At 71.4% G+C, this 56,709-nt stretch carries 55 protein-coding genes, 1 tRNA gene and 1 riboswitch (2 of these 57 only partly in view); of the genes, 25 read left to right on the top strand and 31 right to left on the bottom strand.

Annotated features, from left to right (window positions below; all coding sequences use genetic code 11):
- The 6 genes from BIU91_RS06490 to pstB all read left to right on the top strand — a co-directional run.
- Positions 1–1,287, top strand: the 3' portion of a protein-coding gene (locus tag BIU91_RS06490; protein ID WP_071404719.1) for an RNA degradosome polyphosphate kinase. It extends 879 nt beyond the left edge of the window; 1,287 of the gene's 2,166 nt are visible here — the last part of the coding sequence; its start codon lies off the left edge, out of view; its stop codon occupies positions 1,285–1,287.
- The gene (locus tag BIU91_RS06485) at positions 1,284–2,231 is read left to right on the top strand and encodes an NUDIX domain-containing protein (RefSeq protein WP_071404718.1); all 948 of its coding nucleotides are present in this window, start codon (positions 1,284–1,286) and stop codon (positions 2,229–2,231) included. The genes BIU91_RS06490 and BIU91_RS06485 overlap by 4 nt, the downstream gene beginning before the upstream one ends.
- Before the next feature lie 420 nt (positions 2,232–2,651).
- A complete protein-coding gene (pstS, locus tag BIU91_RS06480; protein WP_071404717.1) occupies positions 2,652–3,758 on the top strand; it encodes a phosphate ABC transporter substrate-binding protein PstS in 1,107 nt (368 codons plus the stop codon).
- 223 nt (positions 3,759–3,981) lie between these two features.
- Positions 3,982–4,932: a phosphate ABC transporter permease subunit PstC gene (gene pstC / locus BIU91_RS06475; protein ID WP_071404716.1), complete on the top strand. Its 951-nt coding sequence runs from the start codon at positions 3,982–3,984 to the stop codon at positions 4,930–4,932.
- A 13-nt stretch (positions 4,933–4,945) separates the two neighbouring features.
- A complete protein-coding gene (gene pstA, locus BIU91_RS06470; RefSeq protein WP_027466630.1) occupies positions 4,946–6,031 on the top strand; it encodes a phosphate ABC transporter permease PstA in 1,086 nt (361 codons plus the stop codon).
- A gap of 49 nt (positions 6,032–6,080) precedes the next feature.
- Positions 6,081–6,860: a phosphate ABC transporter ATP-binding protein PstB gene (gene pstB, locus BIU91_RS06465; protein WP_027466631.1), complete on the top strand. Its 780-nt coding sequence runs from the start codon at positions 6,081–6,083 to the stop codon at positions 6,858–6,860.
- Between the two features lie 274 nt (positions 6,861–7,134).
- On the opposite strand, the gene BIU91_RS06460 is transcribed toward pstB, so the two are convergent.
- From BIU91_RS06460 to BIU91_RS06450, 3 genes are all read right to left on the bottom strand, one after another.
- A complete protein-coding gene (locus tag BIU91_RS06460) occupies positions 7,135–8,010 on the bottom strand; it encodes an anti-sigma factor (protein WP_071404715.1) in 876 nt (291 codons plus the stop codon).
- Positions 8,007–8,606, bottom strand: coding sequence for an ECF RNA polymerase sigma factor SigK (gene sigK, locus BIU91_RS06455; RefSeq protein WP_027466633.1), 600 nt, complete (start codon positions 8,604–8,606; stop codon positions 8,007–8,009). Before sigK ends, BIU91_RS06460 begins: the two co-directional genes overlap by 4 nt.
- A 543-nt stretch (positions 8,607–9,149) precedes the next feature.
- Entirely contained in the window at positions 9,150–9,779 is a 630-nt protein-coding gene (locus BIU91_RS06450; protein WP_071404714.1) for a DNA-directed RNA polymerase subunit beta, read from the bottom strand.
- Positions 9,780–9,906: 127 nt separating this feature from the next.
- Between BIU91_RS06450 and BIU91_RS18475 the strand changes: the two genes are divergently transcribed.
- The 4 genes from BIU91_RS18475 (at position 9,907) to BIU91_RS06435 (ending at position 11,557) form a co-directional block, all read left to right on the top strand.
- The gene (locus BIU91_RS18475; RefSeq protein ID WP_017888098.1) at positions 9,907–10,068 is read left to right on the top strand and encodes a hypothetical protein; all 162 of its coding nucleotides are present in this window, start codon (positions 9,907–9,909) and stop codon (positions 10,066–10,068) included.
- A gap of 53 nt (positions 10,069–10,121) precedes the next feature.
- Positions 10,122–10,194, top strand: a tRNA-Lys gene (locus tag BIU91_RS06445).
- Positions 10,195–10,223: 29 nt separating this feature from the next.
- Positions 10,224–11,060 (top strand): SGNH/GDSL hydrolase family protein, encoded by an 837-nt coding sequence (locus tag BIU91_RS06440; protein WP_071404713.1) that lies wholly within the window; start codon positions 10,224–10,226, stop codon positions 11,058–11,060.
- Between the two features lie 176 nt (positions 11,061–11,236).
- Positions 11,237–11,557 carry a hypothetical protein gene (locus BIU91_RS06435; RefSeq protein WP_027466636.1) on the top strand — a complete coding sequence of 107 codons (321 nt, stop codon included), beginning with the start codon at positions 11,237–11,239 and terminating at the stop codon, positions 11,555–11,557.
- A gap of 87 nt (positions 11,558–11,644) precedes the next feature.
- Here BIU91_RS06435 and BIU91_RS06430 read toward each other — a convergent pair whose 3' ends face one another.
- Both BIU91_RS06430 and BIU91_RS06425 read right to left on the bottom strand, forming a co-directional pair.
- On the bottom strand, positions 11,645–12,577 hold the full coding sequence (locus BIU91_RS06430; protein ID WP_071404712.1) for an aldose 1-epimerase family protein: 933 nt from the start codon (positions 12,575–12,577) through the stop codon (positions 11,645–11,647).
- Positions 12,574–13,428 carry a DeoR/GlpR family DNA-binding transcription regulator gene (locus BIU91_RS06425; RefSeq protein WP_071404711.1) on the bottom strand — a complete coding sequence of 285 codons (855 nt, stop codon included), beginning with the start codon at positions 13,426–13,428 and terminating at the stop codon, positions 12,574–12,576. Before BIU91_RS06425 ends, BIU91_RS06430 begins: the two co-directional genes overlap by 4 nt.
- Positions 13,429–13,492: 64 nt before the next feature.
- On the opposite strand from BIU91_RS06425, the gene galT reads away from it, so the two are divergent.
- Together galT and galK are read left to right on the top strand one after the other, a co-directional pair.
- On the top strand, positions 13,493–14,590 hold the full coding sequence (gene galT / locus BIU91_RS06420; RefSeq protein WP_071404710.1) for a galactose-1-phosphate uridylyltransferase: 1,098 nt from the start codon (positions 13,493–13,495) through the stop codon (positions 14,588–14,590).
- Positions 14,587–15,726, top strand: coding sequence for a galactokinase (galK, locus tag BIU91_RS06415; RefSeq protein WP_071404709.1), 1,140 nt, complete (start codon positions 14,587–14,589; stop codon positions 15,724–15,726). Before galT ends, galK begins: the two co-directional genes overlap by 4 nt.
- Before the next feature lie 142 nt (positions 15,727–15,868).
- On the opposite strand, the gene BIU91_RS06410 is transcribed toward galK, so the two are convergent.
- The 3 genes from BIU91_RS06410 to glyA form a co-directional block, all read right to left on the bottom strand.
- On the bottom strand, positions 15,869–16,318 hold the full coding sequence (locus tag BIU91_RS06410; RefSeq protein ID WP_071404708.1) for a hypothetical protein: 450 nt from the start codon (positions 16,316–16,318) through the stop codon (positions 15,869–15,871).
- Between the two features lie 143 nt (positions 16,319–16,461).
- Positions 16,462–17,397 (bottom strand): tetrahydrofolate dehydrogenase/cyclohydrolase catalytic domain-containing protein, encoded by a 936-nt coding sequence (locus tag BIU91_RS06405; RefSeq protein WP_071404707.1) that lies wholly within the window; start codon positions 17,395–17,397, stop codon positions 16,462–16,464.
- Positions 17,394–18,671: a serine hydroxymethyltransferase gene (gene glyA, locus BIU91_RS06400; protein ID WP_017888107.1), complete on the bottom strand. Its 1,278-nt coding sequence runs from the start codon at positions 18,669–18,671 to the stop codon at positions 17,394–17,396. The genes BIU91_RS06405 and glyA overlap by 4 nt, the downstream gene beginning before the upstream one ends.
- 96 nt (positions 18,672–18,767) lie before the next feature.
- A riboswitch (ZMP/ZTP riboswitch) is annotated at positions 18,768–18,852 on the bottom strand.
- Positions 18,853–18,890: 38 nt separating this feature from the next.
- Between glyA and clpS the strand changes: the two genes are divergently transcribed.
- Together clpS and BIU91_RS06390 are read left to right on the top strand one after the other, a co-directional pair.
- Positions 18,891–19,196, top strand: coding sequence for an ATP-dependent Clp protease adapter ClpS (gene clpS, locus BIU91_RS06395; RefSeq protein ID WP_071404706.1), 306 nt, complete (start codon positions 18,891–18,893; stop codon positions 19,194–19,196).
- Entirely contained in the window at positions 19,193–19,666 is a 474-nt protein-coding gene (locus BIU91_RS06390) for a DUF2017 family protein (protein WP_071404705.1), read from the top strand. The genes clpS and BIU91_RS06390 overlap by 4 nt, the downstream gene beginning before the upstream one ends.
- A 42-nt stretch (positions 19,667–19,708) precedes the next feature.
- Here the strand turns inward: BIU91_RS06390 and BIU91_RS06385 are convergent, their stop codons facing one another.
- Complete coding sequence (locus BIU91_RS06385; RefSeq protein ID WP_084740755.1) at positions 19,709–20,581, bottom strand: NAD(P)H-binding protein; 873 nt, start codon at positions 20,579–20,581, stop codon at positions 19,709–19,711.
- Between the two features lie 75 nt (positions 20,582–20,656).
- Between BIU91_RS06385 and BIU91_RS06380 the strand changes: the two genes are divergently transcribed.
- The 6 genes from BIU91_RS06380 to nagA all read left to right on the top strand — a co-directional run bounded on the left by BIU91_RS06380 (position 20,657) and on the right by nagA (position 25,598).
- Entirely contained in the window at positions 20,657–21,112 is a 456-nt protein-coding gene (locus BIU91_RS06380) for a MarR family winged helix-turn-helix transcriptional regulator (protein WP_071404704.1), read from the top strand.
- Between the two features lie 55 nt (positions 21,113–21,167).
- The gene (locus BIU91_RS06375; RefSeq protein WP_071404703.1) at positions 21,168–21,602 is read left to right on the top strand and encodes a MarR family transcriptional regulator; all 435 of its coding nucleotides are present in this window, start codon (positions 21,168–21,170) and stop codon (positions 21,600–21,602) included.
- 109 nt (positions 21,603–21,711) lie between these two features.
- Positions 21,712–23,067: an MFS transporter gene (locus tag BIU91_RS06370; protein WP_216099649.1), complete on the top strand. Its 1,356-nt coding sequence runs from the start codon at positions 21,712–21,714 to the stop codon at positions 23,065–23,067.
- Positions 23,068–23,158: 91 nt separating this feature from the next.
- Positions 23,159–24,019 carry a formyltetrahydrofolate deformylase gene (gene purU / locus BIU91_RS06365; RefSeq protein WP_071404702.1) on the top strand — a complete coding sequence of 287 codons (861 nt, stop codon included), beginning with the start codon at positions 23,159–23,161 and terminating at the stop codon, positions 24,017–24,019.
- Positions 24,020–24,027: 8 nt separating this feature from the next.
- Positions 24,028–24,435 carry a YrdB family protein gene (locus BIU91_RS06360; protein ID WP_084740750.1) on the top strand — a complete coding sequence of 136 codons (408 nt, stop codon included), beginning with the start codon at positions 24,028–24,030 and terminating at the stop codon, positions 24,433–24,435.
- The gene (gene nagA, locus BIU91_RS06355; RefSeq protein ID WP_071404701.1) at positions 24,432–25,598 is read left to right on the top strand and encodes an N-acetylglucosamine-6-phosphate deacetylase; all 1,167 of its coding nucleotides are present in this window, start codon (positions 24,432–24,434) and stop codon (positions 25,596–25,598) included. Before BIU91_RS06360 ends, nagA begins: the two co-directional genes overlap by 4 nt.
- Positions 25,599–25,622: 24 nt before the next feature.
- On the opposite strand, the gene BIU91_RS06350 is transcribed toward nagA, so the two are convergent.
- The 5 genes from BIU91_RS06350 to BIU91_RS06330 form a co-directional block, all read right to left on the bottom strand.
- Positions 25,623–26,186, bottom strand: coding sequence for a hypothetical protein (locus BIU91_RS06350; RefSeq protein WP_253183700.1), 564 nt, complete (start codon positions 26,184–26,186; stop codon positions 25,623–25,625).
- Positions 26,170–28,041, bottom strand: a complete 1,872-nt coding sequence (locus tag BIU91_RS06345) for an alpha/beta hydrolase (protein ID WP_071404699.1) — start codon at positions 28,039–28,041, stop codon at positions 26,170–26,172. Before BIU91_RS06345 ends, BIU91_RS06350 begins: the two co-directional genes overlap by 17 nt.
- Positions 28,038–28,316 (bottom strand): hypothetical protein, encoded by a 279-nt coding sequence (locus tag BIU91_RS06340; RefSeq protein WP_071404698.1) that lies wholly within the window; start codon positions 28,314–28,316, stop codon positions 28,038–28,040. The genes BIU91_RS06345 and BIU91_RS06340 overlap by 4 nt, the downstream gene beginning before the upstream one ends.
- A gap of 67 nt (positions 28,317–28,383) precedes the next feature.
- Entirely contained in the window at positions 28,384–30,831 is a 2,448-nt protein-coding gene (locus BIU91_RS06335; RefSeq protein ID WP_253183699.1) for a GH92 family glycosyl hydrolase, read from the bottom strand.
- Positions 30,832–30,932: 101 nt separating this feature from the next.
- Positions 30,933–31,823 (bottom strand): SDR family NAD(P)-dependent oxidoreductase, encoded by an 891-nt coding sequence (locus tag BIU91_RS06330; RefSeq protein ID WP_084740747.1) that lies wholly within the window; start codon positions 31,821–31,823, stop codon positions 30,933–30,935.
- A 77-nt stretch (positions 31,824–31,900) separates the two neighbouring features.
- On the opposite strand from BIU91_RS06330, the gene BIU91_RS06325 reads away from it, so the two are divergent.
- Together BIU91_RS06325 and BIU91_RS06320 are read left to right on the top strand one after the other, a co-directional pair.
- Positions 31,901–32,473 (top strand): TetR/AcrR family transcriptional regulator, encoded by a 573-nt coding sequence (locus BIU91_RS06325; protein ID WP_071404696.1) that lies wholly within the window; start codon positions 31,901–31,903, stop codon positions 32,471–32,473.
- Between the two features lie 44 nt (positions 32,474–32,517).
- Positions 32,518–33,693, top strand: coding sequence for an aminotransferase class I/II-fold pyridoxal phosphate-dependent enzyme (locus BIU91_RS06320; RefSeq protein ID WP_071404695.1), 1,176 nt, complete (start codon positions 32,518–32,520; stop codon positions 33,691–33,693).
- Positions 33,694–33,708: 15 nt separating this feature from the next.
- Here the strand turns inward: BIU91_RS06320 and nagB are convergent, their stop codons facing one another.
- Positions 33,709–34,494 (bottom strand): glucosamine-6-phosphate deaminase, encoded by a 786-nt coding sequence (gene nagB, locus BIU91_RS06315; protein WP_071404694.1) that lies wholly within the window; start codon positions 34,492–34,494, stop codon positions 33,709–33,711.
- Between the two features lie 60 nt (positions 34,495–34,554).
- Between nagB and BIU91_RS06310 the strand changes: the two genes are divergently transcribed.
- On the top strand, positions 34,555–35,034 hold the full coding sequence (locus BIU91_RS06310) for an NUDIX domain-containing protein (RefSeq protein ID WP_017888122.1): 480 nt from the start codon (positions 34,555–34,557) through the stop codon (positions 35,032–35,034).
- A gap of 142 nt (positions 35,035–35,176) precedes the next feature.
- On the opposite strand, the gene BIU91_RS06305 is transcribed toward BIU91_RS06310, so the two are convergent.
- From BIU91_RS06305 to BIU91_RS06290, 4 genes are read right to left on the bottom strand one after another with little or no spacing between them, the layout of a single operon-like run.
- Positions 35,177–36,247, bottom strand: a complete 1,071-nt coding sequence (locus BIU91_RS06305) for an ABC transporter ATP-binding protein (protein WP_071404693.1) — start codon at positions 36,245–36,247, stop codon at positions 35,177–35,179.
- Complete coding sequence (locus BIU91_RS06300) at positions 36,244–37,158, bottom strand: ABC transporter permease subunit (protein WP_084740745.1); 915 nt, start codon at positions 37,156–37,158, stop codon at positions 36,244–36,246. The genes BIU91_RS06305 and BIU91_RS06300 overlap by 4 nt, the downstream gene beginning before the upstream one ends.
- Positions 37,155–38,150: an ABC transporter permease subunit gene (locus BIU91_RS06295; RefSeq protein WP_253183698.1), complete on the bottom strand. Its 996-nt coding sequence runs from the start codon at positions 38,148–38,150 to the stop codon at positions 37,155–37,157. Before BIU91_RS06295 ends, BIU91_RS06300 begins: the two co-directional genes overlap by 4 nt.
- A 5-nt stretch (positions 38,151–38,155) precedes the next feature.
- Positions 38,156–39,301, bottom strand: coding sequence for an ABC transporter substrate-binding protein (locus BIU91_RS06290; RefSeq protein WP_071404690.1), 1,146 nt, complete (start codon positions 39,299–39,301; stop codon positions 38,156–38,158).
- Between the two features lie 184 nt (positions 39,302–39,485).
- Between BIU91_RS06290 and BIU91_RS06285 the strand changes: the two genes are divergently transcribed.
- Positions 39,486–39,923 (top strand): YdeI/OmpD-associated family protein, encoded by a 438-nt coding sequence (locus tag BIU91_RS06285; protein WP_071404689.1) that lies wholly within the window; start codon positions 39,486–39,488, stop codon positions 39,921–39,923.
- 151 nt (positions 39,924–40,074) lie between these two features.
- On the opposite strand, the gene BIU91_RS06280 is transcribed toward BIU91_RS06285, so the two are convergent.
- The 9 genes from BIU91_RS06280 to BIU91_RS06240 form a co-directional block, all read right to left on the bottom strand.
- On the bottom strand, positions 40,075–40,938 hold the full coding sequence (locus BIU91_RS06280; RefSeq protein WP_071404688.1) for an NAD(P)H-hydrate dehydratase: 864 nt from the start codon (positions 40,936–40,938) through the stop codon (positions 40,075–40,077).
- Entirely contained in the window at positions 40,928–41,668 is a 741-nt protein-coding gene (locus BIU91_RS06275; RefSeq protein ID WP_071404687.1) for a histidine phosphatase family protein, read from the bottom strand. Before BIU91_RS06275 ends, BIU91_RS06280 begins: the two co-directional genes overlap by 11 nt.
- 118 nt (positions 41,669–41,786) lie before the next feature.
- Positions 41,787–42,746 (bottom strand): hypothetical protein, encoded by a 960-nt coding sequence (locus BIU91_RS06270; RefSeq protein WP_071404686.1) that lies wholly within the window; start codon positions 42,744–42,746, stop codon positions 41,787–41,789.
- Between the two features lie 337 nt (positions 42,747–43,083).
- The gene (locus BIU91_RS06265) at positions 43,084–46,095 is read right to left on the bottom strand and encodes a glycoside hydrolase family 38 C-terminal domain-containing protein (RefSeq protein WP_071404685.1); all 3,012 of its coding nucleotides are present in this window, start codon (positions 46,093–46,095) and stop codon (positions 43,084–43,086) included.
- Positions 46,096–46,134: 39 nt separating this feature from the next.
- Positions 46,135–46,971 (bottom strand): carbohydrate ABC transporter permease, encoded by an 837-nt coding sequence (locus BIU91_RS06260; RefSeq protein WP_031260255.1) that lies wholly within the window; start codon positions 46,969–46,971, stop codon positions 46,135–46,137.
- A gap of 62 nt (positions 46,972–47,033) precedes the next feature.
- Entirely contained in the window at positions 47,034–47,918 is an 885-nt protein-coding gene (locus BIU91_RS06255) for a sugar ABC transporter permease (RefSeq protein WP_231495730.1), read from the bottom strand.
- 240 nt (positions 47,919–48,158) lie between these two features.
- Positions 48,159–49,517 carry an extracellular solute-binding protein gene (locus BIU91_RS06250; RefSeq protein ID WP_071404684.1) on the bottom strand — a complete coding sequence of 453 codons (1,359 nt, stop codon included), beginning with the start codon at positions 49,515–49,517 and terminating at the stop codon, positions 48,159–48,161.
- A 221-nt stretch (positions 49,518–49,738) separates the two neighbouring features.
- Positions 49,739–50,581, bottom strand: a complete 843-nt coding sequence (locus tag BIU91_RS06245; protein WP_071404683.1) for a PhzF family phenazine biosynthesis protein — start codon at positions 50,579–50,581, stop codon at positions 49,739–49,741.
- A gap of 9 nt (positions 50,582–50,590) precedes the next feature.
- Positions 50,591–51,145 carry a DUF805 domain-containing protein gene (locus BIU91_RS06240; RefSeq protein WP_071404682.1) on the bottom strand — a complete coding sequence of 185 codons (555 nt, stop codon included), beginning with the start codon at positions 51,143–51,145 and terminating at the stop codon, positions 50,591–50,593.
- A 147-nt stretch (positions 51,146–51,292) separates the two neighbouring features.
- On the opposite strand from BIU91_RS06240, the gene BIU91_RS06235 reads away from it, so the two are divergent.
- A complete protein-coding gene (locus BIU91_RS06235; RefSeq protein ID WP_071404681.1) occupies positions 51,293–51,805 on the top strand; it encodes a hypothetical protein in 513 nt (170 codons plus the stop codon).
- 178 nt (positions 51,806–51,983) lie between these two features.
- Here BIU91_RS06235 and BIU91_RS06230 read toward each other — a convergent pair whose 3' ends face one another.
- The 3 genes from BIU91_RS06230 to BIU91_RS06220 all read right to left on the bottom strand — a co-directional run.
- A complete protein-coding gene (locus tag BIU91_RS06230) occupies positions 51,984–54,395 on the bottom strand; it encodes a lamin tail domain-containing protein (protein ID WP_071404680.1) in 2,412 nt (803 codons plus the stop codon).
- A gap of 268 nt (positions 54,396–54,663) precedes the next feature.
- Positions 54,664–55,617: a hypothetical protein gene (locus BIU91_RS19165; RefSeq protein ID WP_175473008.1), complete on the bottom strand. Its 954-nt coding sequence runs from the start codon at positions 55,615–55,617 to the stop codon at positions 54,664–54,666.
- 109 nt (positions 55,618–55,726) lie between these two features.
- Positions 55,727–56,709 carry the 3' portion of an ROK family transcriptional regulator gene (locus BIU91_RS06220; protein ID WP_071404678.1) on the bottom strand. The gene runs 325 nt beyond the window's last position, so the window shows 983 of its 1,308 coding nt (coding positions 326–1,308); its start codon lies off the right edge, out of view — the gene reads right to left on this strand; its stop codon occupies positions 55,727–55,729.

Below are 56,709 nucleotides of genomic sequence, written 5' to 3'. Positions count from 1 at the left end.
GACATGGACCCGGTGACCCTCGACCTGCTCGTGCGTGAGCTCGACATCACCGAGGAAGAGGTCTTCCGGCTGCCGTCGCCGCTCGACCTCGGCGGATTGTTCGAGATCTCCAAGATCAACCGTCCGGACCTGCACTACCCGAAGCACGTGCCGACCACCCCGGTGCAGTTCCAGCCGGGTGAGCCGAACACGAAGCCGGACCTGTTCCGCGCGATCAAGGCGAACGACGTCCTGGTCCACCACCCCTACGAGTCCTTCGCCACGAGCGTGCAGGCGTTCCTCGAGCAGGCCGCGGCCGATCCGAACGTCCTGGCGATCAAGCAGACCCTGTACCGCACCTCCGGCGACAGCCCCATCGTCGAAGCGCTCATCGACGCCGCGGCCGCGGGCAAGCAGGTCCTCGCCCTGGTCGAGATCAAGGCCCGCTTCGACGAGCAGAACAACATCACCTGGGCCCGGAAGCTCGAGAAGGCCGGCGTGCACGTCGTCTACGGCTTGGTCGGGCTGAAGACGCACTCGAAGCTCGTGCTCGTCATCCGGCAAGAGGGCGGGACGCTCAAGCACTACAGCCACATCGGCACGGGCAACTACAACCCGAAGACCTCGCGCATCTACGAGGACATGGGGCTCTTCACCTCGGACGACACGGTGGGCAAGGACCTCACCCGCCTGTTCAACGAGCTGTCCGGCTACGCCATCGAGAAGAAGTTCAAGCGCCTGCTCGTGGCACCGCTGCACCTGCGGAAGGGCCTGCTCAAGCGCATCCAGACCGAGGCTGCCAACGCCCGGGCCGGCAAGCCCTCGGGCATCCGGATCAAGGTCAACTCGATGGTCGACGAGCAGATCATCGACGCGCTGTACCTGGCGAGCCAGGCCGGGGTGCCGATCGACGTGTGGGTGCGCGGCATCTGCTCGCTCAAGCCGGGCATGGAAGGCGTCAGCGACACCATCCGCGTGCGGAGCATCGTCGGGCGCTACCTCGAGCACTCCCGTGCGTTCGCGTTCCACAACGACGGCGACCCCGCGGTGTTCATCGGCAGCGCCGACATGATGCACCGCAACCTCGACCGACGCGTCGAGGCGCTCGTGCGACTGGTCGCCCCGGACCACATCAACGAGGTCCAGGAGATGTTCGACCTGGCGATGGCCGACACCGCCAGCTCGTGGCACCTGGAGTCCGACGGCGAGTGGACACGGCACTCCACGGACGATGCGGGCCGTCCGCTCGAGGACGTGCAGAATGTGACCATGCGGAAGATCTCGGCCCGGAAGCGCTCGACTCGGTGAGCGGCGGTCCCTCGGGCCCCGTCGTCGCTGCGGGTGCGGTCGTCTGGCGCGAACAGGACGGCACGCCCCTCGTGCTGCTCATCCACCGCGACCACCACAAGGACGTCTCCCTGCCCAAGGGCAAGGTGGACCCGGGCGAGGCCGTCCCGACGACCGCCGTGCGCGAGATCGACGAGGAGACCGGGTACCGCGTCCACCTCGGCGCACCGCTCGGCACCGCCGAGTACGTGCTGCCGAACGGTCGCGACAAGGTCGTGCACTACTGGGCGGCCCGCGTCTCGGCCAAGGAGTACGCCCGCGCCGGCGCCTTCGTGCCGAACCACGAGGTCGCCGCGCTCGAGTGGGTCACGATCGACGACGCCCGCAACCGCCTGACGTACGAGCGGGACGTCGCGATCCTCGACCGGTTCGCCGAACGCGCCGCCGCCGGACAGCACCGCACGTTCGCCCTGATCACCCTGCGCCACGCGAAGACGGTGCCCGGCTCGGACTGGGACGGCCCCGACGCCACCCGTCCGCTGCTGCCCGTCGGCCGTTCGCAGGCGAAGGCCGCCGCGGCACCGGTCGCGGCGTTCGGCCCGAAGAAGATCGTGAGCAGCACGGCGGCGCGGTGCCTCGCGACCGTCGAACCGCTGTCCGCCGCGACGAAGCTCGGGGTCTCGAGCACCGCCGACATCAGCCAGGACGCCCACGACCGCGGCGCCGCCGACGTCAAGGGCGTCGTCCGGCGCCGGCTCGACAAGGGCAAGACCGCTGTGTTGTGCTCGCACGGTCCGGTGCTGCCCGACATCATCGCCCGGATCGCCACCGCGACCGCCGACGACTCCGGCCGCTTCGACCTGCGCCGCGCCGCGATGCTGTCCGTCGGGGACTTCTCCGTCATGCACATCGCCGGGGACACCCTCGTCGCGGTCGAGACGCACCGCAACACGATCCCGGCGTAGCCGGCCACCGCCAGACCGCAACGCCGGCCAACCACAGCGCCGCCGCACCGCAGTGCCGCCGCACCGCAGCGCCGCCGCACCGCAGCGCCACCGGACCGCAGCGCCACCGGGCCGCAGCGCAGACGCCCGGTACCCGGCCACACGACGGGGCCGCGCCGCGCCCGGGAACCCGATCCGGGCCTCCCGACCGCTCGTCCGCGATCATGCATGCGCATCTTCCGAACGAGCGCACAGTGCCCCCGATCCTGCTCCCTGCGCGGGAGCGGCGCACGCCGCCCCGACGTGGACAACCCCTCGTTCACCTCCCGTTCACCAGCGGGGGTGATTGCGGTCACCTCGCGTCCCTACAGTCGCTCCCGGGTCGGCACCGGCCCAGGGACCGCAGTGGTCCCACTGCATTCCATTCCCGAAGGGACCCCTGTGAACATCAAGCGAATCGGTTCGATCGCAGCAATCGCGATCGCCGGCGCAGTCGTGCTCTCCTCGTGCGCGGCGAACGAGGACGCGGGCAGCACCGAGTCCTCCTCCACCAGCGGCAGCGACTACTCGAAGCTCTCCGGCACCCTGACCGGCTCCGGCTCGTCGGCACAGCAGACCGCGCAGGCCACCTGGGCCGCCGGTTTCCAGAACGAGGCCTCGGGCGTCACCGTGAACTACACCCCGGACGGCTCGGGCGCTGGTCGCGAGAACTTCATGTCGGGTGCCGCGGACTTCGCCGGCTCGGACGCCGCGCTGAAGGACGAGGAGCTCTCGGGCAAGTTCGAGTCCTGCAAGGCGGACACCAAGGGCATCGACATCCCCGTCTACATCTCCCCGATCGCCATCGCGTACAAGGTCGACGGCGTCAGCGACCTGACCCTCGACGCGAAGACCATCGCGGGCATCTTCTCGGGCAAGATCACCAAGTGGGACGACTCCGAGATCGCCGACCTGAACAAGGACGCGAAGCTGCCGGACGCCGACATCACGGTCGTCCACCGCTCCGACGACTCGGGCACCACGCAGAACTTCTCGGAGTACGTCTCCGCGAACGCCTCGGACGTCTGGACCGAAGAGCCCAGCCAGACCTTCCCGTACTCGGTCGGGGACAGCGCGAAGGGCACCTCCGGTGTCGCCTCCGCGATGGGCAACGCCACCAACGCCATCACCTACATCGACGACTCCGGTGCGGGTGACCTCGACCGCGCGAAGCTGATGGTCGGCGACAAGGCGACCGAGATCTCGGCCGACGGCGCCGCGCAGGTCGTCGCCGACTCGAAGATCGCGACCGGCCGTGAGGACAACGACCTCGCGATCGACATCGACCGCAAGGACACCGCTGACGGTGCCTGGCCGCTGGTCCTCGTCTCCTACGCCATCGCGTGCCAGGAGTACAAGGACGCCGACAAGGCCGAGCTCGTGAAGGGCTACCTCGACTACGTCGTCTCGAGCGCCGCTCAGGACGCCGCTGCCAAGGAGGCCAAGTCGGCCGCCCTCTCCTCCGACCTCGCGTCGAAGGCCAAGGACGCGGTCGCTTCCATCAAGTAAGGCCCCTTGAGCGCCCGGACGCCGGTCCCACCCACTCGACCGGCGTCCGGGCACTCAGCCGTCCAGGACCTCACCCGGACGCGAACCCGTCCAGGACCCACCCGGACGCGCACCCGTCCAGGACCCACCCGGACGCGCACCCGTCCGGGCCCACGGCCCGGACACCGCACCACCACCCCAGAACCCGTCGCCTCCCCCGGCGTTCCTCCGACAGGAGTACCCCATGACGACCGCACCGGCCCAGCCAGGGGCCACCGTCACCCCGACCAAGCCGAAGCCCGTCGTCCGTGTCGGCGACCGCGTCTTCTCCGCCGCCTCGGTCATCGCCGGCGGCCTCATCCTCTTCGTGCTCGTGCTCGTCGCAGCGTTCCTCGTCTGGCAGAGCATCCCGGCCTTCTCCGCCAAGGTCGGCGAGCTGCCGGGCAAGGCCACGAACTTCTGGGACTTCGTCGGCCCCCTGGTCTTCGGCACCGTCTGGTCCGCGCTCATCGCGCTCGTGATCGCCGTGCCGCTGTCCCTCGGGATCGCCCTCTTCATCTCGCACTTCGCGCCGCGTCGACTCGCGCCGGTCCTCGGCTACGTCATCGACCTGCTGGCCGCGGTGCCGTCGGTCGTCTACGGCCTCTGGGGCATCGCCGTGCTGGCGCCCCTGGTGAAGCCGTTCTACGTGTTCCTGAACGAGTACATCGGCTGGTTCCCGCTGTTCTCCGGCCAGGTGTCCGGCACCGGTCGTACGATCCTGACCGCGTCGATCGTCCTCGCCGTCATGGCGATCCCGATCATGACCGCGGTCATGCGTGAGATCTTCCTGCAGGCCCCGACCCTCAACGAGGAAGCGGCCCTGGCCCTCGGCGCGACCCGCTGGGAGATGATCCGCCTGTCGGTCCTGCCGTTCGCGAAGTCCGGCATCGTCTCCGCGATCATGCTCGGCCTCGGTCGTGCACTCGGCGAGACGATGGCGATCGCACTGGTGCTGTCGGTCTCGACGAACGTCACGTTCCAGATGCTGACGTCGCAGAACCCCTCGACGATCGCGGCGAACATCGCCCTGCAGTTCGCCGAGGCATCCGGTACGGCCCTGAACGCGCTCATCGCGTCGGGTCTGATCCTCTTCGTCATCACCCTGGTCATCAACATGCTCGCGCGGTACATCGTCCGCAGCCGAGTCAGCTGAGAGGTCGCACCCGATGTCCCTCGCGCTCCGTCAGACCGGCACCGCCGGCAACGTCTACGCCAACGGCAAGCTGCACGCCTCCGTCCCGTGGCTGCTCCTCGTCGGCAGCTGGGTCGCCCTCGTCCTGGTCTTCGCGCTGCTCAACGCGGGTGGCGCCGTCAAGGACTTCAACGTCGTCGCCGCGATCTTCCTCGGCACGGTCCTGTTCGACGTCCTCATCGTCGTCATCTCGCGCATCGTCGAGGGTGGCCGCAAGGCGGTCGACCGCCTGGTCACCTCCCTCGTGATCACGGCGTTCGTCATCGCGGTCCTGCCGCTGGTGTCGCTGCTCTGGACGGTCATCGCCAAGGGCATCGCCCGCTTCGACGCCAACTTCTTCTCGTACTCGATGCGCGGGGTCATCTCCGAGGGCGGCGGCGCGGTCCACGCCCTGATCGGCACGCTCGAGATCACGCTGTTCGCGGCGCTCATCTCGGTGCCGATCGGCCTGCTCACCTCGATCTACCTCGTCGAGTACGGTCGCGGCGCACTGGCGAAGGGCATCACGTTCTTCGTCGACGTCATGACGGGCATCCCGTCGATCGTCGCCGGTCTGTTCGCCTACGCGCTCTTCGCGCTGTTCCTCGGCCCGGGTGCCCGCTTCGGCCTGGTCGGCTCCGTCGCCCTGTCGGTGCTGATGATCCCGATCGTCGTGCGCTCCACCGAAGAGGTGCTGAAGATCGTCCCGATGGAACTCCGCGAGGCCTCGTACGCCCTCGGGGTGCCGAAGTACCTCACGATCCTCAAGGTCGTGCTCCCCACCAGCCTCGCCGGCATCACCACCGGCGTCATGCTCTCGATCGCCCGCGTCATCGGTGAGACCGCCCCGCTGCTCGTCACGGCCGGCTTCACCGCGAGCATGAACTACAACCTGTTCCGTGACCCGATGATGACCCTGCCGGTGTACGCGTACACGCAGTACTCGCAGCAGGGCGCCAACCCGGTGCCGTTCGTCGACCGGGCCTGGACCGCGGCCCTCGTGCTCATCCTGATCGTGATGCTGCTCAACCTGCTCGCCCGGTTCATCACCCGTCTCTTCGCCCCCAAGCTCAGCCGCTGACCCTCCGCCCCCGCGGAACCAGCGACACCACCCACCCAGAAGGATCAACGTGTCCAAGCGCATCGAGGTCGACGGCCTCAACGTCTACTACTCGAAGTTCAAGGCGGTCGAGGGTGTCGACATCACCATCGAGCCCCGCACCGTCACGGCCTTCATCGGCCCGTCGGGCTGCGGCAAGTCCACCTTCCTCCGCACCCTGAACCGCATGCACGAGGTCATCCCCGGCGCATGGGTCGAGGGCTCGGTCAAGATCGACGGCGACGACCTGTACGGCGCCGGCGTCGACCCCGTGCTCGTCCGTCGTCAGGTCGGCATGGTCTTCCAGCGTCCGAACCCGTTCCCCACGATGTCGATCCGCGACAACGTGCTGGCGGGCGTGAAGCTCAACAACAAGCGCGTCTCCCGCTCCGAGGCCGACGACATCGTCGAGCGCTCGCTGCAGGGTGCGAACCTGTGGAACGAGGTCAAAGACCGCCTCGACAAGCCCGGCATGGGTCTGTCCGGTGGGCAGCAGCAGCGTCTCTGCATCGCCCGCGCGATCGCGGTCGAGCCGGACGTGCTCCTGATGGACGAGCCCTGCTCGGCCCTCGACCCGATCTCGACCCTCGCCATCGAGGACCTGATCGAGGAGCTCAAGAAGGAGTTCACGATCGTGATCGTGACCCACAACATGCAGCAGGCGTCGCGCGTCAGCGACAAGACGGCGTTCTTCAACATCGCCGGCACCGGTGCACCCGGCAAGCTCATCGAGTTCGACGACACCGCGACGATGTTCTCGAACCCGTCCGTGCAGGCCACCGAGGACTACGTCTCGGGCCGCTTCGGTTGATCGGCATCCGTCCGTCGCACTGACGGACGGCCTGGAGGCCCGGTGCACGTCCGCCACGGACGCGCACCGGGCCTTCGTGGTTGCGCCGGGTGCGACGGCGACCCGCGGGACGTGCGCATGTTCCGACGATCCACGCGTCGATCGACTCGTGGTTCGTCGCTCGATGCGCACGCAGACGTTGCGTGCGCATGTTCCGACAGTCCGCGCGTCGATCGACTCGTGGAACGACGAAAGGTGCCCGCGCATCGACTGCACGGGCACCTTCCGGAATGCGTCAGGCCGTGGTGGTGGGGACCGCCATGATCGGCGAGGTGGTCGGCTGCTCGGAACCGCCCTCGGGCTCGACCGTCATGCCGATCGTCGCGCCCTCGGACATCGCGCCCTTGAGCACGGCGGAGTGCACACCGTCAGCAGCACCGTCGACCAGGCCGGCCGACTTGATGGTGCCGCCCTGCTCCTCGGAGCCGATGTACCAGAGCTCGTACGTCTTGCCCTTCGGCGCCTGCTCGACACCGTCGAGGATCACCGCGGACTTGCCGAGGTCGTTCGACCACACGACCGTCGCCGAACCGCCGCCCGCGACCTTGGTCGTCGTGCGCTGGAAGTCCGAGGCGGCGTAGATGCGGTCGAGGCCGCTCGAGGCCTGCGTGGTGCCGGTGCCGGAGCCGTTCGGGTCGAAGATCGACCCGACGCCGAGTCCGCCGAAGAAGACCGCGGCGACGGCAGCTGCAGCCGTCAGCATGACCGCCGGACGCTGGAACCAGCGGCGGCGGGCCTCGGACGATGCCCGGCCACCGGCGGTGGGGCCGTCGGCGATCGAGGCGACGTGCCTGGCGGGCTCGGGACGGGCCTCCTGGACGGAGGTGGTCTCGGCGACCGGGGTCTGGTCGACCGTCGTGTCGGCGAGGGGCGCAGCCTGGGGGGTCGTCGCGATCCGGGCCAGCAGCGACGCCTTGAGCGACGCGGGGGGCTCGATCGGTGCGACGGCGTAGGCGAGCTGCAGCGCGGTCTCGCGCAGCGAGTCGTTCTCGGCCTGCAGCTCGGGGGACGTCCGGAGGGCGTCCTCGAGGAGCGCGCGCTCGTCGTCGGACAGCGCGTCGAGTGCGTGGGAACCCGTCATCAGTGCGGGGTCGTCGTGGCGTTCGGTCATGAGGTCACCCCCATCTCGTCTCGGAGTCGGATCATCCCGTCACGGAGACGGGTCTTGACGGTGCCGATGGGGACACCGAGGTGTTCGGCCATCTCGCTGTGCGAGTAGCCGCCGTAGTACGCGAGTTGCACGGCCTGCCGCTGGAACTCGGTGAGCTTCGCCAGCGCTCGGCCGACGCGCTCGTGCTCGATGCGGATCTCGACGGACTCGGAGACCTGGTCGAAACCGGCCTCGAGGTCGCGGATGCCGATCTTGGTGTCGCGGTCGTGCGACGACTGCGAGGCACGGACCCGGTCGACCGCTCGGCGGTGGGCCATGGTGAGGACCCAGCTGGCGGCCGTCCCACGCTTCCGGTCGAAGCGGGTGGCCTGCTGCCAGACCTCCAGGAAGACCTCCTGCGTGACCTCTTCCGACTGCGCGCGGTCCCGGAGGAGGCGCGTGATCAGACCGAGGACCCGACCGGAGAGTGCGTCGTAGAGGTCCGCGAAGGCGGCTTGGTCACCGGCGGCGACCCGGGCGAGGAGGTCGTCCGGCGATGCCTGAGCTGGCTCTGACGAGCTCCAGCGTTCGGTGTCGCTATCCACGAGGGCAAGCATTGCAGGTTTCCCTCCTCTCGGTTGCTTTCGTTGACCAGGCGGGTAGCACGAAGCCCCCGCATGGGCGGTCGAGACGAGGGGCCGGCGTGACCCACAGGGAATTGACCGGCGGTGCCGGTCCGGGTCACACCGGGCCTCTCGCTTCGTGACGGGCATTCCGTCCGTCACGCAGATGATTCGGTGCGGTCCCCGCTGTGGATTGGATGGGGGTCGGGATTTCTCGGCGGGATGGGCGCGGCGGGCCTGCACAGGGGTGCGCGCGGGCACGCCCGGGGCCGGTTCTGTCCACCATGAGTGAACAGGGTCGAGTGATCAGCCGACGTCTCGTAGACTTGGTCTCGCCGGGCCGCAGCAAGCCCCGGGCTCCAAAATTCGCCGCTTCGAGCGGCCTCGCGCCGAGAGGCGCTTCTGCGGCCCGGTCTTTTCATGCCCGGACGCGGTCGCGTCCGGGTTCTCTGCTGCGCGGCCCTTGGCCTGGCGCGTCATCGCGCTGCTGCGCGGCCCTGGCCTGGAGGCCCGGTGCGGGTCCGCCCCGCCGCTCGCTCAGTCCAGGCTGTCGCGGCGCCAGAGCGCCGCAGCCTCGGTCAGGTCGGCCGCCAGCTCCGTCAGGCGGAGCGCCCGCATCGTGAGTTCGCTCGCGCGCTCGGATGCCACCAGGTCGGACTCGTCCGCCACGGCGGTCGCGCCGGCGGCGGTCAGTCGGCAGAACGACGCCCCGCGGTCGAGCGCCACCGCGAGGTCGCCCGTGTACAGCCCGTGCAGGATGCGGTCGGCGAGCGTCAGGATCTCCGCCGGCCCCGTCGGTTCCTCGGCACCCGCGACCGCCTGGTCGATCGTGCCGATCTGGGCCGTGCCCCGCTCGAACAGGTACGCGATCTCCTCCGGGTTCTGTCGGATGACGATGCGCACCAGGTACACCCGCCAGAGCGCCCCCGGCAGGGTGTGTGCCCCGACACGTGCCCACAGTTCCGCGATGGCGTCGATGCCGTGCACGTCGGTGTAGGTGACGAGCCGCTCGACCACGGCCGGGTCCGGATCCTCGCGCACCCGGTGCAGCAGGGCGTTCGCGGTCTCGTGCGCGACACGGTTCACCAGCGCCGGGTCCTCACCGCCCTGGATGGCGGCGAACTCGGCGTCGGTGAAGTGGACTGGACGGTGGTGATCGCGAGGCACCGCAGCAGTGTAGGCGCGGCCGGTGACACGCCCGCGTTCCGTTCGCCCAGAACGCAACCGCTGCGCCACGCGTACCGTGTTGCGGCAGGGAGGCGCTCCTCCCTGCACGTGAAGGAGAGGATCTTCCATGAACGCCCTGCTCATCATCCTGGCTGTGATCGCAGTCATCCTGCTGTTCGTCGGCGGTTTCGCTGCGAGCCTCAAGTTCCTGCTCTACGTCGGCATCGTGCTGCTGATCATCGCGGTCATCGCGTGGCTGCTGCGGACGCTCACCGGACGCCGGGGCTGACCCGGTCGGACGGTTCCGTCTCGGAGGCCCTCACCCGCTAGCCTTGCGGGTGAGGGCCTCTAGCTCAGTTGGTAGAGCACCGGACTTTTAATCCGAGGGTCGTGGGTTCGAGCCCCACGGGGCCCACCCACTAGCTCCTGTCTAGAATGTCCTCGATGGGCCGACGATCGCAGCGCGAACGGCCGGGCACCCCCACCGGCCCGGCGACGATGCGCCGACGCCGCCGGAAGCTGGTGCCGGCACTCGCCCTCGGCGCGATGGCACTCGGGGTCTCCGGACTCCTGCTGATCCTGCCGAGCGTCTCGAGTGCCTGCCAGCCGGTGTCCTCGTCGACCTCGGCCTCGGCCGTCGCTGCCCCCGGCGTCTCGGCCGACCGCGTCGCCGCGGCGATCGAACCCGGGTCACGCGTCCTGATCGTGGGTGACTCGTACACCTCGGGTCGGGGCTCGGCCAGCGGACTCCGCGGCTGGGCACAGGACCTCAGCGAGGACCGTGGGTGGACGGCCAAGATCGACGGGTACCCGGGCACGGGCTACGTCGACACCGGTCGGACCGGTTCGTCGCACTACACGTACGGGCCACGCCTCGAGCGGCACGCCTCGTTCGACCCCCAGCTCGTGATCGTGCAGGGAAGCCAGAACGACTGGCTCGTCGACTCGGACACCCTCCGCGCCACGGTGGAGCGGACTCTCCGCACGGCGCAGCAGACCTGGCCGGATGCCGTCGTCGTCGCGCTCGGCCCGTCAGCACCGCTCCCGTGGGCGAACTCGACCGTCGGGGTCGCCGCGTCGGTCTCCGCGGGTGCCGCCGCCGCCGGTGTCCCCTACGTTGACGCCCTCGCCGGCAGGTGGTTCACGTCGAGCAACAGTCCGGGGTACTCCGCCGTCGACGGCGGCCACCCGAACGACGCCGGCTACCAGTACCTGGCGGACCGCGTCGGCGAGTCCCTCGACGCCCTCGGCGCACCCGTCGGCAGCGCCCGCTGCGTCTGAGCGGCGCCGTCTGCTCCTGAACGGGGTACAACCCGTCCCCAGCGGGCTCATGGGAGATCCCCTGCCCACCACAGCCCGCCCTCAGCGGATTGTTGGGCTGCCGCCGATAGTGTCGTTCCCGGATCCGATCACCGGATCCTGCAGCACAGCACCACCACGAACGAACGGGGTACACCGTGATCGAGCCCATCGAAGCCACGCAGACCAGCACCACCGGTGACGCGCGCCGCATCGTCGAGCTCGCAGCAGCGACCAACACGACGATGAGCAACGAGCTCCTGCTCGACACGCTCCGCCGCAACGCCCAGGTCACGACCCGCCACATCCGCAAGGACTTCATCGAGGTCGCGACGGCCACCGCCGTGCTCGGCTACGTCTGCCGGCAGCGCAAGGACTTCATCGCGCTCCGTGGCGACGACCCGGCGTGGGCGCACGAGGTCGGCCGGTACGCGACCGAGTCCCTCGCGGTCGAGGCACTCCGGATGCGCCGCGGCTGACGCCCGGCGTCCGACACGAACACAGAAGGCCCCGCCGGACACCCGGCGGGGCCTTCTTCGTGTCAGCGGTGGTGCCGACCGGACTCCTCAGGACCAGACGCGGCGGATCCCCCACGAACCGGTCCAGGTCTCGTCCGGCTCGAGCCAGCGCAGGCCCTCGCCCGAGTTCAGGGCATTGGCGGGCGCTGTCATCGGTTCGACCGCGACGGCCAGGCCCTTCCCGTCGCCACGCGGGTACTCGCGCGACGTGAACACCTGCACGTAGGGGAACGAGGCGTCCTGCCAGAGCTCCACACCGTCGCCCTCGGGCCCGTGCATCGTCGTCCGGCGGATCCCCTCGGCGTCGGGGGTGACGTCCTTGTACGCGGTGTCGAGGTCCGAGTCCCCGGCACGTCGCCCCTGGCGCAGGTCGTACGGCGTGCCCTCGACCGGCACCGAACCGTTCGGGACCTTCTGCGCGTCGACGGTGAAGGCGGTCGCGGCGTCGAGCGTGACGACCAGGTCGTCGGCGGGGGTGTCACCCGCACGCAGGTACGGGTGGGCGCCGACGGCGAAGGGTGCGCGGACGCCCGAGCGGTTCGTGACCTCGTGCGTGACGCGGATGCCGTCGTCGACGAGTTCGTGCAGCACGCGCGTCTCGAGGGTGAAGGGCCACCCGTGCTGCGGGTGGATCGTCGCTTCCTGTTGGATCGACGTCCCGGTCTGCGAGACCACCCGGTACGGGGCGAACCGGAGCAGTCCGTGCGACGCGTTGCCGTACTTCGGCTCCGAGACGTCGAGCTGCTGCCGCTTGCCGTCGAGCTCCCACACACCACCGGCGACGCGGTTCGGCCAGGGCGCCAGGACGATGCCGTTCGCCCCCGGCGGCTGCTCGGTCACGGGGAACGGCTCGGTGATGTCGAAGCCGGCGACGCGGAGTTCGCGGATGCCCGCGGCGACCTCGGTGACCACGGCTTCGACGACCCCGTCGGGTCCGGCGTGGTGGAGGCGGTACTGGCCACCCGTGGGTGCTGCGGTCATGGGGTGTTCTTCCTTCCGGCTGGTTCGGTGTGCTGCTCGCCGTCGGCGACGATCACCTGGGCCCCGGCCGCCCGGATCGTGGCGACCGCGGCGGCGTCGGCCTCGGCGGTGACGACGACGTCGATGGTCTCGAGCGCGCGGACGACCCCGATGTGGGCCCGGCCGAACTTCGACCCGTCCGCGACCACGACCGTACGCCGGGCCGTCGCCGCGAGCATCCGCTTGGCCTCGGTCTCGGGCAGGTTCACGTTCGTCAGGCCGTGGTCGACGTCGAGTCCGGTCCCGCCGAGGAACACGAGGTCCGCGGCGATCATCGGCAGGACCGCCCCGTTGAAGGGGGCGACGAGCGAGTGCTGCAGGGGCCGGAGGGTGCCGCCGGTGACGATCACGGTGAAGCGCGGAACAGCTCGCTCGAGCGCGAGCGCCGTGGTGAGGGAGTTCGTGACGACCGTGACGCCGGTGAGCTCGGTGCGCGCCACGAGGGCTTCGGCGACGGCGGCCGGCGTGGTGCCGACGTCGAGGACGACGCACTCCCCCGGGCGGACCAGCGCAGCGGCCGCACGGCCGATGGCGGCCTTGGCCACCTGGTGCTCGACGGCGGTCTCCTCGAAGGGGCGCTCGGTGGACCCGGCCCCGAGGCGGACCGCGCCTCCGTGCACCCGCCGGATCCGGGCCTCCTGGTCGAGGACGGCGAGGTCCTGGCGGACCGTCACCTCGCTGGTGCCGAGGGACGCGGCCAACGCGGCCGTCCGGACCATGCCGGGCGCGCCGTCGACGATCGCGACGATGCGGTCCTGCCGCAGGGGCGCGGGCAGCGCGCCGGCGAGGAAGGAGAGGTCGGCGTCCGTCATGTGCACAGTTTCGCTTGCTTCCGATGTCTTTCGCAACGCTTCGGATGGGCGCTAGGCTGTTCCGGTGATCACCAAGCGCGTGACGAAGCTCGCGGACGGCCGCGACCTCTTCTACTTCGACGACGCCGACTCGACGCTGCCCGCAGAACGCAGCATCGACGAGCGCGTGCTCGACCCGCGGCCCGAGACGGCGCGGATGCGGCAGGACGTCCTGACGGGCGAGTGGGTTTCGATCGCGGCGTCCCGGCAGAACCGGGTGTTCCTGCCGCCGGCCGACCAGGACCCGCTCGCGCCCCAGAGCCCGGCCAACCCGTCCGAGATCCCGAGCCGCTACGACGTCGCCGTGTTCGAGAACCGCTCGCCGTCGTTCGGCCCGCTGCTCGAAGCCGACGACGCTCCCGCGTCGCTCGAGTCCCTGAGCGACGTCGGCCTGAACCGCCAGCTCCGCTCGGTCGGCCGGTGCGAGGTCGTCTGCTTCTCGCCCGAGACCTCCGGGTCCTTCGCCTCCATCTCCGAGTCGCGTGCCCGCACCGTCGTCGAAGCCTGGGCCGACCGCACCGCCGCACTCTCCGCGATGCCGGGCATCCAGCAGGTGTTCCCCTTCGAGAACCGGGGCGAGGCGATCGGCGTCACGCTGCACCACCCGCACGGGCAGATCTACTCGTACCCGTACATCACACCGCGCACCCAGCGCCTGCTCGCGAGCATCGAACGGTTCGGTCCGGACCTGTTCGAGCAGCACCTCGCGAACGAGCGGGGTTCCGAGCGGGTCGTCCTCGCTGGCGAGCACTTCACCGCCTTCGTCCCGTTCGCCGCGCGCTGGCCCATCGAGATCCACATGCTGCCGCACCGCCACGTCCCCGACTTCGCCGGCCTGACCGACGCCGAGAAGGACGAGCTGGCCCACATGCACCTCCGGCTCACCCGCGGGCTCGACGCGCTCTACGGCGACCCGACGCCGTACATCGCCGCGTGGCACCAGGCACCGGTGCACACCGCCCGCGACACCGTGCGGCTGATGCTGCAGATCACCTCGCCGCGACGAGCGGCGGACAAGTTGAAGTTCCTGGCCGGCAGCGAAGCCGCCATGGGCGCCTGGATCGGGGACCTCGTGCCCGAGAAGGCGGCCGAGTTCATCCGACAGGGAGTCGAGCGCGCATGACGTTCCAGCAGGTCTACGGGTACGAGCCGACGGTGCGGTACTCCGCCCCGGGTCGCGTCAACCTGATCGGTGAGCACACCGACTACAACGACGGCTACGTGCTGCCCTTCGCGATCGACCGTCGCACCACCGCCTCCATCGCGCAGCGCGACGACCGGACGATCCGCGTCGCCTCCGCCTTCGACGCCACGAGCGAGCCGGTGGCGCTGTCCCTCGACGACCTGTCGCCCGAGGCCATGGACGGTTGGTCGGCCTACGTCTTCGGGATCGCCTGGGCCCTGCGCGAGCAGGCCGGAGCCGATCTGGGCGACAAGACCGGGTTCGACGTCTTCATCGAGTCCGACGTCCCGGTCGGTGCCGGCCTGTCGTCCAGTGCGGCGATCGAGTGCGGTGTCGCGCTGGCGTTCAACGACCTGTGGGAACTTGGCCTCGACCGGAAGACCCTGGCGCGCGTCGGGCAGTACTCGGAGAACCACGCAGTCGGTGCCCCCACCGGGATCATGGACCAGTCCGCCTCGCTGCTCGGCGAGCAGGACGCCGTCGTGTTCCTCGACTGCCGCACGCTCGACACCGCCGTCGTCGACCTGGCGCTCGAGGCGAACGGGCTCGAGGTCCTGGTGATCGACACACGCGTCGAGCACGCTCACGCAACCGGTGGCTACGCGGCTCGTCGGGCCTCGTGCGAGAAGGGTGCCCAGGTGCTCGGCGTCGAGGCACTGCGTGACGTCAGCGTCGAGGACCTGCCTCGTGCTCAGGAGCTCCTGGACGACGAGACCTTCCGCCGGGTCCGGCACATCGTGACCGAGGACCAGCGCGTCCTCGACACCGTCCGCACACTGCGCGAACAGGGCCCCCGGGCGATCGGTTCCCTGCTCGTCGCGTCGCACGAGTCGATGCGCGACGACTTCGAGATCTCCGTGCCGGAGCTCGACCTGGCCGTCGTGACGGCGGTCGAGCAGGGTGCCGTCGGTGCGCGCATGACCGGTGGTGGGTTCGGCGGTGCGGCGATCGCGCTGGTCGACCGGGAGTCGCGCGGTGCGATCACGGCCGCCGTCACCGCAGCCTTCGCCGACGCAGGGTTCCGCGAGCCGAACGTGTTCACGGTGCACGCCGCGCAGGGCGCTCGGCGCGACTGACGGCCCTCCGCCGCTCGACGGTTCGCGCTCAGCCGCTCGCGCGCTCGACGTTTCGCGATCAGCGACAGTTCACGCGGCCATCAGCCCGTGGACTGTCGCTCAGCGCGAAAGAACGGCAGCGCCCCGCCGCGCCCCCGCCGACTCAGCCGAGGGAGTCCGCGTACCGGACGTACTCCACCACGTTCCCGAGCATGAACGGGTGCGTCCGACCGTGCTCCACGGCCCACTCCACCCACGCGGTCTGCGCCGGCATGAGCAACCACACCAGGGCAGTGGTCCCGAGCACGGCGGCCAGGGTCAGGCCCATCACGGTGTGCTCGTCGAACCGGGCTGCACCACGGCGGGCGATCGCGACGACGAACCCGGCGACCGCGAACCCCACCGTCGCGAGCGTCCATCCGGACCAGGGCTCCGACGTGAACGTGTACTCCTGGCGGGCGTGCACGAAGGTCGTCGCCCAGGTCGACCCCGGAGCCTGGAACAGCACGCAGAGCACCACGATGACGATCAGCCACCGGGCGTCCTTGGTCAGTTGCGACGGCTCGGGCCGGGCTCGCATCACCGGCGTCGTCTGCAGACGTTCATCCCCCATGCCGCGACCGTAGCACCGGCGGAGTGCACTTCGTGAGCAGCAATGGTCGGGTGCGATGACGCCACCCGACCATTGCTGCACACCATCGGCACGCGACCAGCACGCGAGCGTCACGCGGGCGCACGCCGCGCGCGACCCGCGCCCTACGACAGCTGGCGCTCGGCGGCCTCGACGACGTTCTTCATGAGCATCGCGCGGGTCATCGGCCCGACGCCACCGGGGGTGGGCGACAGGAAGCCCGCGACCGACGCGACCGCGGGGTCGACGTCGCCGTGCAGCTTCGCCTTGCCGGTCTCCTCGTTGACCACGCGGGTGATCCCCACGTCGATGACGGCGGCACCGGGCTGGACCCAGTCCGGCTTGACGAGCCCGGCGACCCCGGCCGCGGCGACGATGATGTCGGCGCGACGGCACTCCGCGGCGACGTCGGCGGTCAGCGAGTGCGTCAGGGTCGCGGTCGCCTCGAGCCGCGTGAGCAGCAGGCCGAGCGGCCGTCCGACGGTCAGCCCCTGGCCGATGATCGTGACGTGCGCGCCACGGATCGGGATCTCGTACGCGTCGAGCATCGCGACGATGCCCCGCGGGGTGCAGGGCAGCGGTGCGTCGATCGTGCCGGCACCACCGGGCACGGCGAGCACCAGCTCGCCGAGGTTCGTCGGGTGCAGGCCGTCGGCGTCCTTCGACGGGTCCATGAGCTCGAGCATCGGCGTCGGGTCGATGCCCTGCGGCAGCGGGAGCTGCACGATGAACGCGGTGACCCGGGGGTCGTCGTTCATCTGCAGGATCGCAGCCCGGATGTCGGCAGCGGACGCCGTCTCGGGCAGGTCGATGCGGTGCGAGTCGAGCCCGATCGACGCCGAGTCGCGGTGCTTGCCCGCGACGTAGGACATCGAGCCGGGGTTCGAGCCGACCATGATCGTGCCGAGGCCCGGACGGATGCCGTGCTCGTGCAGGCGGTCGATCCGGCCCCGGAGTTCGTCGAGCGTCCGGGCGGCGAGGGCCGTGCCGTCGATGCGGACGGCACTCCCTTCACCGGCCCAGAGCTCGCGCGGGAGCGCCGCGCTGACCGAACCGCTCACGCGTAGAGCGGGAACGCGTCGGTCAGGACCTTCACGCGGGCCGAGAGCGCTGCGACGTCCGGGTTCGGCATGAGGGTCAGCGCGATGATGTCGGCCACCTCGGTGAACTCGGCGTCGCCGAAGCCGCGGGTCGCCAGCGCCGAGGTGCCGATGCGGACACCCGAGGTGACCATCGGCGGGCGCGGGTCGAACGGCACGGAGTTGCGGTTCACGGTGATGCCGACCTCGTGCAGCAGGTCTTCGGCCTGCTTGCCGTCGACCTCGGACGCGCGCAGGTCGACGAGCACCAGGTGCACGTCGGTGCCGCCGGTGAGCACGTCGATGCCCGCGGCCTTGGCGTCGTCGGCGGTCAGACGGGCGGCGAGGGCCTGGGCGCCGCGGATCGTGCGCTCCTGACGGTCCTTGAACTCCGGGGTGCCGGCGAGCAGGAACGCGGTGGCCTTCGCGGCGATCACGTGCATGAGCGGGCCGCCCTGCTGGCCCGGGAAGACCGCGGAGTTCAGCTTCTTGAACAGGGTCTCGTCGTTCGACAGGATGATGCCCGAGCGGGGGCCGCCGAGGGTCTTGTGGACCGTCGACGAGACGACGTGGGCGTGCGGGACCGGGGACGGGTGCAGCCCGGCGGCGACGAGGCCGGCGAAGTGCGCCATGTCGACCCAGAGCTTCGCACCGACCTCGTCCGCGATCTCGCGGAACTTCGCGAAGTCGAGCTGGCGCGGGTAGGCGGACCACCCGGCGATCAGGACCTTCGGCTGGTGCTCGATGGCCTTCGCGCGGATGTCGTCGTAGTCGACCTCGAACGTCTCGGGGTCGACGCCGTACGCCACGGCGTTGTAGATGCGGCCGGAGAAGTTGAGCTTCATGCCGTGGGTCAGGTGACCGCCGTGGGCGAGCTCGAGGCCGAGGATCGTGTCGCCGGCCGAGGCGATGGCGTGCAGGACGGCCGCGTTCGCGGTCGCGCCGGAGTGCGGCTGCACGTTCGCGTACTCGGCACCGAAGAGCGCCTTGGCACGGTCGATGGCGAGCTGCTCGGCGACGTCGACGTACTCGCAGCCGCCGTAGTAGCGCTTGCCCGGGTAGCCCTCGGCGTACTTGTTGGTGAGCACGGAGCCCTGCGACTCGAGCACGGCACGCGGCACGAAGTTCTCGGACGCGATCATCTCGAGGGTGTCGCGCTGGCGGCCGAGCTCCTGCTGCAGGACGGCGGCGATCTCGGGGTCGACCTCGGTGAGCGGGGCGTTGAAGGCGGCGCGTGCGGCGGCCTGCTCGGCCACCTCGGCCGAGTCGGAGACGAACGGGGGCAGATCGGCAATGGACACGGGACTCCTACGGTGTGCGGACGACCAGCTGGTCGCACTCGGACGGTCGGTCGGTGCAGCCCAGGCGTACGGCCGCGCACCGTGTCTTTGTCGCTCCCCGATGGTGACCCATCCAACGCCAGTCGCGACCTGACGATCGTACCGAGCCACCGCACCCTGTGTCACCCTGGATGCATGACGCTGCTCTCGCCCGACGTGGACGAACGGACCACCACGGACGAACGGACCAGTGCGCGGGCGGACACCCCGTGGGTGACGGTGGTGTGGGACGACCCGGTGAACCTGATGTCGTACGTCACCTACGTCTTCCAGCGGCACTTCGGGTTCTCACGCGAGCAGGCCGAGCGGCTCATGCACCAGGTCAACGACGACGGCCGGGCGATCGTGGCGACGGGCCCGCGTGAGTCGATGGAGGCCCACGTGCAGTCCATGCACGGCTACGGGCTGCAGGCGACCGTCGACAAGGCTCCCGAAGCGTGATCCCGTTCGTCCGCCGCGCCGACGGCGTCCACCTCGGCCTGTCCTCCGGCGAGCGCGACCTGCTCGCCTCGCTCACCGAGCAGCTGCAGCAGGTGCTCGGCGGTGACCTGTCCACCGACCCGATCAGCGAACGGATGTTCCCGGACGCCTACCCCGGCGACGACGCGGCGAGCGCGGAGTTCCGGAAGTACACGCAGTCCGACCTGCTCACGCAGAAGACGACGAACGCCTCGATCGTGCACGACTGGCTGACGGGCACCCGCGACGGTTCGCTCGACGCCGAGGACGAGCAGGCGTGGCTCCGCACCCTCACCGACCTGCGGCTGACGATCGCCGACCGGCTGGGCATCGAGGACGCCGACGACGAGGAGCGGTCCGTCGAGGCCGACGCGGGCGTCGGCCTGCGCGACGTCTACGACTGGCTCGGCTACGTGCAGGAACACCTGGTCGTCACGCTCACGTCGCGCTGACGGCCACGGCCTGGAGGCCCGGATCACCTCCGGTGCGGCGGGTCACCCCAGCAGGTCGTCGCGGTGGGCTCGCGCCCAGTCGGTCAGGCTCCGGGGTGCGGTGCCGGTGATGCGCCGGACGTCGTCGCTCATCACGTCGACGCCGTCGAGACCGCGGCGGACGACCCGGCCGAACTGCTGCCGGAGCCCCTCGGCCTGCCACGCGGGCACGCCGCTCAGGCGCAGCACACCGGCGTAGACCCGGCTCGGCAGGTGCAGGGCGCGCACGGGTCGGCCGAGCCCGGTGGCGAGCGCGGCGGCGACACCCCGCGCATCGAGCAGATCCGGCCCGGTGAGCACCGGTTCGGTGCCGTCGTGGCCGTCCTCCGTCAGCACCCGGGCGGCGGTCCGGGCGATGTCCTCGGTGTCGATCCAGCCGATCACCCCGCGGCCCGTGGTGTGCGGGAACCACCCCCGTCGGATCGCCGGGGCCGAGGGCTGCACGTTCGTCATGAACGACGAGGGGTGCAGGATCGTCCACGCCAGCCCGCTCTCGCGCACCAGCCGGTCGATGTGCCAGGCGGCGCTCGCCCACGACATCGGGGAGTGCTCGGCGGCGTCCCCGCCCGACAGCTGCACGATCCGGCCGACCCCTGCGCGCTGCGCCGCACGGACCCCGGTGGTGCCCTGCTCGCGCTGCCGCTGGCTGACCGGCGTCACGAGGAAGAACCGGTCGACCCCGTCGAGCGCCGCGGTGAGCGCGTCCTCGTCGTCCAGGTCGGCCAGACGTCCGTCGATGCCCCGCGCCCGGAGCGCGTCGACCTGTTCGGGCCGTCGGACCACGGCACGCACCGTCACCCCGGCCGCGCGCAGCAGCTCCGCAGTCTTGCCCCCGACGTCCCCGGTCACCCCGGTGACCGCCACGATCTCGCCCATGTCTGCTCCTCGTCCCACTGACTCGTTCTGGTATCAGTTTCCTGATACCAGAACGTACGCCGGTACGATCGCCCCGTGCCCCAGGAACTCCCAGCCCCGCGCGACGACGTCGACGGCATCGTGGCGTGGACGGTGATCCGGGCCGCACGGACGCTCTCCCGCCGGCTCGCGGCCGAGCTGGCGCCGCTCGGGTTGACACCCGTGGAGTTCGGGGCGCTCATCCAGCTCGCAGCGGCCGGCGAGCTCAGCCAGGCCGACCTGGCGCGGGCGGTCGGCGTCCGACCGCAGAGCATGACGACGCTCGTCGGGGGGCTCTCGACGCGGGGACTCGTGGAGCGGGGCGCCGCACCGGGCCGGGGACGGGCCTCCCGGATGCGGCTGACCGACCAGGGCGAGGCGCTGCTGGCACGCGCCCACCCGATCGTCCGGGCGAGCAACGCGTGGTTCGGCGACGGTGCGGAACCGGTCTCGGCGACCCTGCTCCCGCTGCTCGAGCCGGACGCGGGCGACGACGGGTCCGCCGTTCCCTGAGCGGTATCAGAAGGCAAACTTGCAAGGTGGGCTGGTGACGGACTAGCCTCCGGGCGTGACCGACGCACCGGAGACCGACCCGACCGACCTGGCCGACGCCGTGCTGACGATGCACGGACGACTGCGGCGGTCGTTGCTGGCCTCGAAGTCGGACGACGTGACGGCGTCGCAGACCGCCGCCCTCGGACGCCTGCTGCGGCACGGGCCGGCCACCATCGCCGACCTGGCGCGAGCCGAGGGTGTCCGACCGCAGTCGATGGGCGCGACCGTCCAGGCCCTGGTCGACCTCGGCCTGGCCGAGCGGCAGGCCGACCCGACGGACGGCCGGCGGGCGATCGTCAGCGCGACGGCGGCCGGTCGGGACGCGCGCCAGACCGCCTGGGCCGCGCGGAACCACGAGCTCGCCGAGCGGCTCGCGACCCTGCCCGAGGCGGACCGCCGCGTCGTCGCGCGGGCGATGGACCTGCTCGGGCCGATCGTCGATCCCTGACCCGCACCCCTCGCCCAGTCCTGCAACCGGAAGAAGCGCTCTCACGTCCACCACCACGACTCCCGACACGACCACGGGCAGCGGCTTCGGCCCGAAGCTCCTCATCCCGGTGCTCGTCGGGCCCCTGCTCAACCCGATCAACACCACGATGGTGTCGGTCGCCCTCACCCCGATCTCCCGCGACCTGGGCATCGGTGCGGCGCAGGCGATCTGGCTCGTCGCGGCCCTGTACCTGGCGAGTGCGATCGCGCAGCCCACGATGGGCAAGCTCGCCGACCGGTTCGGCCCGAAGAAGGTGTTCCTGACCGGGCTCGTCATCGTCGGGATCGCCGGGGTGGTGCCCGAGGTCCTGACCGGGTTCGGCGGCGCCGTGTTCGCCCGGGTGCTCATCGGCATCGGGACGTCGTCGGCGTACCCGGCGGCGCTCACCACGCTCCGGCAGCACTCCGCCCGGATCGGCAAGCCGACGCCGCCGCTCGTGCTCGGGGCGCTGTCGATCACGTCGCTCGTGTCCGCCGCCGCCGGCCCGCCACTCGGTGGGGCGCTCATCGCCGCGTTCGGCTGGCACGCGATCTTCCTGGCGAACGTGCCGCTCGCGGTGTTCGGCATCGTCGTGGCGACGCTCTGGCTGCCGTCCGACCGGCTGCGTCCGCGCGACGACGCCGACCTGCCGGTACTGCAGGCGCTCGACCCGCTCGGCATGGTGCTGATGACCGGGACCGTCTCGGCGCTGCTCGTCTTCCTGCTCGACCTGTCCGCCGGGCTGTGGTGGCTGCTCGCGGTGGCCGTCGTGCTGCTCGTCGCCCTGGTGGCGTGGGAACTGCGGGCCGTGCGACCGTTCGTCGACGTGCGGCTGCTCGCCCGGAACGGCGCGCTGTCGCGCACGTACGGCCGCCTGTTCCTGACGTACCTGCTCGCCTACACGATGACCTACGGGTTCTCGCAGTGGGTGCAGGACGTCGCGGGCTACCCGAGCGACGTCGCCGGGTACATCCAGCTGCCGGCCGCGATCGTTGCCGGCGTGGCCTCGTTCGTGGTCGCGCGCAAGACCGCGATCCGCGGGCCGCTCGTCGTCGCCGCGCTGGTGCCGATCCTGGGCGGTGTGCTCTTGCTCTTCCTGCACACCGGGTCGCCCGTCGTCCTGCTCGCCCTGGCCCCGGCGCTGTTCGGGGTGCCGCAGGCCCTGGCGTCGGTGTCGAACCAGGCGGCGCTGTACCGGCTCGTCCCCGCGGAGTACATCGGCACCGCGGCCGGGCTGTCGCGCACCGCGGTGTACATCGGGGCGATCGCGGCGTCCTCGCTCATCGGTGGCGTGTTCGGCCAGGCCCCGACGACGCCGGACCTGCACGTGCTGGCGTGGGTGATCCTCGGCGTCGCGGTGCTCTTGACGGTGCTGACCCTGGCCGACCGTCGCCTGCGTGACGCCGACGCCCGGAGCGCCACCGCCGCTGCGCCCGGCGCCTGACGCTTCGTGAGCAGGAATGGTCGAGTCGCCGCGGCGCACTCGACCATTCCTGCTCACGAAGCACCTCCCCCGCGGCCGGTACCCTGATCCGGTGACCGACCCGACCCCCACGCACTGGACCCTGACGCTCGTCTGCGACGACCAGCCCGGGATCGTGCACGCCGTCTCCGGAGCGATCGTCGCCGCCCAGGGCAACATCACCGAGTCGCAGCAGTTCTCCAGCGCCGACACGAACACCTTCTTCATGCGCCTGCAGGTGATGGCGCCGGTGGACCGCGCCGCCTTCGAGGCCGCGCTCGCCCCCGTCGCCGCCCGCTACGACGCCCGCGTCCAGCTCGACGTCGTCGGTCGTCCGCTGCGCACCCTCGTGCTCGTGTCGAAGGCGGGCCATTGCCTGAACGACCTGCTCTACCGGCAGCGCGGCGGACAGCTGCCGATCGAGGTCCCCCTCGTGCTGTCCAACCATGCGGACCTGTCCGAGCTCGCCGCGTTCTACTCCGTGCCGTTCGAACACCGCCCGGTCACCGACGCCCAGTCGAAGGAGCAGATGGAGCGGCGCGTGCTGCAGGCGGTGGAGGAGCACGACATCGAGCTCGTGGTCCTCGCCCGCTACATGCAGATCCTGTCGCCCGAACTCTGCGCGGCACTCGAGGGCCGTGCCGTGAACATCCACCACTCATTCCTGCCCGGCTTCAAGGGCGCGAACCCGTACCGGCAGGCGCATGCCCGCGGGGTGAAGCTCATCGGTGCGACCGCGCACTTCGTGACGAGCGACCTCGACGAGGGCCCGATCATCGAGCAGAACGTCGTCCGCGTCGACCACACCAAGGAACCGGCCGAGCTGGTGTCCATCGGGCAGGACGAGGAGTCCCGCACGCTCACCCAGGCGGTGCGCTGGATCGCGGAGGACCGCGTCCTGCTCGACGGCGCCCGCACCATCATCTTCAAGTAGGCAGCACCATGACCAACGCCCCGCAGTCCCCCGTCGACTGGGAATCGGTCCCCGACCCGGCAGCCGTCCGGCAGCCGCGACGGCGGTTCGAGGCCTGGATGATCCTGCGGATCGCCGTGATGGTGTTCGGCCTGCTGTCCCTGGCCTTCTGGGGCTACTGGTCGTGGCAGCTCCCGCTCCCCGGCTACCTGTTCATGGTCGGGGCTCCGCTGTTCGCCGCGGTCGTCTGGTACTTCTTCCGGTCGCCGCGCTCCCCGATCGAGACCGACATCGTCGGCAAGACCATCGTCGAGGTCGCCCTGGTCGTCGCCGCAGGCGCGACCTGGATCTCCATCGGCCACCCGGTCGTCGGGATCGTCTTCATCGTGATCGCCGCCCTGAGCGGCGTGATCGCGTTCCGCAAGGAGACCGCATGAGCACCACGGGCCTCCAGACCGGCCAGGAGGCCCAGCGCACGCTGGTCCGCGCAGCCCGCGTCGTCGACGCGGTCGGCACCACGGCCGACGGCTGGGTCCTGGTCGTCGGCGACACGATCCACGCGACCGGCTCCGGTCCTGAGGCCCCCGCGGCCGACCGGGTCGTCAACCTGGGCGACGCGGTCCTGACGCCCGGATTCGTGGATCTGCACGGACACGGTGGGGCGACCGAGGCGTACGAGGACGACTCGTTCGACCGTTCGCTCGCGATGCACCGTTCGCACGGCACGACCCGCTCCGTCCTGTCGCTCGTCGCGAACCCGGTCCCCGCGCTCGCGGCGTCGCTGGCCCACGTCCGCGCCGTGATGGCGACCGACCCGCTCGTGCTCGGCGTGCACCTGGAGGGACCGTTCCTGTCCCCGCACAACAAGGGCGCCCACAACGAGTCGTTCCTGATCGAGCCGACCCCCGCCGCGGTCGACGCCCTGCTCGAAGCGGGCGAGGGTGTCATCCGCCAGGTCACGATCGCGCCCGAGCTGCCCGGAGCGCTCGACGCCGTCCGCCGCTTCGTCGACGCCGGCGTCACGGTCGCCGTCGGCCACACGGTCGGCACGTACGACCAGGCGCGGGCAGCCTTCGACGCCGGGGCGACGATCCTGACCCACGCGTGCAACGCGATGCCCGGGCTGCACCACCGCGCTCCGGGGCCGATCGGCGCCGCCGTGTCGGACGACCGTGTGACGCTCGAGCTCATCCTGGACGCCGTGCACGTGCACCCGGTCGTGGCGGACACGCTCTTCCGGGCGACGCCGGGTCGGGTGGCGCTGATCACCGATGCGATGGGTGCCGCCGGCGCTGCGGACGGCTCGTACCGGCTCGGGTCGCTCGACGTCACGGTGACCGACGGCGTCGCACACGTGGCGGGGACGGAGACCATCGCGGGGTCGACGCTGACGCAGGACGTGGCGTTCCGCAACGCGGTCTCGCTCGCCGGGCGGACCCTGCCCGAGGCCGTGGCGGCGCTGACGAGCGTGCCGGCCGGCGCGCTGGGGCTCGGCGACCGTCTGGGTCGGCTGGCGCCGGGGTTCGCCGCCGATCTGGTGGCGCTGACGCCGTCGCTCGAGGTCGAGCGCGTCTGGGGCGGCGGGCGCGAGCTGCGCTGAGCACGCACGGCTCGCTCGGACACGTCACGGTAGGTCGGTCGGGCGGGGGTTGAGCGGCTCACCGAACCGTGGGGCCCGGCCGGGGACGCAGTGGCCGTCGATGGACACGTCCGCGTACGAATCGAACGCCTGGAAGAAGATGGCGAACCCGTCTGCCGCTGTCCCACCGAGGTACCCCTTCGGGTAGCTGATGACCGTCCGCTCCGGCGTGAGTTCCGTGTCGTGCTGAACACGCGCACCCTCGTACCCGACCGCCGCGAGGGCCCGTGTGACCCCCTCGGCAACCTGATCCGCTGTACCAGGAAGCGGGAGCCGCCGAGTGCTCGCGTAGGTGTACTGCGCAGCGTCCTCGCCATCACTTCCGCAGAGGTTCCACCCGGGGTCCTCGTCACCCCAACCGTCCTGCCCGACGACCGAGCGCACGGCAGCGAAGATGTCCAGGACGTCCTGGTGCGACTGTTCGACGTTCATCGACGTGTCCTTCTGGATCGGGGAGTCCGGGGAGGCGCCGGTGCACCCGGTCAGGAGTGCGGTGACCACCAGGGCTCCGGCGAGTGAGGCGCCCCACGGTTCAGAGCGTCGGGTCACCGGTGCCCCCGGTCTGCCAGCCGTACATGAGCCAGTCGTCCTTGGTCTGCTGCCGCATCCGGTCGAAGGGGCCGCCTCGCTCCGGGATCTCGTCCCCGTGTCCCATCGCCGCTCGTGCAGCGTTGTGCTGGGCGGTGGTCCCGTCGTCGAAGTACGAGTACCGGCCGTCGTCGTCATCGCCGTCGTACGGCCCGTGGCGGGTGACGCCGTGCAGGGTGTCCGACCCACGACCCTCGGTCTCGGAGCTGAACGTGTGCGCGTCCCACGTGGACTCGGTCGGGTCACGCCGACCGGACAGGTTCTGCCCGGTGACGGCCCAGCCGTCCTTCGCGCCCTGGCTGGCGAAGACCTGCCCCTCGGGCACGTGCAGCGCGGACGCGTTCGGTACGGCGTCCGTCACGCCGGCCGAGCCCAGCAGCACCACGTGGTCGGCGTGGGTCTTCGTCAGGGCGATGGTCGCCACGGTCGTGCCGTAGGAGTGCCCCATGACGGTCAGGTCGGCGTCCCGCCCGGCGGCCGCTCGTGCCGCGTGGAACCCGTCGAGGTCGGCGACGAGTCGCTCGGCGCCCGCTCGCGCTCGGTCGTCCGCCAGAACGGTCCGGAAGGACGGGTCGTCGGCCATCGGCGGGTGGTAGCCGATCCAGGACACGACGGCGATGTCACTGCGGCGGATGCCAGCCACACGAGCTTCCTCACGACGCATCCCGCGGGCGATCGCGCTGTAGTCCTGCACCGTGCCGTCCTGGTACGTCGCGGTGTTCATGCCCGGCACGATGACGCTGACGTGCGTGGCACGGTCGAGGTCACCCGCGACGATCTGTGCGAGCGGGGGACGGTCGTCGACGAGTGCCACCAGCGAGACCGGTGTCGTGGCGAGGGTGTGCTGGATGTTCCGGTAGGCGTCGCGCTGCCGTGCCCAGACGAGCAGCTGCTCCCGTGCCGTCGCCGCTTCGGCCGGGTTCCGGGCGGCGTCGTGCCGCCCACGCCAGTGGCGGACCTGCTTCCGCGCGTGTGCGAGCCGGTCAGCCAACACCGTCGTGTTCGCCCGTGCCCGCGCCCAGGAGGCGACACCGTTCAGGTTGCCGATGACCGCCGGCATCGCCGCGACGAACGCCCGCTGGACCGCGGACGGCACACCGTCGACGCCCGACATCGCCTGCCACCACCCGGCCACCTGCGCAGGGTCGAGTCCGGCGAGCCGCTTGGCGACCCGTGCGTGATCACCGAGCGCGGCGACGGTCTCCGGGTCGAGGGTGCCGAGCCACGTCAGGAACTGCCCGTCGCTCATCGCGGACACGACCGTGGCGGAGACCAGCTTGCCGAGCACCGACCGGTCCTCGAGCGCTGAGGCCGCCGCTCGGTCGGCTGCGGCTCGGCGGGCGACGAGCTCGTCCCACTGCGCCGTCAGCCGAGCGTCCAGCGCTGCCAACCACTCGCCGCTGCGCTCCAGCTGCTGCAGGAGCGCACGGTCCGACTCGACCGCATCCGGTCCGGACGCCACCACGGTGGCATCGCGGATCGCCCGCTCGTTGGCCGCGATGTCGTCCGCAGTGTTCCGCCGGGTCGTCTGCAGGCTCGCGGCGTCGTCCTGGATCTCCCGCACCTGGCGCGCGTAGGTGGCGAGTGCGGCCGACGCCGCGTCCAGCCGCGCCGCGACGCGCTGGGCACTCGCCGGCATCGCCGCCGCCGTCACGAGGAACCGCTGTTGCGCCCGCCCCGCCCAGCCGGACGCCGCGTGCTCCGCGGCGACGAGCACGTGCCGGGCGCCGTCACGGACCGCGTCCGAGTGGTCGTCGTGCCGACGGGCGATCCGCTGGATGCCGTCCGGGTCGCCCGCGACCGGGTCCGCGCTCACCGGACCCGCCGGGCGAGGTCGGCATCCGCACGCAGGACCGCTTCGGCGGCGGCGGTCACGTACTCGCGCAGCGTGTCCGCGTCGTCACCGAGGGACCGGATCATCGCGTCGTGCGCCCTGGCCGACGCGACGAACGCGGACTCGACCGCCGCCGAGCCGAACGCACCGCCGTCCGAACCGGACAACGGGCGCTCAGAGCGGAGGTCGGTGACCGCCTGCCCCGCCGCTCGTGCGACCGCCTGCATCGTCGGCAGGTCGACCGTCAGATCCCCCATGGTGCCCCCTCGTGTTCCCCGAGGAAGTCAACATATCACCGCTGAAGTACAGTGTGTCAAGCAGTGTTCAGCGGTCGATCGGGCGCCCCCGCTCGCCGCTCGCCCAGCCCGTGTCCGCCGTGTCCCCGACCCGCAGGGACAACGTTCCACCCCGCGTCACGAAGGACGCCGGCACCCAGGACCGCTCGTGCGTCCACCCGTTCAACCGGGCGCCCTGCACGTACGGCTCGGTCCCCGAGGACCGGATGACGATCCGCTCGCCGCTCGACCGCCGGATGTCGACCGTGCTGAACGTCGGGCTGCCGATGAGCATCTCCGCTCGCCCGGGCGTCTGCGGGAACAGGCCGATCGAGGCGAAGACGTACCAGGCGCTCATCGTGCCGAGGTCGTCGTTGCCCGGCAGGCCGCCTGGGCCGGTCGAGTAGGCGTCGTCCACGACCTGCCGCACGGTCTCCTGCGTCTTCCAGGGCTTGCCGAGCGCGTTGTACATCCACGGCGTGTGGATGTCGGGCTCGTTCGTCGGGTCGAACTTCGTGGCGTCGCCACCGGTCACCGCGAACGCACCGGTGCTGTCGTGGAAGAAGTCGTCGAGCCGAGCGGTCGCGGCGTCGTCGCCGCCGAGCGCGCTCGACAGCCCCTGCACGTCCTGCGGCACGAGCCAGGTGTACTGCGCGCTGGTGCCCTGTGCGAACCCGGTGCCGGTCGAGGGCGACCAGTCGGGCGTCCACGATCCGTCGGCCTGACGAGCGGCCTGGTAGCCGACGGCGGCGTTGAAGGTGTTCTTCCAGTAGGTCCCCCGCCCCGCGAACATCCGGGCGTCCGACCGCAGCCCGAGGGAACCCGCCCAGTACCCGAGCGCGCTGTCGGAGATCGAGTCCTCGAGGGTCTCGGCCGCACCACCCCAGCAGGAGCAGTCGTCGTTCGCCGCGTACTGCCGCTCCAGGTACTCGTCGAGTGCGGGCCGCTGCGCCAGGCACTGCCCCGGGCACCCGATGTCGCTCTCGGCGTCCGCGTTCTCGACCGTCGCCTGGTGCTTGAGCGAGGCGTAGGCGGCCCGGACGTCGAAGTTCCGGACGCCCATGGCGTACCAGGTGGCGAGCGTCGCGGCCGAGGGGTCGCCGGTCATCACGTGCGTCGGCGCTCCGAGGTGCAGCCACCGGTCCCACACCCCGCCGTTCTGCTCGGCGAACCGCAGCATCGACTGCGCCATGTCCCCGGCGACGTCCGGCCGCAGCAAGGCCAGCAGCTGGATCTGCGCCCGGTACTGGTCCCACCCGGAGTACGTGCCGTAGACGGCCCGGTGTCCGCGGTCCATCCGGTGCACCCGCAGGTCGGGCCCGAGGTAGCGCCCGTCGCGGTCGTTCAGCGTGTTCGGCTGCATGAGTGCGTGGTAGACCGACGTGTACAGCTGGGTGGTCCGGTCCGCCGTGCCGCCACCGACGCGCAGGCGCGACAGTTCACGGTTCCAGGAGGCCCGTGTGCCGGCCGCCACGCTGGCGACGGTCGAGCGCTTGGTCACCTCGCCGTCACGGTTGGCGACCGCCCCTGCCGCGCTCACGTACGAGATGCCGATCTTCGCCTGCACCGTCGCTCCGCGACGCGCATCGAACCCGACCCACGCGCCGGAGCCGCGTCCGGCGCGGTCGGCGCCGGTCAGGTAGCCCTCCCCACCGGAGGAGGACGTGCCTCCAGGCTGGACCGTGCCGTCCTTCCAGGTGCCGGTGCTCGCGAACGCCGTGTCGAAGGTCGCGGTGAAGTAGAGGCGGTAGTAGCTGCGGCGGTCCGGGTTGGTGGCGCCGCCGCCGTTCGCGCGGCGGCTGCAGAAGCCGCCCGTCAGGACGCTGCCGCTGACCGTGCGGGTGCGCGGGTCGACGCGGGTGATCGCGGCCTCGCTGCCGTTGATCGAGTTCGACGTGCGGAAGAGGAGGTTCGCGTCCTTGCCGGCCGGGAACGTGAACGCGCCGACGCCGGCACGGGTGGTCACGGCCAGGTCGGTGCGGACGCCGTTGTCGAGCGTGACGCCGTAGCGGCCGGGGCTGGCGGACTCCTGGTCGTGGGAGTACCCGGCGGCGTAGACGGCGTCCTTCGAGTCGGCCGACGGCGAGGTCGTGACCGGGGTCGTGACCGGCATGATCGGCACGTCACCGGCAGCCCCGGGAGCACACCCGGCACCGTTCAGGTGCGTCAGGCTGAAGCCGCGCAGCCGGTTCACGTCGTACGAGTAGCCGTTCGCGACCGGGGTCGACGTCTGGTCACCCGCGGTGCCCGTGGGACTCCACTGCATCATCCCGAACGGCGCCGTGGCACCCGGCCAGGTGTTGCCGTTGTTGCTCGTGCCGATGAAGGGGTCGACGTACCGCGCGGGATCGCTGACGGTCCGTCCGGGCTGCGTCGACGGCGAGGCCACGGCCGGCGCGGCGACGACCCCCGTGCCCAGCAGTGCGGCGATCGTGGCCACCGCGGCGAGCGGGAGCGGACGGACGAGCGGGCGACGGTGCACGCGAGATCGGTTCACGTCCGTGACGCTAGCCCCCTCGGACGGGGGACGCCGCCTGCGTCACCGAGCGCTCTCCCGCTGTTCACGTCGGGTTCGGCGTCGGGCCCGGCCCCGCCCGGTCAGACGACGGTGCGGGCGGCGACCTCGTCGACGAAGGTGCGGACCCGCTGCCGGAACACCGGGTCCGCGGCGGTCCCGCGGACGGGCACGACGTGCAGTCGCCGGTCACCCCGACGCAGCGCCGGCCCGACGAACACCCCCTCGGCGACGTCCGGCGCGGTGGCCGACCAGAGCGTCGAGCGAGCGCCGTCCTCCGCGGTCCGGGCCATGCTGCGGGCGATCATGCCGCCGAGGCGCTGCGCGAGGGTCTCGGCCTGGTCGTTCATCCCCGTCGCCGCGATGCCGGGGTGTGCGATGACCGAGCGGACGTCCGAGCCGGCCGCGCGGAGCCGCTCACCGAGGTCGACCGCGAGCGCCGTCGCCGCCGTCTTCGAGTCGGTGTACACGGCGAGCTGCGAGTAATCGCTCGGATCGTCGACCCCGCCCGGTGCGGGCACGCGGCGGGTGCGCTGCGACAGGTTCGACCCGACGAGGACGACCCGGGGCGACGGTCCGCCGAGCACCGGGAGCATCGCGTCGGCGAGCACGGCCGGGCCGACGACGTTGGTGGCCCAGGTGCGTTCGATGCCCTCGTCGGTCAACCCGAACGCGCCGAGCGTCGCGCCGGCGTTGTTGACGAGGGCGTCCACGACGATGCCGTCCGCCGCGAGTTGCCGGGCGAACGCCGAGACCGAGGCGACCGACGCGGTGTCTACGACCCGCGCCTCCAGGCCGACGGGCAGGACGCGAGCCGCCTTGTCGGGGTTGCGGACCGCCGCGATGACGCGTGCTCCGGCGGCTGCGAGTCGGGTCGCGACCACCAGCCCGAGTCCGCCGGTCGCGCCGGTGATCATCACGGTCCGGCCGTGCTGGTCGGGCATCGCGGACGGTTCCCACTCGAAGGTGTCCATGGTCGTCTCCTGCTCACTCGTCGTCTGGAATCGGATGATCCATCCGGAACGCTAGCACAAGCGGATAGAGTGTCCGTATGACGATCGCGATGGCCCGGCCGGAAGCGCTGCGCTCCGATGCGCAACGCAACCGGACCGCGCTGCTCGACGTCGCCCGGTCGTTCGTCGAGCGGGGCGAGCAGCCACTCCTCAACGCCGTTGCACACGAGGCCGGTGTTGGTGTCGGGACCGCCTACCGGCACTTCCCGTCGCAGCAGCACCTGCTCGAGGCACTCGCGATCGATGCGCTCGAGGACATGCTCGACCTCGTCCGTGTCGCCGTCGCGCTGCCCGACGCGGCGGACGCGCTCCGGGGGGTCGTGACGGCTGCGTTCCGGAGCATGGTCGACGACGCGGCCCTCGGCGACCTGCTGACGAACGGCGGCTTCTCGTGCGCCGACACCGCGGCGCTCGCTGGCGACCTGGTCGAGTCCGTCGACGCGCTGCTCGCACGGGCACGGGCCGAGGGGCTCGTGCGTGCCGACGTCGACGCGGACGACCTGCGACGACTGCTGTGCGGGATGCGGGCAGCCGCCGTCGCCGGTGGCTCCCGGGTGCACGACCCCGAGCGCTACGTCGAGGTGCTGCTGGCGGGCCTCCACCCGGCCTGACCACCACCCTCGCGCCCCGCGTGCCTCGCTGTCAGGATGGGCGCATGAGCGTCATGGTGTCCGTCTTCGATGCGTACCGGTCCCGCACGAGCGAGAAGTACACGGCCTACTCGCCGGACGTGCTCCCCATGTTCGTCGCCGAGATGGACAGCATGCTCGCCGAACCGATCCGCGACGCCCTGGTCACGGCGGTGACGAACGGCGACACCGGGTACGTCGGGCACGGACGGGCCCTGCCCGAGGCGTTCGCCGACTTCGCCGAGAGCCGGTGGGCGTGGCGGGTCGACCCCGACATGGTCCGCACCACCACGGACGTGTCGGTCGCGGCGGTCGAGGTGCTGCGCCGGGTCATCGAGCCGGGCGACCAGGTCGTCATCATGCCGCCCGTGTACCCGCCGTTCTGGGAGTACGTGTCCGAGGCCGGCGGCACCGTCACCGAGGTCCCGCTGCTCGCCCCCGCGGGCCCGGCCGACCCCTTCGACACCACGGCCGGCTGGCGGATGGACCTCGACGGCATCGCGCAGGCGTTCGCCGACGGAGCCCGCACGGTGCTGCTCTGCAACCCGCACAACCCCCTCGGCCTGGTGCACGACCGCGAGTCGCTCGTCGCACTCGCGACGCTGGCCGCCGAGTGGGACGCCGTCGTGGTGTCCGACGAGATCCACGCGCCGCTCGTACACGCCGACGCGGTGTTCACGCCGTTCCTGGAGTCCTGCCCCGAGGCCGCGTCCCTCGGCGTCGCCCTGACGAGTGCGAGCAAGGCCTGGAACCTCGCCGGCACGAAGTGCGCGATGATGATCGGCGCCTCGGAGCGGGCCCGCGCCTGGTTCGACGGACTCCCGACCGAGGTCGTCGAGCGCACCGGCATCCTCGGCTACACGGCGAGCGTCGCGGCCTTCAGCGAGGGCGGGCCGTGGCTGGCGTCACTGCTCACCGAGCTCGCGGCGAACCGGCGCACCCTGGCCGAGCGGATCGGCGACGTGCTGCCCGGCGCCGAGTACCGGCAGCCGCAGGCGTCGTACCTGGCGTGGCTCGACCTGCGGGCGCTGCCGTGGGGCGACGACCCCGCGGCGGAGCTCGTCGACCGGGCGAAGGTGGCGCTCGGCTCCGGCCCGGCGTTCGGACGGCAGGGCCGGGGCTTCGCGCGGCTGAACTTCGGCTGCTCGGCGGAGACCCTCGACGAAGGACTCAGCCGCCTCGCCGCAGCCGCCAGGGCCTGACCCCGAGCCAGACGCCTACTCGAACCGCTGCCAGGCCGGCTTGTTCGCGTACGTGTAGCGGTAGTAGTCGGCGAGCTGCAGCCCGGCGGCGGCTTCCTCGTCGACGACCACGGTCGCGTGCTCGTGCAGCTGCAGGGCCGAACCGGGGACGAAGGAGCTGAGCGGCCCCTCGATCGCCGCAGCGACGGCCGCGGCCTTCGACGACCCCTGGGCGACGAGGACGAGCTCGCGGGCCTCGAGGATGGTGCCGAGCCCCTGCGTCATGCAGTGCGTCGGGACCTGCTCGGGCGAGTCGAAGAAGCGCGCGTTGGCGTCACGGGTGGACGGCGCGAGGGTCTTGATGCGGGTACGCGAGGCGAACGACGAGGTCGGCTCGTTGAACCCGATGTGGCCGTTGGCCCCGATGCCGAGGATCTGCACGTCGATCCCGCCCGCGGCACGGATCGCGGCGTCGTACTCCTTGGCCGCGAACTCCAGGTCGGCGGCACGGCCGTCCGGCACCCGCACGCGCGAGGCGTCGAATCCGAGCGGTGCCACCACGTCGCGAGCGATCACGGCCGCGTACGACTCGGGGTGCTCGAGCGGGATGCCGACGTACTCGTCGAGGGCGAACCCACGAGCCTCGGCGAACGAGATCTCGCCAGCCTGCACCCGACGCTGCAGGTCGGTGTAGATGCCCTGCGGGCTGGATCCGGTGGCGAGACCGATGACGGCGGACGGCTTCTTGGCGACGACGGACGCGATCTTGGCCGCGGCGACGCGACCGACCTCGTCCGGCGTGGGCAGGATGATGATCTCCACACGGCAAGCCTACTGGTCATGACCAGTCTGCGACAGGGGTCGTGTGGGTAGCGTGGAGGCATGCCGACCCCCGACTTCGTCCTGTCCCTGCGCGAGAAGATCGGCACGGCGCCGCTCTGGCTGTCGGGCGTGAGCGCCATCGTGACCCGCGGCTCCGGCGCCGATCGCGAACTGCTCGTGGTGCGGCGGGCCGACACGGGCGCGTACACGCCGGTCACCGGGATCGTCGACCCGGGCGAGGAACCCGCCGTCGCCGCCGAACGCGAGGTCCTCGAGGAAGCCGACGTCGTCGCCGTCGCCGAACGCCTGGCCTGGGTGCAGGTGCTGCCCGAGATGACCTACCCGAACGGCGACCGGTCGCAGTACCTCGACCTGGTCTTCGCCTGCCGGTACGTCTCCGGCACGCCGAACCCCGCCGACGGCGAGAACACCGAGGCGTTCTGGGCTCGGCTCGACGCCCTGCCCGACATGTCGGAGAACATGCGGGCACGCGTCGAGGCCGGGCTGGCCGACGAGCGCGAGGCGCGCTTCCAGCGCTGACCCCACCGGTCTGGAGGCGCGGTGCCAGGCCGCCACGGGCCTCCCGTCCGCGTCCCCCGACGTTTCGGGCGCAGCGACAGTCCACGCGTCTGGTCGCGCGTGGACTGTCGCTCAGCGCGAAACGTCGCCGCCGCAGCCGCCGCTACGCGAGCGGCGCGACCGCCACGGGTGCGCCGAGCAGGCGCACGGCGACGGGGTCGCCGGTGGCCCGGCGGTCGCCGACCTCGTGCTGGACGGTCACGACGGTGTCGTCGTCCAGGCGGACGGTGGTCCGGCGGATCGACCCGAGGAAGCTCGAGGTGACGACGGTGCCGGTGATGCCCTCGGGGGCGAAGGCGATGTCCTCCGGCCGGACGTAGGCGAGCACCGGCCCGTCCGGGGCCGAGGAATCGAGGGCCGGCACCCGGAACCCGTACACGAAGACGTCGCCCCCGCGCAGGTCGCCCTGCAGCCGGTTCGACTGGCCGACGAAGTCCGCCGTGAACGCCGACGACGGGGTGCGGTAGAGCTCCTCGGGCGTGCCGACCTGCTCGATGTCGCCCGCCTGCATCACGGCGATCCGGTCGGAGACGGCGAGCGCCTCCTCTTGGTCGTGCGTCACGAACACCGTGGTGATGCCGAGGTCGCTCTGGATGCGGCGGATCTCGTCGCGCAGCGACACCCGGACCTTCGCGTCGAGGGCCGACAGCGGCTCGTCGAGCAGGAGCACCCGGGGGCGGGTGACCAGGGCGCGGGCCAGGGCGACGCGCTGCTGCTGCCCGCCGGAGAGCTGGTGCGGGTACCGCTCGGCGAACTCGCCGAGGCGGACCATGTCGAGGGCCTCGACCACGCGGCTCTTGCGCTCGGCGGCGGGGACCCGGCGCATCTCGAGGCCGAAGGCGACGTTCTGCCGCACCGTCATGTGCGGGAACAGCGAGTACTGCTGGAACACCATGCCGATGTCGCGCTTGTTGACCGGGGTGTCGGCGACGTCCCGGCCGTCGATGCGGATCGAGCCGGCGTCGATGGCCTCGAGTCCCGCCAGCGCGCGGAGCGCCGTCGTCTTGCCGCAACCGGACGGCCCGAGGAGCGAGACGAACTCCCCCGGCTCGACGCGGAGGGACAGTCCCGCGAGTGCTCGGTGTGCGCCGTAGTGCTTCTCGACGGCGTGGAGTTCGACGACGGCGCCGGTGGTGGCGAGCGAGGCCGGGGCTGCCGGAGCGGTGACGGTCATGCGGACTCCTCGAGGCGGGGACGACGGGTGGTGCGGGTGCGGCGGACACGGCCCGTGCGACGGGTCCCGATGCGGCCGATGAGGACGAGCAGCACGAAGCCGAACGCGAGCGCGGCGACCGAGAAGATCGCGGCGACGTACGGGTCGGTCCCCTGCACGAGCACGAGCCCGGTCTGGAACGTGCTGCGGGAGAGGAACGCGGCGAGGGTGTACTCGCCGAGGACCACGGTGATCGTGAGGAAGCACGCGGCGGTGATGCCCCGACGCAGGTTCGGCAGGAGCACGCGCCAGGTGACGGTCCACCACGAGGCACCGAGCGACCGGGCCGCCTCGGACAGGACGATCAGGTCCGTCGCGGTGATGGCAGCGGCGATCGGACGGAACGCGAAGGGCAGCGTGATGATCCCGATCGCGAACGCCAGCGTCCAGGAGCCGGACCCGAAGACCTGCGAGACGACCTGGTACACGGGGATGAACCCGACGACGAGCACCACGACCGGCACGGTGATCGGCACGATGCAGACGAACTCGAGGACGCTCCGGAGCCTGGGGTAGCGGAGCGCGGTGATGATCTGGGCGGGCAGCAGCACGAGCAGCACGATCCCGACGGTGATCACGGCGATGAGCAGCGACGCCCCGAGCCCGTCGAACACCGGCTGGTAGGTGAACGCGTTGGCCGGGTCACCGATCGCCGCCCAGTGCGCGAAGGTGAGCCCGCCGTCGGTGCCCTGCCGGAAGGTGAACTGCAGCAGGGCGACCAGCGGCACGGCGAACAGGAGCCCGATCACGGTGAGCACGATCGCTGCCGCACCACGGGACGGGGCCGTGCCGAAGCGGCGGACGCGGGACGGGCCTCCGAGCCGAACCGGCTTCGCCGGGCGAACCGGACGGACCGGGGCCGCCGCGCTCATCGCTGCCACCTCGCGGCACGGCGCTGCAGCAGCGAGTACGCGCCCATCACGACCGCCATCACGACGACCATGCCGAAGGCGAGCACCCCGGCGACGTTCTGCAGGCCGGCGAGCGTCTCGCTGGTGAGCTGCGTGCGGATCGTCAGCGGCACGATTCCGCCCTGCGAGATGAGGGCCGCGGCGGTGGCGAACGACGAGAAGCCGTTCGCGAAGAGCAGCAGGAGCGACCCCCAGAACGCCGGTGCCAGGACCGGCAACGCGATCCGGCGCCAGTACGTCAGGCGCGAGGCGCCGAGGGTCGCGGCGGCCTCACCCCACTGGGCCTTGACACCCTCGAGTGCGGGCATGAACGTGAGGACCATGAGCGGCACCTGGAAGTAGACGTAGGGGATCACGAGCCCGGGCACCGTGTAGAGGAAGGCGCCGTCCGCGTTGAGGTCGACGTGGAAGACCGTCACCAACCACGTCGTGACGAGGCCCTGCACGCCGATCGTGGCGATGAACGCGAACGCGAGCATGACGCCGCCGAACTGGGCGAGGACGCTCGCCGCCGAGTCGATCATCGACCGGACCAGTCCGTCCGGCCGCAGTGCCGAGAGCGCCCAGCAGACGACCGCGCCGAGCACGGCACCGATGACCGCGGAGGCGGCGGACAGGCCGAACGACCCGCCGAACGCCCGCAGCACGGACGGGTCGGCGAAGGCCGCGAGGTTCGCGAACGTGAAGGCTCCGGAGCCGTCGAAGAAGCCGCTGCCGATCGCGATCACGGCGGGGACCGCGAGGAACAGCAGGACGTAGGCGGCGAAGGGCGTCAGCCCCAGCCAGGCGAGGCCGACGCGGTGCCGGACACGGGGTCCGGCACCGCGTCGGACGGCATCGGCGGACGCCCGTGCGGACGTCGGGCGCACGGGGCTCGTCGCGCTCGTCGCCGGTGCGGCGTCGGTCGCGGCTGTGCCGCTCGCCGCGGGCGCGTCTGCCGATGCGGTGGTCATGCTGCTCAGGACCCCATCGTCGAGGACCACTTGGCCTTGAGCACCTTCGCGGCGTCGGCGACCTGCGCGTCGGTCAGCTCGACGTAGTCCTTCGGTGCGCCACCGGCGGCGTCGAGGGCGTCCTGGTCGACCTTGCCCGACTTCGTCAGCGCGGCGAGGGTGGACGGGAAGGCGCCGGCCTGCAGGTACAGGTTCTGGACCTCGGGGCTGGCGATGTACTCCTCCCACAGGCGGGCGGCCGCGGGGTGCGGGGCGTCCTTGTTGATGGCCTGCGAGTAGTACGAGCCGAGCGCCTGCCCCTTCGGGACGACGGTCTTCCAGTCCTTGTTGCCGCTCGCGCCCGCCGCCGGGCCCCAGGCCAGGTTGTTGTACGACCACTGGACGACGACCGGGGTCTCACCCGAGGCGACGGTGGCCTGCGTCGGCAGCACGTTCTGGAAGTTGCCGGCCTGCTTGAGCTTGCCGAAGAAGTCGACGCCCTTGGTAATGTCGTCGGCGGAGCCGCCGTTCTCCAGCGCCGCCAGGTACACCGCGGACGCGGCCTGGTTCGCCTGCGTCGGGTCGCCGCCGATCGAGACCTTGCCCTTGTACTCGGAGCCGAGCAGGTCCGTCATGTCCTTCGGGGCGTCGGAGATCTTCGACGAGTCGTACCCGATCGACATCAGGCCGGTGTAGTCGCGCGTCCAGGCGCCGTCCTCGTCCTTCAGGTTCGTGGGGATGTCGTCCCAGTTCGCGACCTTGTAGTCGGCGAACAGGTCGAGGTTCTCCTGCAGCACGGCGTTGCCGAGGTCGAGCACGTCGGGGGCGGTGGACTGACCCTTCTGCGACTTGACCGCGGCGACCTCGTCGGCGCTCGAGCCGTTCGGGTTCGCGGAGTTGATCTTGATGCCGTACTTCTTGGTGAAGCCGTCGATGATCTTGCCGTAGTTGGCCCACGTCGGCGGGAGCGTGATGACGTTGAGCTGGCCCTCGGCCTTGGCGGCCTTGACCAGGGCGTCCATGCCGCCGGCGGACTCGGCGCTGGTGGTGGTCTTCCAGTCGGCGTCGTCTCCGGAGCCGGCGGTCGCGGAGCTCGTCGCCGAGCATCCGGCGAGGGTGACGACTGCGGCGGCGGCCAGGGCGATGCCGGCCAGGGTGCGCTTGTGCTGCACGGGTGGGCCTTTCGGGTGGGGGAAGGTGCTGCGGGGACCGGGTGTCCGGGTTCTGCTCGATCGTGGACGCGGCCGGTTTCCGGCCCGTGCTCCGGTGGTGAACGACGGCGGAACAGCGGGTGCGGCTGTACGCTTTGCTCGTTCCGGGCGCAGGGTCGCGCCCACACCAGGCCTGGAGGCACGGATGCGGTTCACGACGACGGTCCTGCAAGCGCGGAAGACGGCGACCGGACTCCCCGTCCCGGAGTCCGTCATCGAGGCGCTCGGATCCGGCAAGCGCCCCGCGGTGGTCGTCACGATCAACCGGGGCTACACCTACCGCTCCACCGTCGGGGTGATGAACGAGCAGTTCCTGGTGCCGCTGTCGGCCGCACACCGTGAGGCCGCCGGGATCGCCGCAGGGGACACCGTCGAGGTCGCACTCGAGGTCGACACCCTGCCCCGGACGGTCGACCTGCCGGAGGACCTGGCCGCCGCGCTGCAGGAGGCCGGCGTGCGTGCGGCGTTCGACACGCTGTCGAACTCACGGCAGCGCGCACTCGCCGACCCGGTCGCGCAGGCGAAGGCCCCGGAGACCCGGGCCCGGCGGATCGAGAAGGCCGTGGAGTCCCTGCGGGGGTAGGGGTGCGGGGCGGGCGGGGTCGGGGCTGGGTCGGGCGGTCTGGTCGTTCCGGTCGTACCTGGTCGATTCGGGCGTACCTGGTCGGAAGTTCTCGGCAGGTATGCCCGAAAACGCTAGGTATCGCGGGCGTTCTGGGAAAGAACGGGCGCGCTCAGGCCCCGAGTTCGACCAGGACCCGCGGGATCTCGGTCACGAGTTCGCTCGCCAGGTACCCGAGCGGCCCGACCTGCACCGCGAGTCGGTCACCTGCGGCAGCGTGCACGTAGGACGCCCACGCCACGGCCTGTGCCGGATCGGCGCCGCGGGCGAGCAGCCCGGTGACCGCGCCGGACAGCACGTCGCCACTGCCGCTCGTACCGAGACCGCCGGAGCCGGTGCCCTTGAGCCACGCCCGACCCTGCGGTGTGGCGATGGCGTCGCCGAGGGCCACGACCGCTCCGAAGCGGTTCGCGATCGCCACGGCGTCGGCCACGTCGTCGTCGCTGCACTCCCGCCCGAGCAGGCGTTCGGCCTCGCCGGAGTTCGGCGTCATCACGAGCCGTCCACGCAGCGGTTCGAGGCGGTCCCGCACGTCGGCAGCCACACCGAGGGCGAAGGCGTCGAGCACGACGGTGGTCTGCGGACCGACGACGTCGGCGAGCCCGGCCACGAGGTCGCGGGAACCGTCCGGCTCGTCGAGACCCGGCCCGACCAGCACGGCATCGGCGCTCGAGGCGCTGTCCGCGATGCCCTCGATCGCACCGACGGCGATGTGTCCGTCCTGGTCCTCGTCGAGGGGTTCGACCCCGGACTCGGGCACGACGACCGCGACCTCGTTCGCGACGCTCCGGCCGACCGCCAGGGTGAGGCGACCTGCGCCGACGCGGAGTGCGGCGAGCGCGGAGAGCATCGCCGCACCGGGGGTCCGAGCAGCGCCGCCGACGATGAGCACCTGCCCACGACCGTACTTGCCGGCACCGGGTTCGGGCAGTGGCCAGTCCCGCAGGAAGTTCGGGGTGACGGGTTCAGTGGACACGTTCGTCGTCCTTCCGGCCGGTGTGCTGGGTGACCTCGTCGTCGTCCAGGTGTCCGACGGAGGAGAACTCCTCGAGCACCCACGGCGATCCGGCATCGCCGCGCCGGAGTCGGGTGAGGGAGGCGTTCGCGACCGCGTGGGTCCGGGCGAACTCCATGAGTGCCGGCTCGTCGAGGTCGAGGCACACCGCGACGGCGAGCATCACCACGGCGTCGTGCGCGGCGATCACCAGGCGCTCGACACCGTCGACCCGCTCGAGGTCACCCAGGAGCGACCGGAGCCGGAGCATCACGTCCGCCCACGACTCCCCGCCCGCCGGCCGGTGGTAGTACTTGCCGAGCCACTGCCGACGGCGTTCCTCGTCCGGGTACCGGTTGCGGACGCCCTGCAGGGTCAGCAGGTCGAGGACGCCGAGTTCGCGGTCGCGCAGGCGCTCGTCCACCCGCTTCTCGGGTTCGGCGATACCGGCTGCCTCGAGCGCGATCGCGATGGTCTGCTGCGCACGGAGGTACGGCGACACCCACAGCGCGACGGGGACGTCGTCGATCCCGCGGTCGGCGAGCTCCTGCCCGAGGGCACGGGACTGATCGGTGCCGAGCGGGCTGAGCGGGACGTCGGCGTCCCGGAACTCGACGTCGATCACGTCCTCACCCGCGGCTTCGGCCCGAGCCGCCGCGACGTTCGCGACCGATTCGCCGTGACGGACGAGCCAGATCTCCTGCACTGCCATGCCGCCACGCTAGCCAGCGCGTGCTGTGCCGGTTCACCGGTGCCGGACGGTCACCCCGCGCGGCGCCGGACGGTCACCCCGTCCGGAGTCGGACGGTCACCCCGTACGGAGCGGACGGTCACCCCGTACGGAGCCGAGCGCTCCGGACCGGTCGGACCGCGCACGGGAGCCCCGCCGCCCGGAGTCGCAGCGCCAGCGCATCGAGGTCGAACAGGTCTCGCCATTCGAGCCGGATGATCGTCCGCACACCCGGCACGGTGAGCAACCGACCGTGCCGCCGCTTCTCGTCGAGGAACACCTCGGTCGGACTCCGGCCGCCCAGGTAGCGCTCCTGCGAGTACTTGGCCCGTCCGTCGATCTCGACGATGACCCCGTGGTCCGGGAACCAGAAGTCGACTGCGGACCGACGTCCGTCGACGACGAACTCCTGCTGCAGCACCGGGTCCGGAAGCCCGAGCTCCCGGAACACGACCCGAGCGAGCGACTCGGCCGGTGACCCGGACCGAGCATCGGCCAGGTCGAGCACCTGCTGCGCCAGGGCTCGGGCGCGGGCCTTCGGAGGAACCGCTCGTCGGAGATCGGCGTCGTCGAACCCACGTCGCAGCGCGGCGTCCGCGATCACGACGCCCGCCCGCAGGTCGCCGGTCATCGCCACGTCGACGACGGTCCGGGGGACGGAGGTGACCGCGATCGCACCGACCGTGGCCCGTTCGCCCCGGCCGACGGGTCTCGTGTGCAGGACCAGCTCGGCGCTCCGGCCCCGGTACATCGACTCGGGCACCGTCGCGTGCACCGGGACGTCCCACCCGCCGAGCGCCGGGAGACCGTGCAGGGCCGCGGCGGACAGGTGCGATGCCGTCGCCCGTGTGCCGAGCCGGCCGAGCCGCGCGAACACCCGGGTGACGTACCGCTGACGAGGCCCGGCGGCGTCCCACGCGGCACCGTCGACGAAGGCGTTCGGTCCGACCCGGACCAGGCGGCCGAAACCCTGGGTCCGGGTTCGGCGGCGCAGGGTGGTGGCGTCGAGGCCGGCCTCGTGCATGGCGGAGGCTCGGAGGATGGGCAGCGACTCGTTCATGCACGTGACGATGCCGGACCGGCCATCCGTTCCGGAGGCCGATGTCGGGAACTGTGGACGGGCCTCCAGGCCTGGGCGGTTGTGGAGGGGAGACGTTCCTTCCCAGAACGGCCGCGATGCCAAGCGGAATCGGGCATACCTGGCCAGAAGTTCCGACCAGGTACGCCCGATTCGACCAGCTACGCCCGATTCCACCCGGCCCGGCCCGCGCCCGCACCCCACCCGCACCCACCCCGGCAACCACCCACACCCACACGCAACACGGCGCCGGACGGAACGCACCCGTGTCCCGTCCGGCGCCGCGGTCTCTCCCCGACCGAACGCCGGGCCCGCTGCCTCAGGCCCGACGCACGCGCAGCGTCACGATCTCGAACGGCCGCAGGGTCAGCACGACGGGCTCCCCGGCCGACCACGAGCGCTCCAGCGGCCGCTCGAGCAGGTCGACCTGCGCCACCGACGCAGCGTCGAACCCGAAGGTGACCCCGACGTCAGCAGCACGGCCCCCGAGTCCTTCGTACAGGCGCACGACGACGTCTCCGGAGCGGTCCTCGGCGAGCTTGACGGCCTCGACGAACACCTGCGGCGACGACACCGTGACGAGCGGCGCGACCTCGGCGGACCCGGGCACGCTCCGCACCGGCAGGTTCAGCCGGTACCCGGAGTCGGCGGCGTCGAGCACCGAGGCCCCGATCCGCAGCACCGTCCGGAACACGTGGTGCCCCTGGTCGGCGTTCGGGTCCGGGAACGTCGGTCCGCGCAGCAGCGACTCCCGCACGAGCGTGGTGATCCCGCCGTCCGGCCGGGTCTCGCGCGTGATGTCGTGGCCGTAGGTCGAGTCGTTCGCCACCGCGACGCCGAACCCGGGCTCCGCGACGTGCACCCAGCGGTGTGCCGAGGTCTCGAAGCGGGCGTGGTCCCACGAGGTGTTCTGGTGCGTCGGCCGGTCGATGTGCCCGAACTGGATCTCGCTCGAGGCCGACGACGCGAGCACGTCGATCGGGAACGCGAGCTTCAGCAGCTTCTGGTGCTCGTGCCAGTGGACCTCGGTCTCGACGCTCAGCTCCGGTTCGCCCTGCACGGCCGAGTAGCGCGTGGTGAGCGTCGACGATCCGAAGGACCGTTCCACCACGAGCTCGTCGCCCGCGATCGCGACCGACGATGCCGACAGCACCGTGCCGTTGCGCTGGTAGGCGCGGTCGATGTCCCAGGCCTCCCACTGGTTCGGGGTGTCCCGGAACACCGTGTACTCCGCCGCCGCGGCGCCGGGAGCGATCGCGTCGCGTCCGGTGGCGTGGTCGACGAACGAGACGACGTGGCCGGCAGCGTCGATGGTCGCGGTGACGACGCCGGTGTCGAAGACGAAGCGGTCGCCGCTCCGGACGGGAGGCACGGGTCGCGGCGCGTGGACGACCGAACCTGCCAGGGCGGTCACGTCCCCCGCCGCGACCGGCGAGGCGTTGAAGCGCACGACCGACGCGGCGTCGTCGGCTGCGCCGGCGAGTGCCGTCGTCGCGCTGCCGATCAGCCCCTCGAGCACCTCGGCGACCCGGGCGTACTGCTCCTCGGCGTTCTCGTACACCCACGCGATCGAGGACCCGGGCAGGATGTCGTGGAACTGCTGCAGCAGGACGGTGTGCCAGGCGTCCTCGAGTTCGGCGTACGGGTACTCGCTGCCGAACCGGACCGCCGCCGTCGCCGCCCAGAGCTCGGCCTCGCGGAGCAGGTGCTCGGAGCGGCGGTTGCCCTGCTTCGTGCGGATCTGCGACGTGTAGGTGCCGCGGTGGAACTCGAGGTACATCTCCCCCGACCAGACCCCCGGCGTCGGCAGCTCGGCCTCGAGCTGCTCGAACACCTGCGCCGGCGTGCCGAGCGTGACGTGGGGCGACCCGTCGAGGTCGTGCTGGCGGTGTGCGGCGCCGACCATCTCGCGGGTGGGACCGCCACCGCCGTCGCCGAAGCCGTACAGAAGCATCGAGGTGTTCGCGGTGCCGCGTTCCTTGTTGTTCCGTTCGCCGCGGCGCAGGTCGGCGGGCGAGACGTCGGAGTTGTAGGTGTCGGCCGGGGGCAGGTGCGTCAGGACGCGCGAGCCGTCGATGCCCTCCCAGTGGAACGAGGTGTGCGGGATGACGTTCGTCTCGTTCCACGACGGCTTCTGCGTGACGAACCACTTCGACCCGGCGGCGCGGACGATCTGCGGCAGGGCGCCCGAGTAGCCGAACGAATCGGGGAGCCAGGCCTCCGGGGTGTCGATGCCGAACTCCTCCAGGAAGAAGCGCTTGCCGGCGACGAACTGGCGGGCCAGGGCCTCACCGCCGGGCAGGTTGGTGTCCGACTCGACCCACATGCCGCCGACCGGGATCCACCGCCCTTCGGCGACCCGCTGCTTGATGCGGGTCCAGATGGACGGGTACTCGTCGCGGATCCACGCGTACTGCTGCGCGGACGAGCAGGCGAAGGTGAAGTCGGGGTCGCGGTCCATCAGGTCGAGCACGTTCGAGAACGTCCTGGCGCACTTGCGCTTCGTCTCGCGCACGGGCCACAGCCAGGCGGAGTCGATGTGGGCGTGCCCGACGGCGATCGCGCGGTGGGCGGCGGGGCTGGCGGGGACGGCGAGCACGGGCGCCAGGACCTGCCGGGCGTCCGCGGCGGTGCCGGCGACGTCGTCCGGGTCCAGGGCGTCGGCGGCCCGTTCGAGCGCCCGCAGGATGTCGGCGCCGCGGGTGCCGTCGGTGGGGAGCTCGGCCATCAGCCCGCGCAGCACCCAGAGGTCCTGCTGCAGCTCCCACACGGTGTCGTCGCGCTCGACGACCTCGAGAGCCTTCAGGCGGTAGATCGGGTCGTCGCCGGCGGTGGAGCGCGAACCGAGCGGTGTCGCACCCTGGAACGAGTCGCCGCCGATGTCCGGGTTCGCCCCGGCCTCGATCCAGAGCTCGAAGGACTCCCCCGGGCCGACCTCGAGCGGCACGGTGTCGTTCCGCGGCTCGATCGCCTTGATCGTGGAGCCGTCGGCGCGGAACGCGAGTCCCTCGGCCTGGAACCCGGGCTGCCGCTTGGTGAACCCCAGGTCGACGAGGAGCTCGGCGGTGGTCCCCGGCGCGGCGCCGAAGTCCGCCGGCACGGTCCCGGTCACCCGGAACCACGTCGTGCCCCACGGGCGTCCGCCCCAGTGCGACCCCACCGTGAACGGTGTGTACGTCTCGCCCACGGCGGCGTCGAACGGCACCGGTTCGCCCGGCACCTCCCACGCCTCGATCGTCACCGGCGCCGAGCGACGGAGGACGGCGGGGTCGACACGGTCGCGCACGAGGCGGGCGATCCGGGCCTCGACGAGCGGTTCGTCCTGGTGCATGTGCTTCCTTTCGAGAGTGTGCCGGGGTGGACCGGCGGATCAGCCCTTGATGCCGCCGGCGAGGGCGTTGCCGCCGCCGAGGCCTCGGGACACGATCACGTAGAGGGCGATGACGGGCACGGAGTAGACGATCGAGAACGCGGCGAGCTGGCCGTACGCCACCGCCCCGTTCTGCCCGAAGAAGTTGAAGATGCTCACCGCGGCGGGCACCTTCTCGGGCGAGAGCAGCAGGACGAAGGGGACGAAGAAGTTCCCCCACGCCTGGATGAACACGAAGATGAACACGACCGCGATGCCCGGACGCATGAGCGGGATCACGATGCGGGTCAGGGTCGTCAGCATCGAGGCGCCGTCGGTCCACGCCGCCTCTTCGAGCGAGATCGGCACCGAGTCCATGAAGTTCTTCGCCATCCAGATCGCCATCGGCAGCGACGTGGCGGCGAGGAAGAAGATGCAGCCCCACACGTTGTCGATCAGGTTGAGCGACACGAACAGTGCGTAGACGGGCACCATCATCGCGGTGATCGGCAGGCCGGTACCGAACAGGATGCTGTACAGGAACGGCTTGTTGACCCGCATCTTGTACCGGGACAGCGGGTACGCGGCGAGCAGCGCGAACACCACGGTGACGACCGCGGTGCCGCCGGAGAGCAGCAGGCTGTTCGCGAGCGGGATGAACGACAGCTCGGGGGTGAGCACCTTCGCGAAGTTGTCGAGCGTGAACTGCGAGGGCAGCTTCACCGACAGCGAGGCCTGGGTGTCGAACGAGGCGAGCACGAGCCAGAGCAGCGGCACCGCGAAGCACACCGCGATGACGAGCAGCACGACGTTCGACACCCACCGCATGGTGCGGCCGCGCGGTGACGTCATGTGCATCGACCCCGGTGCGGTCACCGAGCGGGTCGTGGTCTGGTCGAGGGACGGGGCTGTCATGGCCATCAGTCCACCTCCGGCTTGAGGGCCCGGATGTAGATGATCGAGAAGACCGCCCCCACCACGAGCAGGATGGTCGCGATCGCCGTCCCGAAGCCGAGCTGCGAGAACTTGAACGCCTCCTGGTACGCCAGGATCGGCAGGGTCGACGAGTTCGTGCCCGGACCGCCGCCGGTCATCACGAAGATCAGCGTGAAGACCGACAGGGTCTGCAGCGTCGTGAGCATGAGGTTCGTCGAGATGCTCCGGCGGATCACCGGGAGCGTGATGTAGACGAGCCGCTGCCAGCCGGTGGCTCCGTCGACCTCGGCGGACTCGGTGATCTCCTCGGGGACCTCCTGCACGGCGGCCGAGTAGACGAGCATCGAGAACGCGGTGCCGCGCCAGATGTTCGCCAGGATCACGGCGAGCATCGGGTACGTGTAGAGCCAGTTCGCGCCGGTGATCCCGATCGACGCGAGGAACGTGTTGAGCGTCCCCTCGTCGTTGAAGAACGCGTACGCCGCGAAGGACGCCACGATCTCGGGCAGGACCCACGCCGCCACCACGAAGGTGCCGACGATCGCCCGGACGGCCTTGTTCGCCGAGCGCATCAGCAGGGCCAATCCGAGGCCGAGCACGTTCTGTCCCACCACGGCCGAGGCCAGCAGGAAGACGACGGTCAGGATGACGGACTTCGGGAAGTCCGGGTCCTGGAACAGCTCGACGTAGTTCTGGAACCCGACGAACTGCTGGTCGGCCGCGCTGGCGCCGGTCAGGGCCGAGTTGGTGAACGACCCGTAGAACGACGAGATGACGGGGCCCAGCAGGAAGATGACGAGGAGGACCAGGGCGGGGATGAGCGGAACCGCTCGTCCGACGTTCCGCAGCGGTCGCCGCTTGCGCGGCACGGGTGGATCGGTGCGCTTCGGCGCACCGGGCGCCGACAGCGTCGGCGCGAGGGGGGTGCTGGACACGATGGGTGCCTTCCGGGTGCGGAGGGGTTCCGAAGGTGGGGAAGAGCGGACTGGGCCCCGACCGCCGGTTCCGACGCGCCGCGGAGCTTGCGGAGCGGCGCGTCGGCCGTGCGGTTGGGAGAGGCGCGGTGCGGGACCGCCCCGCGCCTCCAGTCCGTCAGTGGGTGACGTCCGTCAACCAGCGGAGACGGTGTTCTCCTTGCCGACCACCTGCGTGACGGCCTTGTCGTAGGCGGCAGCCGCGTCCTTCGGCGACTGCTGACCGGTCATGACCGCTTCCATCGCGACCTGGATCGCGTTGGAGACCTGCGAGTAGTCACTCGTCGCCGGGCGGAAGTTGGTGTTCTCCACCAGCCCCGAGAAGAACTTGAACGTCGGGTTCGCCGCCGTGTAGGCCGGGTCGTCCGCGACGTCCTTCCGGACGGCGATCTGGCTGTTCTCGGTGTCGTACTTCAGCGAACCGTCCTTGTCGAGGAAGCTCGTGATGAAGTCGAACGCCGCCTGCGGGTTCTTCGACTTCGCGCCGACCGCCAGGGTCCAGCCGCCGGACATCGAGTTGTAGCCAGGAGCCTGCCCGTTCTGGGTCGGCATGGGTGCCTGGCCCATCACGTCGTTCCACTCGGGCCACGGCGCGGTGCCGGACTTGAGCCACGTGCCGGACTGCCACGAACCGTCCAGGTCGATCGCGAGCTTGCCCTTCGGCAGCCACGTCTGGGCGATGGTCGTGCCGACGTTCGTGTCGAGCGCCTGCTGCGGTGTCGGGCCGAGGCCGCCCTGGTAGACGTCCTTCACGAACTTGAGCGAGTCCTCGAACTGCTTCGATCCGGTGACCCACTTCTTGTCCTTGTACAGGGTGTTGCCGGAGCCGTCGGCGCCGTACAGGAGCATCTCGAAGCCCTGCATGGTCGAGGCCTCGCCCTGCGCCTTGCCCGAGTAGATGTTGAACGGGATGACGTCGGGCTGCTTCTCCTTGATGGTCTTCGCCGCCGCGAGCACGTCGTCCCACGTCTTCGGCTTCCACGGGACGTCGAGCCCGGCCTTCTTGAAGATGTCCTTGTTGTACCAGAGGGCTCGGGTGTCGGTGCCCATCGGGACGCCGTAGATCTTGCCGTCGTCACCCTGCCCGGCCTGCTTGGCGTTGTCGAAGAACTGGTCCCACTCGTCCCACTTGTCCGTGTACTTGTCGAGTGGCAGCAGGTAGCCCGCCTCGGCATCGGCCTTGACGAGGAACGTGTCCTCGTACATGACGTCCGGGGCGGTGGCCGGCGCCTTGTTCATGAGCGCGAGCTTCGTGTAGTAGTCGTTGCCCTGTGCCTGGATGGGCACGAGGGTGACCTTCTTGCCGGGGTTGTCCTTCTCGTACTGCTTCTTGACGACCTTCATCTGGGCGTCGAGCTGCTGGAAGGCGCCGAACTTCTGGTACGCGATCTTGATCGTGTCGCTCGAGGCGGACCCCGAGCTCGAGCAGCCAGCCAGACCGACTGCGGCCACGGCCACAGCTGCGAGTCCGGCGATGATGCGGGTGCGTTTCATCGGTGCTCCTTTGCACGGGTGATGTCCGCGGGCACCATCGCCCGCGCGCAGGATTAGTCCACCGTATTGACTTAACCGTGTCAAGGAGTTTCTCGGGCCGATTCGGGCGTACCGGGTCGAATCGGGCGTACCGGGTCGAATCGGGCGTACCGGGTCGGAAGTTTCGACCAGGTACGCCCGATTCCGCTTCCCATCGCGCGCGTTCTGGGAAGGAACGTCCGTCAGGAAATCGGGGTCGCGCTCCCCGTCACCGTGATCCCGCCGGCCTCGGGCACGTCCACGAGCAGCAGACTCGGACGCCCGACGTGTCGCCCCTGCCGGATCGTGACGCGGTCGCCCGGATGCGCTGCACCGATCTGCCGCAGGTACGCCCCGGTGGACGCCGCTGCCGATCCCGTCGCCGGGTCCTCGGTGATGCGCCCGGCGGGGAACAGGTTACGCGCCTCGTACTCCCGGTCGCCGGTGCGGTGCAGCACCGTGACCGTCCCCGCCCAGCCGGCCTCGCGCTTGAGCTCGGCGAGGGGCCCCGGCGCGAACCGGAACTGGTGGAACAGCTCGCGGTCGTGCAGCACGAGCACCGGGTGCCAGTTGCCGGCGAAGGACTCCAGCACCGGGAACCCCGGAGCGATGTCCGCGGCCGAGAGCCCGAGCAGGTCGAGCAGCCGCGCCAGCAGGGCCGGGTCGATGTCCCGTGTCGCCGGCTCGACGCTCGTCATCGCGACCTGCACCGCTCCGTCCGCACCGACCGTGGCGTCGAGCGCGACCTCGCCGGCCAGGGTCGTGAACACCCGGCGGCCCGGCCCCTCGCGCTCGGCCAGCGCGACGGCCAGTGCGACGGTGGCGTGCCCGCAGAACGGCACCTCGGCGCTCGGCGAGAAGTAGCGGACCCGCGGCCCGGTCGACGTCGCACCCACGACGAACGCGGTCTCGGGGTACCCGACCTGCCGGGCGATCGCGAGCATCTGGTCGTCGGACAGCCCGGCTGCGTCGAGCACGAGCCCGGCGGGGTTGCCACCGCCCGGCTCGGCGGCGAAGGCTGTGTACCGAAGGATCTCCTGCTGCATCCCCCGACGCTACTGCGGCGTCACGACCGGGTGCGCGGGCCGATCACCGACGGGTGGCCCGGACTGCTGCGGCGCGGCGGGTGGCTCCGAGGGCAGCGCGAGGAACACGGCCAGCGCGATGCTGCCGGCGGGCACGAAGTACAGCAGGACCCACCACCCGGAGCGGTTCGTGTCGTGGAGCCGCCGCACCGCGATCGCGATCCAGGGCAGCAGCGCAGCGAGGCCGACGACCACGAAGACCCCCAGTGCGATCTGGGCGAAGACGGGCATCGACGTGAGCAGGAACCACCAAACCGGGAACGGGTTGAAGGACCGCAGCGCCTCGTCGAGGACGCGCGCTTCCTCCGGGCTCGGCATCGGCGGCGGCGTCGTGACGAGTCCGACGCCGGACACGACGTTGATCGCACTCGAGATGATCATCCACCACAGCGCCCACCACCAGAACTCGGCGCGAGCGGCACGACCGCGGAACACCAGGTACCCCCGCCAGAACCGCGAGAACGAGGCGGTGAAGGTGGCCTGGTGCCAGGGGACCCCGACCGGCGGCTGCTGCGTCTGGTGCACCGAACCTGCTTACCGGGGCGACCTGGGCGCTCCTGAGTACTCCTCGGCAGGCCAGACGTGCTGCGGTGCCCGGGTGGGGGTAACCCCCGACCACTTCCGGGTGCGCACGTGATGTTTCAGCGTCGCCTCCGTCGTGAGACTGGATCCATGAGCACCGACACGCGCCCCACCACCGCCCGCCGCACCCTCCGGATCGCCCTCGCCTCCACCGCCGCGGTGTCCGCCCTGCTGCTGACCGCCGGCTGCAGCGCGATCCAGGACATCGTGCCGAACAAGACCCCGCAGAAGCACTTCGACGCGTACTCCGACGCCCCGCGCTCCGGGGAGTCCGAGGACCTGACCTTCTTCATGCCGAAGTGGGTGCCGGAGGACGCGAAGGACATCGACGTCCGTCTCCACGTCTCGCAGCCCGGGTACGTCATCGGGTTCGCGTCGAAGGACGGCGTCGACGTGGACGACTGCACCCCGCTCGACGAGTCGTACGGCGGCACGGCGATGACCGCCGACTTCCTGCCCGAGGAGCTCCCGACGAAGGGCCTGGTCGCCTGCGGCGACGGCCGCGCGGTCACCGAGATCGACGGCCGCTGGTACGGCTGGACCACGAAGGACGCCATCCCCGGTCAGGACGACACCCAGACCATGCACGGCACCGAGCACTGAACGAGCACCGAGCGCTGAACGCACGCACCCACCGGCCTGGAGGCGCGGGGCGGCCCCGCACCGCGCCTCCAGTCCGCCGCGCGGTCGCGCCCACCGCCCATGGTGAGCAGCAATGGTCGGGTCCGCTGTGCGAACCCGACCATTCCTGCTCACGAACTGTGCCCGTGGGGCGTGGGGACTACTCCGCGGCGGCCGCGGTCCTGCGGCGACGCACGATCAGCACACCCGCGCCCGCCGCGAGCAACAGGAACGCCACCAGCGCACCGGCACCCATCCCGGCGGCACCCGTGAACGCGAGCTGCCCATCCACGGTGATCGTGATCGGGGTCCACCCGATCAGACTCCCGTCCGCAGCCGTCACCGCCAACCGGTGCGCACCAGCCGCGGTGTCCGCCGGGATCGTCACCCGCACCGTCCCGTCAGCAGCGACCACCGCGGTTCCGATCAGCGTCGGCTCCGAGAACAACCACACGTTCACGACGTCACCGGCAGACGCGGTGCCGACCGCCACCGTGATCGTCTCCCCCGCACGAGCCGACGCCGGAGCCGACACCCCGCCACGGTTCGCCTCCGTCAACAACGACTCCGACGGCGCCACCGGCACGACCGGGGCAGCCGAGGGACCCGGAGTCGGGACCGCAGTGGGCGTCCCACCCGGGGTCGGCGCCGGCATCGCGCCGCCGTCGCCCGGGGTCGGGGTCGGCGTGGGCTCCGTGCCCGGGTCGGTGTCGCCGCCCTCGCACGGGTACGTCCCCGTGCGGAGCGAGAACCCGTCCGTGTCGTTGTCGTCCGCGTAGAAGGTCGCGCGCTCCCCGTCGGTGCAGATGCCCGAGATCGCGAAGCCCTCGTTGGCGAGCGTGCGGTCGGCGGCCGAGGGCGCCTCGTACAGCGTCGAGGCGGTGAATGCCCCGTCGTTCACCTCGTACAGTGCAGTCCGGCCGGAGCACACCTCGTCGCAGACCACCCAGAGCGCGTCGAGCGTCGGGTCGAACTGCACGTCGGCGACGACGGCGAGCGAGGTCGCGATCGTGGCGACCCGCGCCGAGGACCCGTCGTCCATCAGGGCGTAGGCGTACACGCTCGCGGTGCCCTCGACCCCGACGAAGAACAGCCCCTCGCCGTGTCCGGCGTAGCGCGACGGTGCGTAGGCGGCGCCGGTGCGCTCGTCGGTGAAGCCGTGCGCGGTGAGCCAGGTGTCCGGGATCCAGGTGACGCCCTCGAGCCCGGCGTTCGCGCCGAGCCCGGGGAAGTCGGCGGCGAGGTTCCACTCGTCCGTGGCCCGCAGGGTGCCCTCGGAGCCGTCGGTCGTGGCGTAGCGCAGGACCGACGGGCGGCTCGTGCTCGACACGTCGTTGTTCCGCTCGGTCGACACGTAGACGGCGCCGGGGTCGTCGCTCGTGACGGTCACGCCCTCGGCGTCCGGTGTGCCCGTGCCGTCGGCGTAGCGCAGGTCGGTGCCCGCGGCGTTCGACGGTGCCCAGCCGCCCGCGCCGTCCGAGGTCAGGTGGTAGAGCAGGCCGTCGCCGTTCTGCACGGCCCAGACTTGCCCGTCCCGCGAGGTCTTCGAGGTCGTCCAGTCGAGGCCGCTCAAGTCGCCCGTGAAGGTGTCCTCGTCGTCGAGCACGGTCTCGTCCGGGCCGCCGGGCCAGGCCTCGGCGGTGACGACGCCGGCGAACCGGTTCGCCGCACCCTTCGTGGGTGCTGCCGTCTCGGCGAAGTCGCCGGTGCCGTCGGGGTTGCGGCCGGACGTGGTGGCGGCGTGCGCCGTCCACGAGGTTGAGTCGACGACCGCACCGCGGGCGTCGAAGAGCCGCGCGGAGTCCGCCTTGCCGAGTCCGAAGCCGAACGCCGCCTCGTCGAGGACGGTGAAGCCCCCGGCCGCGACGGTCGTGCCCGCGGGGATCGTGTACGCGTGGTCGTCCTCGCTGTCGCGCAGCACGTACCCGCCCAGGTCGACGGTGGTGCTGCCGGTGTTGGTCAGCTCCACCCAGTCGCCGGGGGTGCCGTCCTGCGACTCGACCTCGTTGATGCGCACGGGTGAGGAGCAGTCGTTCGCAGCGCCCTTGGTCGACGCCGTGGTGTCCACGAGCGGTCCGACGCCGTCGGCGCAGCGACCGTAGGTGACACCCGCGTGGGTCGTCCAGGCATACCGGAGCACCAGGTCGCCGGCGGGGTCGTACAGGCGCGCGGTGTCCGCACCACCGAGTCCGAAGTCGAAGCCGGGGGCGGTCGCGGACAGCTGGTCGACGACGAAGTACCCGCCGGCGGCGATCGTCGAGCCGCTGGGCAGCACGTACGCGTCGTGCGAGCCGTCGGAGTCGAGGAACGCGTACCCGGTCAGGTCGACCGCGGTGTCCGAGGTGTTCTTGAGCTCCACCCAGTCGGTGTCGTCGGCGTTCGACTCGACCTCGTTGACGACGAGGCCGTTCGCCGCGACGGCGCCGACTGCCGGGTCGTCGTCACCGACGGCGGCGAGGGCGGGGCTGGCGGTGACGACACCGGCGGCGACGACCAGGGCGGTCGCGACGGCGGCGCCGATGCGCAGGGTGGGCGGGCGCAGGGTCGGTGGGCGCAGGGCGGGAGCGCGCATGCAGGGTCCTTCTCGGGGGAGCGAGCGGGCGGAGACCTGCACGACTGTTCAGCATCCACGCGACCGGCCGGTGGCCGCGGGGTGAACGGGCGGTGTCCCGGGTCGCGCCCGGCGCCCTGGACCCGCCGCGTGCGGACGGGAGGCGCAGGGCGGGCCCGCACCGCGCCTCCCGTCCGCCCTGCGGTCGCGCTCACCGCATCCGGTGAACAGAAGACGTCGAGTCCGCACGGCGAACCCGACGTCTGCTGCACACGCGTTGCTCGAGGTGTCAGCGCTCGGTGACCTCCGAGAAGTCCGGCGTCCCGTCGGGCAGCGCGGGCAGGGGCGTGCCGTCGACGTAGCGGGGCCAGGCAAGGGCGCGGGAGGCCGACGGACGGGACGCGTAGCGACGCCCGTCGGACGCGACGACCGTCTCGGGCGCGGGACCGGGGGTGGAGGCGGGAGCGGGCGCAGGTGCGGGAGCGAGCGGCAGCGGCAGATCGGGTGCGGGAGCCGCGGGCGTCGGCGTCGCGCTCCACGCCGGCTGCTGCTCGGGCACCGGCCACGTCGCCGACGGCAGCGTGGCTCGCGGACGGAACAGGGCGTTGCTGAGGGGCACCACGACGGTCCCGAGCAGGTCGAGGATCACCACCACCCAGACGAGCCGCCAGTAGCCGCGGGCGTAGTCGACGTCCGGCGCGAGCAGCGGGATCGAGAGCAGCAGTGCGAGCAGGGCGATGACGCCGACGGTGGCCTTCGCGACGACCTGCAGGACGGGCGTCGGGTAGCGCCGGTGGATCACGAGGAGCAGGTGGACGTGCAGGAGTGCCACCCGGGCGACGCCGACGAGCCAGATCCAGTGCCAGAAGTGCTCCAGGACGAACCAGATGCCGTCACCGGAGACGCCCGTCGGCACGATCCACACTTTGTACAGACCGGCGACGAGCAGGTACATCGACGTGGCGATGCTCGCGAACGCGAAGATCCCCGACCGCCTGGACGAGACGTCGGCGTCGTACCAGGACAGCAGCGCGAAGACGACCACGACGACGATCGTCAGGAGCAGCTGGACCGCGACCCGTCCGAAGTCACCGAGCAGCACCGCGGCGATGCCGACCAGGCCCGCGGCCACGACCGCGCCGATGATCGTCCGGAACACGAGCGGGCGCACCCTCGCCCACCGCGGGTCCATCGTGCCGTCCGTGTCGTTCGCGCTGTCCGTGCTGGCCGTGCTGTCCGTCATGTGTCCCCCGTCGATCCCGCACACCTGGCGGCTGCGTCGGATCGCAGCGTAGCGGGCCGGGGCGGAGTGCTCCGGCCGGGCAGGGCGCCGAGCGACGACGCCCCTGCCGTCAGCGCCGGATGAGCAGGGTGCTGGCCCGCGGCGAGAGCGCGGCGTCGAGCACCAGGCAGGCGGCACCCACGGCGGCGACGTCGGCACCGCGGTCGCTCTCCACCACCTGCACGGCGTGCTTCGGCACGAGCAGCGGCGACCCGACGATGGCGGTCCGCGCGGCCGGCAGGGCAGCGCTCGCGATGCGTGACCAGAACGGGCCGCCGAACACCACGCGGTCGATGTCGAGCAGGTTCACGATGAGGACGACGGCGTTGCCCATGACGGTGCCGGCATCGGCCGCGAGCGTGACGGCGGTGTCGTCCCCGTCCGCGATGGCCGCGGCGAGCTCGTCCCACGCGGCGTTCACGGCGTCGACATCGGCGGCGTCGGTGGCGTCGGTGGCATCGGCGGTGCCCCCGGCATCGGCACCAGCACCGGCCCCGGCACCACAGCCGGACAGTGCGAGACCCCGCGACCGCGCCACCCGCACCAGCCGGTCCGGCGCGACGGCTGCACCGACCTCGCCGCGCGTGCCCGAGCCGTCCGGGGTGCCCGCGAGGGACCCCTGGTCGACCATGATGTGCCCGGCGTCGCCCGCGTTCGACCCCACCCCGCGCACGGGTTCGTGGTCGACGACGAGCCCGACGCCGAACCCGGTGCCGAAGTACACGAACGCGAAGTTCCGGGCCGAGGACTCCCCCGCCAGGAACATCTCGCCGACCGCCGCGGCCGTGACGTCCTTCTCGAGCAGGACCGGGTAGCCGGTGGCCTCGGCGAGCGCATCGCGCAGCGGCACGTCCCGCCACCGGGGCAGGAACGGCGGGTCGACCACGATGCCCGCCTCGACGTCGATGGGGCCGGGGCTCGCGATCCCGACACCGAGCACGCTGTCGACGGCCACCCCGGCGTCGGCGACGAGCCCGTCGACGGCCGAGGCGATCGTGCGAACCACCTCGGACGGGTCGTCGGCGGTGGGGGTCGAGGTCGTGGACGCGGCGA

Source organism: Curtobacterium sp. MMLR14_002 (genome assembly GCF_001864975.1).
GTDB lineage: Bacteria > Actinomycetota > Actinomycetes > Actinomycetales > Microbacteriaceae > Curtobacterium > Curtobacterium flaccumfaciens.
The sequence above is the reverse complement of the archived record's forward strand: the minus strand, read 5'-3'. Positions and strand labels throughout refer to the sequence as shown.

Coding starts and splice junctions, on each gene's coding strand:
- pstC (WP_071404716.1), top strand. CDS start 3,982: ATGACGACCGCACCGGCCCAGCCAGGGGCCACCGTCACCCCGACCAAG.
- pstA (WP_027466630.1), top strand. CDS start 4,946: ATGTCCCTCGCGCTCCGTCAGACCGGCACCGCCGGCAACGTCTACGCC.
- BIU91_RS06460 (WP_071404715.1), bottom strand. CDS start 8,010: ATGACCGAACGCCACGACGACCCCGCACTGATGACGGGTTCCCACGCA.
- sigK (WP_027466633.1), bottom strand. CDS start 8,606: ATGCTTGCCCTCGTGGATAGCGACACCGAACGCTGGAGCTCGTCAGAG.
- BIU91_RS18475 (WP_017888098.1), top strand. CDS start 9,907: ATGAACGCCCTGCTCATCATCCTGGCTGTGATCGCAGTCATCCTGCTG.
- BIU91_RS06440 (WP_071404713.1), top strand. CDS start 10,224: ATGGGCCGACGATCGCAGCGCGAACGGCCGGGCACCCCCACCGGCCCG.
- BIU91_RS06430 (WP_071404712.1), bottom strand. CDS start 12,577: ATGACCGCAGCACCCACGGGTGGCCAGTACCGCCTCCACCACGCCGGA.
- BIU91_RS06425 (WP_071404711.1), bottom strand. CDS start 13,428: ATGACGGACGCCGACCTCTCCTTCCTCGCCGGCGCGCTGCCCGCGCCC.
- galK (WP_071404709.1), top strand. CDS start 14,587: ATGACGTTCCAGCAGGTCTACGGGTACGAGCCGACGGTGCGGTACTCC.
- BIU91_RS06410 (WP_071404708.1), bottom strand. CDS start 16,318: ATGGGGGATGAACGTCTGCAGACGACGCCGGTGATGCGAGCCCGGCCC.
- clpS (WP_071404706.1), top strand. CDS start 18,891: ATGACGCTGCTCTCGCCCGACGTGGACGAACGGACCACCACGGACGAA.
- BIU91_RS06385 (WP_084740755.1), bottom strand. CDS start 20,581: ATGGGCGAGATCGTGGCGGTCACCGGGGTGACCGGGGACGTCGGGGGC.
- BIU91_RS06360 (WP_084740750.1), top strand. CDS start 24,028: ATGACCAACGCCCCGCAGTCCCCCGTCGACTGGGAATCGGTCCCCGAC.
- nagA (WP_071404701.1), top strand. CDS start 24,432: ATGAGCACCACGGGCCTCCAGACCGGCCAGGAGGCCCAGCGCACGCTG.
- BIU91_RS06340 (WP_071404698.1), bottom strand. CDS start 28,316: ATGGGGGATCTGACGGTCGACCTGCCGACGATGCAGGCGGTCGCACGA.
- BIU91_RS06330 (WP_084740747.1), bottom strand. CDS start 31,823: ATGGACACCTTCGAGTGGGAACCGTCCGCGATGCCCGACCAGCACGGC.
- BIU91_RS06325 (WP_071404696.1), top strand. CDS start 31,901: ATGACGATCGCGATGGCCCGGCCGGAAGCGCTGCGCTCCGATGCGCAA.
- BIU91_RS06320 (WP_071404695.1), top strand. CDS start 32,518: ATGAGCGTCATGGTGTCCGTCTTCGATGCGTACCGGTCCCGCACGAGC.
- BIU91_RS06310 (WP_017888122.1), top strand. CDS start 34,555: ATGCCGACCCCCGACTTCGTCCTGTCCCTGCGCGAGAAGATCGGCACG.
- BIU91_RS06305 (WP_071404693.1), bottom strand. CDS start 36,247: ATGACCGTCACCGCTCCGGCAGCCCCGGCCTCGCTCGCCACCACCGGC.
- BIU91_RS06300 (WP_084740745.1), bottom strand. CDS start 37,158: ATGAGCGCGGCGGCCCCGGTCCGTCCGGTTCGCCCGGCGAAGCCGGTT.
- BIU91_RS06295 (WP_253183698.1), bottom strand. CDS start 38,150: ATGACCACCGCATCGGCAGACGCGCCCGCGGCGAGCGGCACAGCCGCG.
- BIU91_RS06285 (WP_071404689.1), top strand. CDS start 39,486: ATGCGGTTCACGACGACGGTCCTGCAAGCGCGGAAGACGGCGACCGGA.
- BIU91_RS06275 (WP_071404687.1), bottom strand. CDS start 41,668: ATGGCAGTGCAGGAGATCTGGCTCGTCCGTCACGGCGAATCGGTCGCG.
- BIU91_RS06270 (WP_071404686.1), bottom strand. CDS start 42,746: ATGAACGAGTCGCTGCCCATCCTCCGAGCCTCCGCCATGCACGAGGCC.
- BIU91_RS06265 (WP_071404685.1), bottom strand. CDS start 46,095: ATGCACCAGGACGAACCGCTCGTCGAGGCCCGGATCGCCCGCCTCGTG.
- BIU91_RS06260 (WP_031260255.1), bottom strand. CDS start 46,971: ATGCACATGACGTCACCGCGCGGCCGCACCATGCGGTGGGTGTCGAAC.
- BIU91_RS06250 (WP_071404684.1), bottom strand. CDS start 49,517: ATGAAACGCACCCGCATCATCGCCGGACTCGCAGCTGTGGCCGTGGCC.
- BIU91_RS06245 (WP_071404683.1), bottom strand. CDS start 50,581: ATGCAGCAGGAGATCCTTCGGTACACAGCCTTCGCCGCCGAGCCGGGC.
- BIU91_RS06235 (WP_071404681.1), top strand. CDS start 51,293: ATGAGCACCGACACGCGCCCCACCACCGCCCGCCGCACCCTCCGGATC.
- BIU91_RS06230 (WP_071404680.1), bottom strand. CDS start 54,395: ATGCGCGCTCCCGCCCTGCGCCCACCGACCCTGCGCCCGCCCACCCTG.
- BIU91_RS19165 (WP_175473008.1), bottom strand. CDS start 55,617: ATGACGGACAGCACGGCCAGCACGGACAGCGCGAACGACACGGACGGC.